Annotated in this window: 55 protein-coding genes (1 of these 55 cut by a window edge); 27 read left to right on the forward strand and 28 right to left on the reverse strand. The window is 61.9% G+C overall.

Features of this window, described 5'->3' with window-relative positions:
• The 7 genes from AC1RLZ_RS18580 to AC1RLZ_RS18610 all read right to left on the reverse strand — a co-directional run.
• On the reverse strand, window positions 1-5 hold the start of the coding sequence (locus AC1RLZ_RS18580; RefSeq protein WP_493189819.1) for an NAD(P)(+) transhydrogenase (Re/Si-specific) subunit beta. 1,399 nt of this gene lie to the left of the window's left edge; only the first 5 of its 1,404 coding nucleotides appear in the window; its start codon is at window positions 3-5; its stop codon lies beyond the left edge, outside the window.
• 10 nt (window positions 6-15) lie between these two features.
• Window positions 16-330 (reverse strand): proton-translocating transhydrogenase family protein, encoded by a 315-nt coding sequence (locus AC1RLZ_RS18585; protein WP_089265888.1) that lies wholly within the window; start codon window positions 328-330, stop codon window positions 16-18.
• Between the two features lie 11 nt (window positions 331-341).
• Window positions 342-1,472 carry a Re/Si-specific NAD(P)(+) transhydrogenase subunit alpha gene (locus AC1RLZ_RS18590; RefSeq protein WP_493189820.1) on the reverse strand — a complete coding sequence of 377 codons (1,131 nt, stop codon included), beginning with the start codon at window positions 1,470-1,472 and terminating at the stop codon, window positions 342-344.
• A gap of 82 nt (window positions 1,473-1,554) precedes the next feature.
• On the reverse strand, window positions 1,555-1,707 hold the full coding sequence (locus tag AC1RLZ_RS18595) for an aa3-type cytochrome c oxidase subunit IV (protein WP_092145749.1): 153 nt from the start codon (window positions 1,705-1,707) through the stop codon (window positions 1,555-1,557).
• Window positions 1,708-1,880: 173 nt separating this feature from the next.
• Window positions 1,881-3,791 carry a M3 family oligoendopeptidase gene (locus AC1RLZ_RS18600; RefSeq protein ID WP_493189821.1) on the reverse strand — a complete coding sequence of 637 codons (1,911 nt, stop codon included), beginning with the start codon at window positions 3,789-3,791 and terminating at the stop codon, window positions 1,881-1,883.
• Between the two features lie 25 nt (window positions 3,792-3,816).
• Window positions 3,817-4,254: a hypothetical protein gene (locus AC1RLZ_RS18605; protein WP_371421095.1), complete on the reverse strand. Its 438-nt coding sequence runs from the start codon at window positions 4,252-4,254 to the stop codon at window positions 3,817-3,819.
• Window positions 4,251-4,580: a helix-turn-helix domain-containing protein gene (locus tag AC1RLZ_RS18610; RefSeq protein WP_493189822.1), complete on the reverse strand. Its 330-nt coding sequence runs from the start codon at window positions 4,578-4,580 to the stop codon at window positions 4,251-4,253. Before AC1RLZ_RS18610 ends, AC1RLZ_RS18605 begins: the two co-directional genes overlap by 4 nt.
• 120 nt (window positions 4,581-4,700) lie before the next feature.
• Here AC1RLZ_RS18610 and AC1RLZ_RS18615 point away from each other — a divergent pair, with 120 nt between their 5' ends.
• The 5 genes from AC1RLZ_RS18615 (at window position 4,701) to mepK (ending at window position 11,834) form a co-directional block, all read left to right on the forward strand.
• Window positions 4,701-5,042 (forward strand): hypothetical protein, encoded by a 342-nt coding sequence (locus AC1RLZ_RS18615; protein ID WP_493189823.1) that lies wholly within the window; start codon window positions 4,701-4,703, stop codon window positions 5,040-5,042.
• Window positions 5,043-5,165: 123 nt separating this feature from the next.
• Window positions 5,166-5,816 carry a TerC family protein gene (locus tag AC1RLZ_RS18620; protein ID WP_371421097.1) on the forward strand — a complete coding sequence of 217 codons (651 nt, stop codon included), beginning with the start codon at window positions 5,166-5,168 and terminating at the stop codon, window positions 5,814-5,816.
• A 62-nt stretch (window positions 5,817-5,878) separates the two neighbouring features.
• Entirely contained in the window at window positions 5,879-7,381 is a 1,503-nt protein-coding gene (locus AC1RLZ_RS18625) for a sigma-54-dependent transcriptional regulator (protein ID WP_493189824.1), read from the forward strand.
• Between the two features lie 313 nt (window positions 7,382-7,694).
• The gene (locus tag AC1RLZ_RS18630; RefSeq protein ID WP_493189825.1) at window positions 7,695-9,884 is read left to right on the forward strand and encodes a L,D-transpeptidase family protein; all 2,190 of its coding nucleotides are present in this window, start codon (window positions 7,695-7,697) and stop codon (window positions 9,882-9,884) included.
• A 285-nt stretch (window positions 9,885-10,169) separates the two neighbouring features.
• A complete protein-coding gene (gene mepK, locus AC1RLZ_RS18635; protein ID WP_493189826.1) occupies window positions 10,170-11,834 on the forward strand; it encodes a peptidoglycan L,D-endopeptidase MepK in 1,665 nt (554 codons plus the stop codon).
• Between the two features lie 172 nt (window positions 11,835-12,006).
• Here mepK and AC1RLZ_RS18640 read toward each other — a convergent pair whose 3' ends face one another.
• A complete protein-coding gene (locus tag AC1RLZ_RS18640; RefSeq protein WP_068728829.1) occupies window positions 12,007-12,282 on the reverse strand; it encodes a DUF2312 domain-containing protein in 276 nt (91 codons plus the stop codon).
• A 188-nt stretch (window positions 12,283-12,470) separates the two neighbouring features.
• Window positions 12,471-12,773 carry a DUF1244 domain-containing protein gene (locus tag AC1RLZ_RS18645; protein ID WP_371421101.1) on the reverse strand — a complete coding sequence of 101 codons (303 nt, stop codon included), beginning with the start codon at window positions 12,771-12,773 and terminating at the stop codon, window positions 12,471-12,473.
• A 178-nt stretch (window positions 12,774-12,951) separates the two neighbouring features.
• Between AC1RLZ_RS18645 and AC1RLZ_RS18650 the strand changes: the two genes are divergently transcribed.
• Entirely contained in the window at window positions 12,952-13,560 is a 609-nt protein-coding gene (locus AC1RLZ_RS18650; protein ID WP_493189827.1) for a DUF1036 domain-containing protein, read from the forward strand.
• Window positions 13,557-14,990: a pyruvate kinase gene (gene pyk, locus AC1RLZ_RS18655; protein ID WP_493189828.1), complete on the forward strand. Its 1,434-nt coding sequence runs from the start codon at window positions 13,557-13,559 to the stop codon at window positions 14,988-14,990. The genes AC1RLZ_RS18650 and pyk overlap by 4 nt, the downstream gene beginning before the upstream one ends.
• Window positions 14,991-15,051: 61 nt before the next feature.
• Here the strand turns inward: pyk and AC1RLZ_RS18660 are convergent, their stop codons facing one another.
• The 3 genes from AC1RLZ_RS18660 to AC1RLZ_RS18670 all read right to left on the reverse strand — a co-directional run bounded on the left by AC1RLZ_RS18660 (window position 15,052) and on the right by AC1RLZ_RS18670 (window position 17,339).
• Window positions 15,052-15,477 (reverse strand): OsmC family protein, encoded by a 426-nt coding sequence (locus AC1RLZ_RS18660; protein WP_371421104.1) that lies wholly within the window; start codon window positions 15,475-15,477, stop codon window positions 15,052-15,054.
• Window positions 15,478-15,519: 42 nt separating this feature from the next.
• A complete protein-coding gene (locus AC1RLZ_RS18665) occupies window positions 15,520-16,482 on the reverse strand; it encodes an alpha/beta fold hydrolase (RefSeq protein ID WP_493189829.1) in 963 nt (320 codons plus the stop codon).
• A 74-nt stretch (window positions 16,483-16,556) separates the two neighbouring features.
• A complete protein-coding gene (locus AC1RLZ_RS18670) occupies window positions 16,557-17,339 on the reverse strand; it encodes a DUF3750 domain-containing protein (RefSeq protein WP_493189830.1) in 783 nt (260 codons plus the stop codon).
• Window positions 17,340-17,479: 140 nt separating this feature from the next.
• Here AC1RLZ_RS18670 and AC1RLZ_RS18675 point away from each other — a divergent pair, with 140 nt between their 5' ends.
• On the forward strand, window positions 17,480-17,662 hold the full coding sequence (locus AC1RLZ_RS18675) for a hypothetical protein (RefSeq protein ID WP_371421107.1): 183 nt from the start codon (window positions 17,480-17,482) through the stop codon (window positions 17,660-17,662).
• A gap of 193 nt (window positions 17,663-17,855) precedes the next feature.
• Here AC1RLZ_RS18675 and AC1RLZ_RS18680 read toward each other — a convergent pair whose 3' ends face one another.
• From AC1RLZ_RS18680 to AC1RLZ_RS18715, 8 genes are all read right to left on the reverse strand, one after another.
• Window positions 17,856-20,177, reverse strand: a complete 2,322-nt coding sequence (locus AC1RLZ_RS18680) for a mechanosensitive ion channel domain-containing protein (protein WP_493189861.1) — start codon at window positions 20,175-20,177, stop codon at window positions 17,856-17,858.
• Between the two features lie 216 nt (window positions 20,178-20,393).
• A complete protein-coding gene (locus tag AC1RLZ_RS18685) occupies window positions 20,394-21,038 on the reverse strand; it encodes a tetratricopeptide repeat protein (protein WP_493189831.1) in 645 nt (214 codons plus the stop codon).
• Between the two features lie 115 nt (window positions 21,039-21,153).
• On the reverse strand, window positions 21,154-21,279 hold the full coding sequence (gene ykgO, locus AC1RLZ_RS18690) for a type B 50S ribosomal protein L36 (RefSeq protein ID WP_011509735.1): 126 nt from the start codon (window positions 21,277-21,279) through the stop codon (window positions 21,154-21,156).
• A 239-nt stretch (window positions 21,280-21,518) separates the two neighbouring features.
• A complete protein-coding gene (locus tag AC1RLZ_RS18695; protein ID WP_493189832.1) occupies window positions 21,519-22,490 on the reverse strand; it encodes a tripartite tricarboxylate transporter substrate binding protein in 972 nt (323 codons plus the stop codon).
• 54 nt (window positions 22,491-22,544) lie between these two features.
• Complete coding sequence (locus tag AC1RLZ_RS18700; protein ID WP_493189833.1) at window positions 22,545-23,432, reverse strand: tripartite tricarboxylate transporter substrate binding protein; 888 nt, start codon at window positions 23,430-23,432, stop codon at window positions 22,545-22,547.
• Between the two features lie 154 nt (window positions 23,433-23,586).
• A complete protein-coding gene (locus AC1RLZ_RS18705) occupies window positions 23,587-24,834 on the reverse strand; it encodes an FAD-dependent monooxygenase (RefSeq protein ID WP_493189834.1) in 1,248 nt (415 codons plus the stop codon).
• Between the two features lie 18 nt (window positions 24,835-24,852).
• A complete protein-coding gene (locus AC1RLZ_RS18710) occupies window positions 24,853-25,299 on the reverse strand; it encodes a MaoC family dehydratase (RefSeq protein WP_493189835.1) in 447 nt (148 codons plus the stop codon).
• A gap of 20 nt (window positions 25,300-25,319) precedes the next feature.
• The gene (locus AC1RLZ_RS18715; protein ID WP_371420082.1) at window positions 25,320-25,796 is read right to left on the reverse strand and encodes a MaoC family dehydratase; all 477 of its coding nucleotides are present in this window, start codon (window positions 25,794-25,796) and stop codon (window positions 25,320-25,322) included.
• 106 nt (window positions 25,797-25,902) lie between these two features.
• Here AC1RLZ_RS18715 and AC1RLZ_RS18720 point away from each other — a divergent pair, with 106 nt between their 5' ends.
• From AC1RLZ_RS18720 to AC1RLZ_RS18730, 3 genes are all read left to right on the forward strand, one after another.
• A complete protein-coding gene (locus tag AC1RLZ_RS18720) occupies window positions 25,903-26,673 on the forward strand; it encodes an IclR family transcriptional regulator domain-containing protein (RefSeq protein ID WP_493189836.1) in 771 nt (256 codons plus the stop codon).
• Window positions 26,674-26,761: 88 nt separating this feature from the next.
• Window positions 26,762-27,637 carry an amidohydrolase family protein gene (locus tag AC1RLZ_RS18725; RefSeq protein ID WP_089265865.1) on the forward strand — a complete coding sequence of 292 codons (876 nt, stop codon included), beginning with the start codon at window positions 26,762-26,764 and terminating at the stop codon, window positions 27,635-27,637.
• Entirely contained in the window at window positions 27,634-28,851 is a 1,218-nt protein-coding gene (locus tag AC1RLZ_RS18730; protein ID WP_493189837.1) for an O-antigen ligase family protein, read from the forward strand. Before AC1RLZ_RS18725 ends, AC1RLZ_RS18730 begins: the two co-directional genes overlap by 4 nt.
• Before the next feature lie 18 nt (window positions 28,852-28,869).
• On the opposite strand, the gene AC1RLZ_RS18735 is transcribed toward AC1RLZ_RS18730, so the two are convergent.
• On the reverse strand, window positions 28,870-29,586 hold the full coding sequence (locus tag AC1RLZ_RS18735; RefSeq protein WP_493189838.1) for a glycosyltransferase family 25 protein: 717 nt from the start codon (window positions 29,584-29,586) through the stop codon (window positions 28,870-28,872).
• A gap of 181 nt (window positions 29,587-29,767) precedes the next feature.
• On the opposite strand from AC1RLZ_RS18735, the gene AC1RLZ_RS18740 reads away from it, so the two are divergent.
• From AC1RLZ_RS18740 to AC1RLZ_RS18750, 3 genes are all read left to right on the forward strand, one after another.
• A complete protein-coding gene (locus tag AC1RLZ_RS18740; protein ID WP_493189839.1) occupies window positions 29,768-30,265 on the forward strand; it encodes a YbaK/EbsC family protein in 498 nt (165 codons plus the stop codon).
• A gap of 428 nt (window positions 30,266-30,693) precedes the next feature.
• Window positions 30,694-31,215: a hypothetical protein gene (locus tag AC1RLZ_RS18745; protein WP_493189840.1), complete on the forward strand. Its 522-nt coding sequence runs from the start codon at window positions 30,694-30,696 to the stop codon at window positions 31,213-31,215.
• A 70-nt stretch (window positions 31,216-31,285) separates the two neighbouring features.
• On the forward strand, window positions 31,286-32,071 hold the full coding sequence (locus AC1RLZ_RS18750) for a FadR/GntR family transcriptional regulator (RefSeq protein WP_493189841.1): 786 nt from the start codon (window positions 31,286-31,288) through the stop codon (window positions 32,069-32,071).
• 4 nt (window positions 32,072-32,075) lie between these two features.
• On the opposite strand, the gene AC1RLZ_RS18755 is transcribed toward AC1RLZ_RS18750, so the two are convergent.
• From AC1RLZ_RS18755 to AC1RLZ_RS18765, 3 genes are all read right to left on the reverse strand, one after another.
• The gene (locus tag AC1RLZ_RS18755) at window positions 32,076-33,368 is read right to left on the reverse strand and encodes a TRAP transporter large permease (RefSeq protein WP_371420089.1); all 1,293 of its coding nucleotides are present in this window, start codon (window positions 33,366-33,368) and stop codon (window positions 32,076-32,078) included.
• A gap of 39 nt (window positions 33,369-33,407) precedes the next feature.
• Entirely contained in the window at window positions 33,408-33,983 is a 576-nt protein-coding gene (locus tag AC1RLZ_RS18760) for a TRAP transporter small permease (RefSeq protein WP_493189842.1), read from the reverse strand.
• Window positions 33,984-34,068: 85 nt separating this feature from the next.
• Window positions 34,069-35,073, reverse strand: a complete 1,005-nt coding sequence (locus AC1RLZ_RS18765) for a TRAP transporter substrate-binding protein (RefSeq protein ID WP_493189843.1) — start codon at window positions 35,071-35,073, stop codon at window positions 34,069-34,071.
• Between the two features lie 348 nt (window positions 35,074-35,421).
• Here AC1RLZ_RS18765 and AC1RLZ_RS18770 point away from each other — a divergent pair, with 348 nt between their 5' ends.
• A complete protein-coding gene (locus tag AC1RLZ_RS18770; protein WP_493189844.1) occupies window positions 35,422-36,645 on the forward strand; it encodes a bifunctional alpha/beta hydrolase/OsmC family protein in 1,224 nt (407 codons plus the stop codon).
• A gap of 19 nt (window positions 36,646-36,664) precedes the next feature.
• Here AC1RLZ_RS18770 and AC1RLZ_RS18775 read toward each other — a convergent pair whose 3' ends face one another.
• Both AC1RLZ_RS18775 and AC1RLZ_RS18780 read right to left on the reverse strand, forming a co-directional pair.
• Window positions 36,665-37,435: an esterase/lipase family protein gene (locus AC1RLZ_RS18775; RefSeq protein ID WP_493189845.1), complete on the reverse strand. Its 771-nt coding sequence runs from the start codon at window positions 37,433-37,435 to the stop codon at window positions 36,665-36,667.
• A gap of 187 nt (window positions 37,436-37,622) precedes the next feature.
• Window positions 37,623-38,909 carry a DUF445 domain-containing protein gene (locus AC1RLZ_RS18780; RefSeq protein ID WP_493189846.1) on the reverse strand — a complete coding sequence of 429 codons (1,287 nt, stop codon included), beginning with the start codon at window positions 38,907-38,909 and terminating at the stop codon, window positions 37,623-37,625.
• 186 nt (window positions 38,910-39,095) lie between these two features.
• On the opposite strand from AC1RLZ_RS18780, the gene AC1RLZ_RS18785 reads away from it, so the two are divergent.
• Complete coding sequence (locus tag AC1RLZ_RS18785; protein ID WP_493189847.1) at window positions 39,096-39,362, forward strand: hypothetical protein; 267 nt, start codon at window positions 39,096-39,098, stop codon at window positions 39,360-39,362.
• A gap of 37 nt (window positions 39,363-39,399) precedes the next feature.
• Here the strand turns inward: AC1RLZ_RS18785 and AC1RLZ_RS18790 are convergent, their stop codons facing one another.
• Window positions 39,400-40,734: a dihydroorotase gene (locus AC1RLZ_RS18790; protein WP_493189848.1), complete on the reverse strand. Its 1,335-nt coding sequence runs from the start codon at window positions 40,732-40,734 to the stop codon at window positions 39,400-39,402.
• 149 nt (window positions 40,735-40,883) lie between these two features.
• Between AC1RLZ_RS18790 and ygfZ the strand changes: the two genes are divergently transcribed.
• The 10 genes from ygfZ to AC1RLZ_RS18840 all read left to right on the forward strand — a co-directional run bounded on the left by ygfZ (window position 40,884) and on the right by AC1RLZ_RS18840 (window position 53,082).
• Window positions 40,884-41,768, forward strand: a complete 885-nt coding sequence (ygfZ, locus tag AC1RLZ_RS18795) for a CAF17-like 4Fe-4S cluster assembly/insertion protein YgfZ (RefSeq protein ID WP_493189849.1) — start codon at window positions 40,884-40,886, stop codon at window positions 41,766-41,768.
• A 13-nt stretch (window positions 41,769-41,781) separates the two neighbouring features.
• Window positions 41,782-42,408, forward strand: coding sequence for a DNA-3-methyladenine glycosylase I (locus AC1RLZ_RS18800; protein WP_493189850.1), 627 nt, complete (start codon window positions 41,782-41,784; stop codon window positions 42,406-42,408).
• Window positions 42,409-42,435: 27 nt separating this feature from the next.
• On the forward strand, window positions 42,436-43,062 hold the full coding sequence (locus AC1RLZ_RS18805; RefSeq protein ID WP_371420098.1) for a YfbR-like 5'-deoxynucleotidase: 627 nt from the start codon (window positions 42,436-42,438) through the stop codon (window positions 43,060-43,062).
• 328 nt (window positions 43,063-43,390) lie between these two features.
• Complete coding sequence (locus AC1RLZ_RS18810) at window positions 43,391-44,344, forward strand: NADP-dependent oxidoreductase (protein WP_493189851.1); 954 nt, start codon at window positions 43,391-43,393, stop codon at window positions 44,342-44,344.
• Between the two features lie 127 nt (window positions 44,345-44,471).
• Window positions 44,472-44,978: a tyrosine phosphatase family protein gene (locus AC1RLZ_RS18815; RefSeq protein ID WP_493189852.1), complete on the forward strand. Its 507-nt coding sequence runs from the start codon at window positions 44,472-44,474 to the stop codon at window positions 44,976-44,978.
• Window positions 44,979-45,115: 137 nt separating this feature from the next.
• Window positions 45,116-47,809, forward strand: coding sequence for a DUF2339 domain-containing protein (locus AC1RLZ_RS18820; protein WP_493189853.1), 2,694 nt, complete (start codon window positions 45,116-45,118; stop codon window positions 47,807-47,809).
• A gap of 142 nt (window positions 47,810-47,951) precedes the next feature.
• On the forward strand, window positions 47,952-49,460 hold the full coding sequence (locus AC1RLZ_RS18825; RefSeq protein WP_493189854.1) for a flavin-containing monooxygenase: 1,509 nt from the start codon (window positions 47,952-47,954) through the stop codon (window positions 49,458-49,460).
• Between the two features lie 206 nt (window positions 49,461-49,666).
• Entirely contained in the window at window positions 49,667-51,358 is a 1,692-nt protein-coding gene (locus AC1RLZ_RS18830; RefSeq protein ID WP_493189855.1) for a thiamine pyrophosphate-dependent enzyme, read from the forward strand.
• A gap of 126 nt (window positions 51,359-51,484) precedes the next feature.
• Entirely contained in the window at window positions 51,485-51,634 is a 150-nt protein-coding gene (locus tag AC1RLZ_RS18835) for a hypothetical protein (protein ID WP_493189856.1), read from the forward strand.
• Window positions 51,635-51,756: 122 nt separating this feature from the next.
• Entirely contained in the window at window positions 51,757-53,082 is a 1,326-nt protein-coding gene (locus AC1RLZ_RS18840; protein WP_493189857.1) for an amidase, read from the forward strand.
• Window positions 53,083-53,127: 45 nt separating this feature from the next.
• Here the strand turns inward: AC1RLZ_RS18840 and AC1RLZ_RS18845 are convergent, their stop codons facing one another.
• The gene (locus tag AC1RLZ_RS18845) at window positions 53,128-53,664 is read right to left on the reverse strand and encodes a cupin domain-containing protein (RefSeq protein ID WP_089266238.1); all 537 of its coding nucleotides are present in this window, start codon (window positions 53,662-53,664) and stop codon (window positions 53,128-53,130) included.
• Between the two features lie 165 nt (window positions 53,665-53,829).
• On the opposite strand from AC1RLZ_RS18845, the gene AC1RLZ_RS18850 reads away from it, so the two are divergent.
• Entirely contained in the window at window positions 53,830-54,045 is a 216-nt protein-coding gene (locus tag AC1RLZ_RS18850) for a CsbD family protein (protein WP_493189858.1), read from the forward strand.
• Window positions 54,046-54,204: the final 159 nt, after the last annotated feature.

Consider the following 54,204-nt stretch of genomic DNA (forward strand, 5'->3'; position numbering starts at 1 on the left):
TTCATCGGGCTGCCCTTACTTCTTTTTCTTCTGGTACATCGCAAGCATGCGTTGCGTGACCAGGAAGCCGCCGAAAATATTGACGCATGCAAAGATCAGCGCGACGAAGCCGAAGCCGCGCGCCAAGGCGCCGCCGCTGCCGACCATATTGACGCCGACCGCGAGCAGTGCGCCGACCACGATCACCGAAGAGATCGCATTGGTCACCGACATCAGCGGCGTATGCAGCGCGGGCGTCACCGACCACACCACGAAATACCCGACGAACACGGCGAGCACGAAGATAGAAAGCTGAAATACGAACGGGCTGACCAGCGAGGCATGATCCATGGTGGTGCTCCTTACGCGGTCTTCGGCTGGAAGTTCGGATGAATGACGGCGCCGTCCCTGGTCAAAGCCGTCGCCTTGACCAGTTCGTCGTCCCAGTTCACCGCGAGCGTCTTGGTCTCTTTGTTGACCAACGTTTCGATGAATGAGAACAGATTGCGCGCATAGAGGCTCGACGCCGAGGCGGCGACGCGGCCAGCGACATTGGTATAGCCAACGATCTTGATGCCATTCACGTCGACCACTTCACCGGCCTTGACGCCCTCGACATTGCCGCCCCGTTCGACCGCGAGATCGACCAGCACCGAGCCGGGCTTCATCGACGCCACCATCTCGGCGGTGACCAGACGCGGCGCCGGACGACCGGGGATCAGCGCGGTGGTAATGATGATGTCCTGCTTCTTGATGTGCTCGGCGGTGAGCGCGGCCTGCTTCGCCTGATATTCCTTGGACATTTCCTTGGCGTAGCCGCCAGCGGTCTGCGCGTTCTTGAATTCCTCGTCTTCCACCGCGAGGAATTTGGCGCCGAGACTTTCGACCTGCTCTTTGGTGGCCGGACGCACGTCGGTCGCGGTGACCACGGCGCCCAAGCGGCGCGCGGTGGCGATCGCCTGCAGGCCGGCGACGCCGACGCCCATCACGAACACCTTGGCGGCCGGGATGGTGCCGGCCGCGGTCATCATCATCGGGAAGGCGCGACCGAAGCTCTCCGCGGCCTCGATCACGGCGCGGTAGCCGGCGAGATTGGCCTGCGAGGACAGCACGTCCATCACCTGCGCGCGGGTGATGCGCGGCATCAGCTCCATTGCGAAGGCCGACACGCCGGCATCGGCCATGGCCTTCAGCGCCGCGTCGTTGCCATAGGGATCCATGATCGCGATCACCAGCGCACCGCGCTTGTAACCGGCGAGTTCGGACACCTCGGGACGCTTCACCTTGATGACGATATCGGCGTCTTTTACCGCATCGGCGCTGATGGTGGCGCCGACAGCCGTGTATTCCGAATCCGGCAAGCCGGACTTGAGGCCGGCGCCGGGTTCGATAGCGACATCGACGCCGAGCGCCTTGAACTTCTTCACCGTGTCGGGCGAGATCGCCACGCGCGGTTCAGACGGATCGATTTCCTTGGCAACGGCAATCTTCATGGGGCCTCCGGCGGCGCAAGGCACGCGCGTGAGCAAACAGGACGGGACGCCACCCGAGCCGGGCGGCGCAATCGGCGACAGATCAGGTAAGGAAGATGCCCATCAGGGCCACGATGGCGACGACGCCGATGGTGCCCCACTTCACCAGCATGAGAAAGCCCTCATAGGTCTGCTCATGGGCCGGATAGTCGTTGCCATCGGCCGTGGTGTAAGCGACTTCGCTGTGATCGGACATCAGGGTCTCCCGCCTCGTATTTCGTATGTTGCCACGGAATTAGCGCAATTGGATATGGAGAGCAACGGTTCGTGGCATACCACAACGGGTTTTGCATACCGCAGTGCATCAGGCCGGTGGATGACTGCGTCTGCCTAATTTTTCGCCCTATCGAATTGAAGCGAGGGGGTCGCCTACCCCATCGCCTCCAGCTCATCGATCATCCCCGAGATGACCGAGAGGCCGCCATCCCAGAAAGCCGGGTCCTTGGCGTCGAGACCAAAGGGCTTCAACAGTTCGGAATAGTGCTTGGTGCCGCCGGCGGCGAGCATCGCGAGGTAGCGTTCCGCGAAGCCTTCCTGGGCGTTCTCGTAAACCGCATACAGCGAGTTCACGAGGCAATCGCCGAAGGCATAGGCGTAAACGTAGAACGGCGAATGGATGAAGTGCGGGATATACATCCAGAAATTCTCGTAACCCGGCTTGATCTCGATCGCCGGCCCAAGGCTTTCGGTCTGCACGCTGAGCCAGAGTTCGCCGAGCCGCTGCGCGGTGAGTTCGCCGTGGCGACGCTCGGTGTGAACAGCGCGCTCGAATGAATAGAACGCGATCTGCCGAACCACCGTGTTGATCATGTCCTCGACCTTGCCCGCAAGCAGCGCCTGACGCTGTTTGGTGCTCCTGGTCTGCGACAGCAGCCGCTTGAAGGTCAGCATCTCACCGAACACGCTGGCGGTTTCGGCCAGCGTCAACGGCGTCGGCGCCATCAGCGCACCGTTGCGGGCGGCGAGCACCTGATGCACGCCATGGCCGAGCTCGTGAGCGAGCGTCATGACATCGCGCGGCTTGCCCTGATAATTCATCAGCACGTAAGGATGGGCCGATGGCGTGGTCGGATGCGAGAAGGCGCCGGGCGCCTTGCCCGGCCGCACCGGCGCATCGATCCACCGATCGGTGAAGAAGCGCTTGGCGATATTCGCCATGTCCGGTGAGAACGCGCCATAGGCGGTCAGCACCATCTCCTGCGCATCCGACCATGGAATCGTGCCGGTGGGCGCAAACGGCAGCGGCGCGTTGCGGTCCCAATGGGCGAGCTTCTTCTTGCCGAACCACTTTGCCTTCAACTGATAGTAGCGATGCGACAGCCGCGGATAGGCTGATCGCACCGACGACACCAGTGCATCGACCACTTCGCGCTCGACGCGGTTGTTGAGATGGCGTGAATCCGCGATGTCCTGAAAACCGCGCCAGCGATCGGAGATTTCCTTATCCTTGGCCAGCGTATTGGTGATCAGCGCAAAGGTGCGCTCATTGGCCTTGAAGGTCTTCGCCAGCGCCTGCCCGGCCGCCTTGCGCTTGGCCGGCGCGCGGTCCTGCAGCATGGTCAGCGTCGGCTCGATCGCCAGTTCCTTGCCGCCGAGCCCGAAGCGCAGACCCGCGATTGTCTGATCGAACAGGCGGTTGAAGGCGCCATAGCCGGTCTGTGATTTTTCGTGAAACAGCTGCTCGACGCGGTCTTCGAGTTGATAGGGCTTGTCCTTGCGGCTGTCCTCGATCCACGGCCGGTAGTGGCCGAGCTCGGGCGTCTGCATCGCCTGCTCGATCACGCTGTCGTCGATGCGGTTGAGTTCGAGACCGAAGAACAACAGATGCACCGAAGCTGCGGTGATGCGCTCGGACACATCGCCATAGAATTTCGAGATCGCGGGATCGACACTGTCGCCGGCATGGACGAGGCCGGCATAGGAGCCGAGCCGCCCCGCAAGATCGTCGATCGCCTCATAGCGCTTCACCGCACCGGCGAGCCAGGCGCCACCGCCGGGCTTGGCGGTCTCTTCTGCGAGCTTGCCTTTGTAATCCGCTTCGAAGGCCGCGCATTCGGTGTCGATCCTGTCGAGATCCCGGGTAATCTCCGGCGCATCGATCGCCGTGTAGAGATCCGCGAGATTCCATTCCGGTAGCTTGCCCCCCGGCGATTTGGTCGGGGATTTCGAGGCAGCCTTGCGCACCGCCTTTTTGCCTGGGTCGGCTTCGCGCGAAACGGTCTTGCGGGAAGCGGTCTTTCGAGAAGGCTTGGCGGTCCGGGCAATCGCAGATTTCGTCATGAACACCTTCGGTTGGATGCTGCCGTCACACGAAAGCAGCGAGCTGCGGAGCGAAATGGACAAGCAGTTCTTCGCCCTCGGTCATCAAGGGCTCGATCTTGTCATGAATCATATGGCGAATCGTACACCACACCATGACAATCCGTGCGACAAGCCACCATCGCGTCCCGCGCAGCGCAGTGCGGGCATGCGCCGCCACCAGCGGCAGACTGCGATGTTCGAACAGCAGGCGCCCGGTGCCGTCTTCCAAAATGTAGCGGCCATCGACTCGCGAGACGCACAACGTGCAAGCTCGCTCCGGCTGCGGCCCCAGCAGATAGAGCTGCGCATCGCCGTTCTCGGTGACGCCAGTCTCCCATTCGCGGCCGCGATGCCCGAGATTGATCGTGTCGGCGAGCGTGGCGAGTTCCGTCTCGCTCCACGCGCCCTGCAGCGGCTTGCGCCGAAATGCGACGACATTCATTTGGATGCTCCGAACAGCAGCCGGTGCAATTCCGGCTCGTAATAGACCAGCAAATGTTTGGCGAAGGCCGCCGGTTCGAGACCGAGCTGGATAGCCCAGGCTTCCATGGTCTCGGTCGGTACCCGACTGAAGCCGTTCTCAACCTGCGAGATGAAGGTGTAATATTTGAGACCGAGCCTTGCGGCGAGATCGACCTGCGACAAGCCCGCCTCCGCCCTGCGGGCTTTCAGCCAATGCCCCGCCTGTTTCCGCAATTGCCGCGCTTCCGGCACGGGTTTGCCCGGCCGTTCTTCTGCGGAAACATCTTCGTCTTGACCAAGTTTCATTTTTACGAAACTATCCACTTCAAATTTCTCAAGCTGACGACTTTACCGTAGCACAACTAACCGGCTGTAGGAACGTCGCCAGCGCCCAAGATGCACGGGACGGAACAGCAAGAGACGATCATGGCGTTCACGGATCGCAGCTTCATTGCCCGCAAATATGCGCCTCCTGCCCCTCACCGGGTCAAGGAGCTGTTTGCCGCAAGCCTGCTGCTGGCACTGACCGCCGCACTCGCCTTGCGCGCATTTGTCTCGCTCGACGCGCTGGCGCCGATGGTCGCCACCCTGTTATTCGCACTTGCAGCATTGATGGCCGGTGGCGCGTTGCTTCCGCGGAACTTCCCGCGGCGCGCAACCTGGTTCGATGTCGCCGGCGTCCTGACCTTTATCGGGGTCGGAATCACCATTTTGATCGAGCCCGACCAGATGGTTCGGCTCGTCACCCTCACGGATCAACCTGAGTAACGGATCGGATCAACCGCGGGATCAAACCCGCAACCTTTAAACAAAGCACGTCCTGGCCCGGGCCCCTCTGGCAGTTCACCCGAACTGTGATGTCGGACTGGACGTTCATACGGAGTGGCCCACATGACAGAGTTCTTCACCGCTGAAGCTATGACTGCACTTTTCCAGGTCGTGATGATCGACCTGGTCCTCGCCGGCGACAATGCCATCGTCATCGGCCTCGCCGCCGCCGGCCTCCCCAAGGAACAGCGCGGCAAGGCCATCCTGATCGGCATCATCGCCGCCACCGTCCTGCGCATCGGCTTCGCCAGCATCACCGTTCAACTGCTGCAGATCATCGGCCTGCTCCTGGCCGGCGGCGTCCTGTTGCTGTGGGTGTGCTGGAAGATGTGGCGCGAATTGCGCGCCGGCCACGAGCACGATCTCGACGAACTCGAAAAGCTCAATGCCGATGGTTCGTCCACCGGCCCGCGCAAGACGCTGGGTCAGGCGATCTGGCAGATCACTGTCGCAGACGTCTCGATGTCGCTGGACAACGTACTCGCGGTCGCCGGCGCTGCGCGCGAACACCCGACCATCCTGATCTTCGGCCTGGTGCTGTCGATCGCGCTGATGGGTCTCGCCGCCTCCTTCATTGCCAGGCTGCTGCAAAAGCACCGCTGGATCGCCTATGTCGGTCTCGCCATCATTCTCTATGTGGCAGGTGACATGATCTATCGCGGTGCCCGCGAAGTTTGGCCCTATGCGACGGCTTACCTCGCCCCGGTGTTATGAAAGCATTAAGGCTTTGATCGCCATGGTGGCTCAAATCGGGACACACCCGCTCTGGAGTTGCCATGGCCGAACGAATCCTCATCGCAGATGACGACGCCGTCCAGCGCCGCCTCCTTGAGAACATGGTGCAGCGCTGCGGCTATGAGGCCATCACTGTCGAGAGCGGTGATGCCGCCATCGCGCGTCTGAGCGATCCCGAAGCCCCCACTATTGACGCCCTGGTCCTTGACCTGATGATGCCCGGCCTCGACGGCATGGGCGTGCTCGACAAGATCCGCGACACCGGCCTCAGCATCCCCGTCATTGTCCAGACCGCCCATGGCGGCATCGACAATGTGGTGTCAGCGATGCGCGCCGGCGCGCATGACTTCGTTGTCAAACCGGTTGGCGTCGAGCGTCTCCAGGTGAGCTTGCGCAATGCGCTGAATACCAGCGCCTTGAAAGGCGAGTTGCAGCGCATCAGACACAGCCGCGAAGGCAAGCTCACTTTCGCCGACATCGTCACACGCAACGCCGGTATGGACGCAGTGCTGCGCACCGCACGCAAAGCTGCGACCTCCACCATCCCCGTGCTGATCGAAGGCGAGTCCGGCGTCGGCAAGGAATTGATCGCGCGGGCCGTCCACGGCTCGGGCGAGCGCAGCAGCAAGCCGTTTGTCGCCGTGAATTGCGGCGCGATTCCCGACAACCTCGTGGAGTCGATCCTGTTCGGCCATGAGAAGGGCGCGTTCACCGGCGCCACCGACCGGCATCTCGGCAAGTTCGTCGAGGCGCATGGCGGCACCCTGTTTCTCGATGAAGTCGGCGAGCTGCCGCTATCGGCACAAGTGAAGTTGCTGCGCGCGCTCCAGGAAGGTTCGGTCGAGGCCGTCGGCGGCCGCAAGCCGGTGAAAGTCGATGTCCGCATCATCTCTGCGACCAACCGCAAACTGCTCGACCTCGTCAAAGCCGGACGATTCCGCGAAGACCTGTTCTATCGCCTGCATGTGCTGCCATTGACGGTGCCGCCGCTGCGGGCGCGTCGCGAGGACATTCCGTATCTGCTGCGACACTTCCTGGCGCGTTTCTGCGCCGAGGAAAAGCGGCTGATTACCAGCATCGCTGGTGACGCCATGACGATGCTCACGCAACTCGACTGGCCCGGGAATATCCGGCAGCTGGAAAACGCCGTCTACCGCGCTGTGGTGATGAGCGAAGGCGATCAGCTCGGACTGGCCGACTTCCCACAAATCAACGCATACGCCCCCTCGATCGTAGCATCGGCCGCAGAGCCGCTGATTGTAGAACCGGCCTTTCACGCCGTCGCGCCGACCATGGTACCCGGCATCGACGCAGCCATGTTGCCACTCGTCGCCGGCAGCCTGACCATGCTGACGGCCGAAAACGAGGTCAGGTCGCTGGAAGAGCTCGAATCCGAGATCATCCGCTTCGCCATTGCGCATTACCGTGGCCAGATGTCGGAAGTCGCGCGGCGCCTCAAAATTGGCCGGTCGACGCTGTATCGCAAGCTCGATGAAGCGGCGGAGAAGGATTCTTCGATGACGGAATCCGCTCCGTCAAATTGAACTTCTCGCGTCGCACGCGATTGAACATGTTGTTACGATCGCTACGGAACTTGAACCGTTGCGGTCCGGTGACACACAAAGCCAAAAGCATTGGTGAATCCCCGGTATGCGTTGCAAACCGGGGATGTTGCAGTCAGTTTGTTGTGACATGTCCGGCAAGTGCTAGCGCTTGTGTCGGACGCGTGTATCGTCTGCACAGGAAGTGCTCTGAATCGGAGCTGGCAGGCCAACGACGCGACTGCTTCAGCCGAAGCTGATGACGTCAGACTGGAACTGTTCCATGCCGGAGCAGCTCTTCTAACGAGGTGCGAGAATGCGAGACTATTCCAAGGGCCGTTCCGGATTCGACCGCGTGCTGATGGCCGTGGCCGCGACATTCCTGACGGTCTCCGCTGGCGCCGCTGTTGCTGCCCAGAGCGCAACGCCCCGTGACAGTGTCTCCGAACTCGCCATCGATGCGGCGGTGCCGCGCCCCGAACCCGCCAACGTAGCCCCGCCGACCGCTGCCGACTTCAAGGCCGACGCGCCGAAGGCCGAGACCACGGCGTCGGTGCCCGATGCGACCAAGGCGTCTGAGAAGACCATCGGCTCGACCTCGACGGATACGCCAAAGGCGACTGAGGCCACGAACGCGCCTGCGGATGTGAAGCCGGGCGAGGCTGCAACCGCGCCCGCCGCCACAACGCCGCCGGCAGCGACCGCCGTCGCGCCTGCTATTCCGGCAGCCGAGCCCCCAAAGGATGTCGCCAAGGACATCGCCAAACCCGCGACCACCGTTGCGTCCAGCGATCAGCCGGTCGCCGAGAAGCTGCGCGACATGCTGGGCGCCAAGTCGACCCGCTATTTTGACCGCAAGGGCGAGCGCGCCGCAGTTGAGAAGTTCTACACGGCACGCGACTTCGCACCGGTATGGACCCAGGGCGGCATCGCGACCACGGCGGCAAAGGGCGTGATCGCTCGCCTCAAGGACGCAGGCTCTGACGGCCTCGACGCTGCCGACTATCCCGTGCCCGATTTCACTTCGGCGAATACGCCCGATGCGCTCGCCGAAGCCGAATTGAAGCTCACCGCCAGCATGCTCGACTATGCCCGTCAGGCACAGAGCGGCCGCATGCACTGGTCGCAGGTGACCGGCGACATCATGTATCCTGAGCATCCGACCGATCCGGGCGAAGTCCTGGCCAACATCTCGACCGCGAAGAACGCTTCGGCCGCCCTCGACGCCTATAACCCGCCGCACAAGGGCTATCAGGAACTGAAGAAGAAGCTCGCTGAACTGCGCGGCGAAACCGCAACGCCGGTGCAGCCAATTGGCGAAGGCCCGGCTCTGCGTTTTGCCAAGGCCACGAAGAAAAATCCGAACCCGACCGTAATGGACGACCCGCGCGTGCCGTTGCTACGCGCTCGCCTCAATGTCGAGAATCCGGCCGAGACCAAATATGACGCTGCCGTCGCCGAGGCCGTTCGCAAGTATCAGGCCAGCAATGACCTGAAGGCCACCGGCGTGCTGGACGAGGCCACCGTGCGCGCGATGAATTCGCCGAAGCGCGATCGCCACATCGATACAGTGCTGGTCAACATGGAGCGTTGGCGCTGGCTGCCGCGCCAGCTTGGCGCACCCGCAGTCGGCAATGCCTATGTGATGCTGAACATCCCTGATTATACGCTGAAAGTGATGCAGAACGGCGCGCAGGTCTGGACCACGCGCGTCGTCGTCGGCAAGCCGGGCAATCACGCCACGCCCCTGATGACCGAGACGATGAAGTACATCACGGTCAACCCGACCTGGAACGTGCCGCCGTCGATCATCTACAACGAATACCTGCCCGCTCTGCAGCAGGACCCGACGGTGCTTGACCGCATGGGCCTGAAGCTGACGCGCAATTCCGACGGCAGCATCCACATTGCGCAGCCTCCCGGTGAAGCCAACGCGCTGGGCCGTATCCGCTTCAATTTCCCGAACAAGTTCCTCGTCTATCAGCACGACACGCCGGACAAGAACCTGTTCGGCCGCGACGAGCGCGCCTTCAGCCACGGATGCATGCGCGTGCAGAATCCGGATCAATACGCCGCGACGCTGCTGAACATCACGATGCCGAACGAACACTACACGCCGGAGAAGGTTCGCGGCATGTATGGCCGCAGCGAGATCGATCTGAAATTCCCGACACCGATCCCGGTGAACATCACCTATCAGACCGCCTTCGTCGATGACGCGGGCAAGCTGCAGCTGCGCAAGGACATCTACGGACGTGACGCGCAGATGATGCAGCTTCTGCGCAGCGGCAAGAACAAGGATCTGGAGCAGGTCGTCGCGCGAGCCCAGCCGAGCTATTCACGCCCGCGCGCGGACATCCCGCAGGGCGTGGCTTTCAACGACAACGGCTCGCGCATGGCCAGCAATAACGGCCTGTCGTTCTTCGAGCGCCTGTTCGGCGGCGGTGCGCCGGCACCACAGCCGGTAGCACCAGGCCAGAAGCCGCGCCGGACAGTAACCCGCTAAGCAGCGGCGCTGCCGTAAAAAATGGATAGAGTTATCAAGGGCTTCACCTTTTGGTGGAGCCCTTTTTACGTTTCACCCGTCATCGAGGTTAACCATCGTCCATCCGGAACCCGGCAGCGGGCTATTTTTCGCCATACTCAATGAGTTAAGTTTAATGGCTGGCTGAAAAGCCCGCTTGGGGGGATGGGTTGTAAATCTCGGTTAACCCTCCCGTTTTAAGAGTACGTTCACTCTCTGTCGCCGCATGGGGTAGCGAGAGAGTTGTCGACTTGGGTGGGTTCATACGTGCTGAGCAGTTTCGCACGCAAAACGGGATTGCGCACATCGCGCGCCGGCTTTCATGCCGGCCTCGCTGCGGTACTGCTGATGGCAGGCGCCAGTTCTGTCCACAACGCCACCGCTCTCGACGAAACCCGCACCCTCTCTTTCCACCATACTCATTCCGGCGAAGATCTGACCGTCACGTTCAAGCGCAATGGCCGCTATGACGACGACGCGATGAAGAAGATCAATTACTTCCTCCGCGACTGGCGCAGCCAGGACCAGACCAATATGGATCGTCGCCTGTTCGACATTCTCTGGGAGGTCTACCGCGACGTCGACGGCAAGGCGCCGATCCAGATCATCTCCGCCTATCGCTCTCCAGCCACCAACGCCATGCTCCGCCGCCGCTCGTCCGGCGTCGCTCGTGCCAGCCAGCACATGCTTGGCCACGCGATGGACTTCTTCATTCCCGGCGTGGCGCTCGAGAAGATCCGCTTCGCCGGCCTGCGCTTGCAGCGCGGCGGTGTCGGCTTCTACCCGACCTCCGGCTCACCTTTCGTGCATCTCGACACCGGTAGCATCCGGCACTGGCCGCGCATGACGCATGACCAGCTGGCGCGCGTCTTCCCCGATGGCCGCACCGTGCATGTGCCGACCGATGGCCGTCCGCTGGCAGGCTATCAGTTGGCGATGGCTGACATCGAGAAGCGCGGCGATGGCGACAGCGCCGCTCTGGCCAAGAGCAAGCCGGGTCTGTTCGCCTCGCTGTTCCGTGGCGGCAAGTCGAATGACGACGAAGACGAGAGCGCGGCAGCCGCGATCGCGCCCGCCAAGCCGTCGCCTGTGGGTATGATGGCCGCCGCGATGCCCGCGAAACCGGTTGATGCGAAACAGGCCGAAACGAAGCAGGCTGAGGCGAAGTCTTCGGACGCCGTTCCGATGCCGCGCTCCAAGCCCGCAGCAGCGGCGACCTATCAGCTCGCATCGGCTGACACCGAGACTGTTCCGCTGCCGCGCCCGAAGGCGCCGATTCCCTCGCCCGCTCCCGCAACCAAAGCCGACAACCGGCCGCAGACGCCGGCCGATATCATCAATGCCCGCGGTTTCTGGGATGACATGCCGGCGCCGAAGCAGGCCACACCACAGCAGGTCGCCGCGATCACCGCGCGTCAGGCATTGGCCAATGTGGTCGATCCGCAGCCGGCTGTTAGCGAGTCCAGCTTCGCCAAGGCGATGGCCTATGCGCCGCCGGCGAACTCCCCGGTCGATCGCGCCAATGTCGTTGCCGCCAGCGCGCCGATCCCGCGCAGCATGCGTCCGGCATCGGCGGCGAAGAACCCAATGGCGGTGAACAACATCACCACGGTGGTCGCAAAGGGCGCTCAGGGCCAGAGCAGCACCATTGCAGTCGCGACCCGCCTGACCGCCACAGCCATTCCGGACAACCATGTCTGGATGCGCGCGATGATCCTGGCGCCAAGCGCCACCACATCGATGTCAGCATCGGTGATGGGCGACGGTGACATGACCATCCTGCGTGCGCATTTCGTCAAGCCGCAGGCAGTAGTGGCGATGAATTTCTCGGATGATCCGCAGCTTGGCCTGGTCTGCGACCGCTTCACTGGCTCGGCAACGGCGTCGCTTGCGACGACTGCGTTTGTGATGCGCACGGCATCACTGCGTTAAGAACGCGAATTTCTCAGATTATAAGGGTGTCATGGCCGGGCTTGACCCGGCCATCCATCGCTATTTTTGTGGCTAGAGAGATACGCGGGTCGTCCGGCGCGAAGACGCGTTTCGCGCCTTTGCCCGCGTATGACACCTGAGTGCCTGGCTGAGTATTGGCGCGCTAAGCGCCTTACAGCATTCCCAGGGCCTGCAGATAGGTCTCGAGGATCGTCTCCTGCTCGGCGCGCTCGTTGGCGTCCTGCTTGCGCATGCGGATGATGGTGCGCAGCGCCTTCACGTCGTAGCCATTACCCTTTGCTTCGCCATAGACGTCCTTGATGTCGTCGGAGATCGTCTTCTTCTCTTCCTCAAGGCGCTCGATACGCTCGACGATGGCCTTGAGCTGGTCCTTGGCGAAAGAGTGTGTCGCCTGATCGTCCAGCACGGACGCAGCAGAGGTGGCCATCGGAAACTCCTGGTGAACTGATGTTGCTTTGAATGGGTGTTGGGTGAGTTTTAGGTGCGCAGCGTTATGCGCGCATTAATCTTAAGGAAATGACACTCAAGATCGCCATGCCTTGCGTCAAGGCGCCATCGCGATCATCCACAGCGCCCCCACAGCTTTGATTTCATGCCTGAAAAGACGAGAAATCGTCAGTGCCCGCTGTGCGCTTTCTTCATGGCCTCAATTTGTTCGGGTTTGGCCTCGGCCTGATGCAGCGATTTCCAGGCCTCGTAAGGCATGCCGTAAATCGCTTCGCGGCTCTCATCCTTGGTCATCGCCACGCCCTTGGCATCGGCAGCATCCTTCAGCCAGTTTGACAGGCAGTTCCGACAGAAGCCGGCGAGGTTCATCAGATCGATATTCTGCACATCCGTGCGACCGCGCAAATGGTCAACCAGCCGGCGAAAGGCCGCGGCTTCGAGTTCGATCTGAATCTTGTCGTCAATCGCCATGAATGGTCTCGCTGTTGCACCCGATACCGGACTGCCGTCTTTGTGTAACATGGGGCCTGTCACAGATTTTGCCATATCACGGCGCAAACTGGCTGAAGGGGGAAGAATTGGTTCCGCGGCCGTTGACAGACCCGCCGGGTCACGCGAAATCGTCAACGAATTGAGATAGCTTCGCCGCATGACCGCAAGAGATTCCCTTCACCGCCCGTTTCGACGCATCCCCTTCACCGGCCTTTTGCCGGTGCTGGCGTTGGCCCTGTCGTGCCTGTGGGCGAACCCCGCGGCTGCTGATTTCCGGCTGTGCAATAACACCTCGAGCCGGGTCGGGATCGCGCTGGGCTACAAGGATGCCGATGGCTGGACCACCGAGGGCTGGTGGAACGTTTCGTCGCGCGCCTGCGAAACCTTGCTGCGTGGAACCCTGGTTGCGCGGTATTATTATATCTACGCGCTCGATTACGACCGCGGCGGCGAATGGTCGGGTCAGGCCTTCATGTGCTCCCGCGACAAGGAATTCACCATCAAGGGCACCGAAAACTGCCTCGCGCGCGGCTTCGACCGCACCGGCTTTTTTGAGGTCGATACCGGCGAACAGCGTGCCTGGACGGTGCAACTGACCGAAACCAACGAACAACCGCCGAAGCTGCCGGGCATTCCGGGGCCGACTGGACCGCCTCCGGGCGCACCCGGCGCAGGCTTCCCCGGTCTACCCAACACGCCAGGTGGCGCGCCCCCGGGCGGGTCAACGACCCTGCCGCCATCAGTACCGCCGGGAGGCAAACAATGAGACGTCAACGCCGCATCAAGATTCTGGCCACGCTGGGCCCAGCCTCGTCGGACAGTGCGATGATCCGCAAGCTGTTCGAGGCTGGTGCCGACGTGTTCCGGATCAATATGAGCCATACGCCGCATGACAAGATGCGCGAGCTGGTGAAGACCATCCGCAATGTGGAGAGCAGTTATGGCCGCCCGATCGGTATTCTTGTCGATCTGCAGGGCCCGAAGCTGCGCGTCGGCTCCTTTGCTGAAGGCGGCGTGCAGCTCAAGAACGGCGAGAGCTTCGTACTGGATTCCGATCCCGCCCCCGGCGACGCCACCCGCGTGCACCTGCCACATCCGGAAATTCTCGCTGCACTTCGCCCGGGCCACGCGCTGCTGATCGACGACGGCAAACTGCGGCTGATTGCCGAGGAGACGTCGAACGACCGCGCGGTCACGCGCGTGGTGGTCGGCGGCCGCATCTCCGACCGCAAGGGCGTGAGCCTGCCCGATACGGACCTGCCGGTGTCGGCAATGACGCCGAAGGACCGCCTGGATCTGGAAGCCGCGCTCGAGACCGGTATCGACTGGATAGCCCTGTCCTTCGTGCAGCGCGCCGAGGACGTGCATGAAGCCAAGCGCCTGGTCCGCGGTCGCGCCGCCATCATGTCGAAAATAGAGAAGCCGCAGGCCATCGACCGGCTCGACAGCATTCTCGAAGCCTCCGACGCGCTGATGGTGGCGCGCGGCGATCTCGGTGTCGAACTGCCGCTGGAGCGGGTACCAAGTCTACAAAAGCGCATGACGCGCATGGCGCGCCGCGCCGGCAAGCCCGTCGTCGTTGCCACGCAAATGCTCGAGTCGATGATCCAGAGCCCAGTCCCGACCCGCGCCGAAGTCTCGGACGTGGCAACTGCGATCTATGAAGGCGCCGACGCCGTCATGCTGTCGGCAGAATCCGCCGCCGGCAAATTCCCGGTCGAAGCGGTCTCGACGATGAACCGCATCGGCGAGGAAGTGGAGCGCGATCCGACCTATCGTACCGTGCTGATGGCCCAGCGCCCCGACCCCGAGCCCACAGCCGGTGACGCCATTGCGGACGCCGCACGACAGATCGCAGAGACGCTGGATCTGTCTGCGATCATTTGCTGGACCAGCTCAGGATCCACCGCCGTCCGCGTCGCCCGTGAACGGCCCAAGCCGCCAGTGGTCGCGATCACGCCGAACCTCGCAGCCGGCCGCAAATTATCGGTGGTGTGGGGCGTGCATTGCGTCGTGGCGGAAGATGCGAAGAATCTCGACGATATGGTCGACCGCGCCGGGCGCATCGCTTTCCGTGACGGCTTCGCTAAAGCCGGCCAGCGCATCATCATCGTGGCGGGCGTTCCGCTCGGGACCCCCGGCGCCACCAATATGGTCCGCATCGCCTATGTCGGACCGAACGACGCGGACATGTAGTTCACTTATGCGACCTCTCCCCGGTGCGGGGAGAGGTCAATTTGCTCGCACGAGATATTTCTCAGAGCAGCGCCGCGTCGAGCGTGATCTCGGCATTCAGCACCTTTGACACCGGACAGCCGGCCTTCGCCTTCGCAGTCAATTCTTCAAACTTCGCCTTGTCGGCACCGGGGATCTTCGCCGAGAGCGTCAGGTGCACCTTGGTGATGGCAAATCCATCGCCCTGCTTCTCCAGCGTCACGTCGGCCTTGGTCTCCATATTGTCAGCCTTGAGCCCGGCCTCGCCGAGGATCAGTGACAACGCCATGGTGAAACAGGCCGCATGGGCTGCGCCAATCAGTTCTTCAGGATTGGAGCCCGGCTTGCCTTCGAAGCGGCTGGCGAAACCGTAGGGATAGTCGCTGAGTGCGCCGCTCTTGGTGGAAATTGATCCCTTGCCGTCCTTGATGCCGCCCTGCCATTTGGCCGAACCGAAAGTCGTGGTCATGCACATCTCCTCAATTTGGTTTGAAGCCGATCAAGCCGGATACTAGCGCGACGCCGCCTTCGCTTTGGTGTCAGCGGCCAAGATCATATTCTCGATCTCACCGATGATAAGGTCCGGGGCGGCGTTTTGCACCATGTGACCAACGCCCGGGAGCACGATTAGTTTGGCGCCGGGCACCGTTTCTGCGAAATGGTGCGAATGAATCTCCGGCGATACGATGGTGTCGGCTGAGCCTGTGATCACCACGGTCGGAGCTTTGATGTCGGCGTAGCGCGATGCCTGCGCCATGACGGCGCGCTTCAGCGTTACCAGATCCCAGGCATTGGCGAGGAAGGCGCGCGGCCGCAATACCAGCGGCGTTGCCGTCTGTTCGATGTAGCCTTCGGGCATGACCTGCGGCGCAAACACCGCGCGGCCTCCGATGTCGGTCAGGAAATAGCCCAGCGGCAACGTGATTGTATAGACCAGCAGCTTGCCGATCACAGGCGTGGTGACGACCTTGTTATAGATTCCAACGCCACCGGGCCAGGGATGAGTGACACCCGCCAGCATGACCAGCCCAGCGACACGTTGCGGATAGTCCAGTGCCATCAGCGCGCCCAATGCGCCGGCCAGCGAATGCACAACGATAATCGCCCGATCGACACCGAGCTTTTCGAGCACTGCGTCGATCATCTTCGCCTGCATCGCCGGAGAAGAGTTCGGCACATCGCTGCGCAAGCTCCAGCCAAAGCCGGGACGGTCGACCAGGATGACGCGGTGTTCTTCTGCCAGTATATGGCCGAGCGGCAACCGCATGGTCTCCATGCTCGACGTGGCGCCATGGACGAGAACAATCGGCGGGCCGGATGCATCGCGTGGTCCCATCTGCTCCACATGCAGACGGCCACCCGTGACGTCGACAAACTCACCCGTTGGCGGATATTTACGCTCGAACAGGAACACACCAACCTGCGTGGCCACGGCCAGCACGCATATAGCGGCCACCACGCTGACTGAGATCATCGCCAATATCCGGGGAGTTCCGTGCACGATCCAGCTACGCGGCGGTACCCAGAGGGTTTCACGCCGCGCGCCACTTACGCGCTGACGCCAAGACGACCAATGCCCGGTAGTTTGATCGCGGGCCGGCGGATGTCGAGGCCGAATACGGCGCCGAGCAGATTGAGCTCGAGCCCTTCGACCCAGCCTGCGGTGATACCGAGATAGCCGCCTAACGTAGCGCGCATGCCGGTCCCGGAGGGTGTCCAGCCGAAGGCATTCCCCGCATAAGGAAAATCCTTGCCGATGGCGGTGGGCGGCAATGCCACCTGCAATTCCGGCACGGCGGCGAGAACGGCCGCGACGAACGTGTTTGAGTTCGGGCCGGGCCACGCCCGATAGTCGCCGTAAGAGCGCCAGGAGTAGCCAGCGATGGCCGCTTGGATCTTCGGGATCATCACCGTGGCCGCTTCGCCATCAGCCGATGCGAGCGCAGTCGGCACATCGCCGAACCAGCGGCCGTCAGCCGCAAAACCATTCAGGCGGATGGGCTCGCCCCACGCCGTATAATCGTAGCGGGTATAACGCGACGCGCCCTTTTCCTTGAATACGATCCAGCTATGGACGGCAAAGATACCGCGCCAGCGCACGGTCCGCGCCGCAAAGACGCGGACAAGTGCCTCGGGATGTGCGGCAGGCGATGGCAATAAACCCGCGCTTGAGCGATCCGCGCTCTGCCAATCGACCGAGCGATCGCCCATCCAGTATCTGGCAGCCGACACACCGATGGGAACGAGGAGCAGTGCGAGCAGGACAATCACAAACTTTCTCACCGAGGGGGGCCCGTGGAGGGAGGTAATGTTTGTGGATATGGGGGGCATTTGCAGCTTTGCTACGGCGGCCGTAACGAATGGGCCGCAGTGACTGTCCACACTATCCACAGGAACGCATTCGTTCCCGCCCGGTTATCGCCATGATCGCCCGGCGATCTGAGGCAATGATCTGAACTGGAGATAGTTCCATGACGTCCCGCCCCACCGATACCGTGATCGACGAAATCATTTCTACCTGCAATGGCGACCTGCGCGGCGCGCTCAAGGCTTTGCTGATGGTCAACGAGCAACTCGAAGCGGAATTGCAGCAGCTCTATGCCGCTTCACCCCTGTCCGGTGCCATCCGACCCGGCAATAACGTCCTGCACTAGATCGACCGACAAGCCTATTCTGAATTGTTCTGGTCTTCCTTATTGTCCACTTTCGGACATTGCGGAATCGTGGACCGCGCGAGCTTCGCATCTTTCTTCGACCTATAGGGACCGCTGCTGAAATAGCGCGGGCGACGAGCCGCAACTTTGGTTAATCCGAAGCTGTCGCATCGTCGAAAAGCAGCGATAATCGCTAGCCCGCGCGGCGCTGCGCTGACTTGCTCTGCTGGATATCTGCGTCATCGCCTTCTGCAACTTCGGTGGAAGGTGGCGGCAACTGCATCAGGACGGTCTGTCCCGGCGAGGCGATCTCGATACCTTCTTCCTGGAAGCGGATTTTCATGCGGCGATTGAATTCGCGCTGCACGGCCCAGCGACCGGAATCGGTGCACCTGATCTGACCAACGATCGTCGCCATCGAACCATCGACCTTATCGACGCCCCACAATTCCAGATTGCTGCGGATCAGCGGCTTGAAAGCGGTTTCACTGCGCATTTCCTCGACAATATCCTTCAGCAACTGGCCGGCGCGGTCGGTATCCTCCTTATAGGCGACACTGACGCTCACAGCCGCGTTACCAGCACCGCGGCTGGCGTTGGTGATCGTCGTCACCGCGCTGAACGGAATGATGTGAACCGACCCATCGCCGGCACGCAGCCGGATGGTACGGATCGAGACGTTCTCCACGACTCCCGACAGGCCCGACACCGTAACGTTATCTCCAACCTGCACGGTGCTTTCCAGCAGTAGGAACAAGCCGGTAATCACGTCCTGCACCAGCTTCTGCGAACCGAAGCCAATGGCAATGCCGAGGATGCCGGCACCGGCGAGCAGCGGCGCGACATTGACACCGATCTCGCTGAGCGCGGTGAGCGCAACCACCGCAATGATTACGCCAAGCAATGTCGTGCGCAGCATCGGCTGAAACGTGCGCAGACGTGCCGCGCGGGCGAAATGAGCATCGCGCGTCAGTGCCGCAAGCTGACGCTCCATCAGCGCATTGCTACCTTCCCACACAACAGCGGCGACAATGGCAGCGATGCCGACGGTGACGACAGCCGAGACGACCCGACTCCCGATCTGGCCGCCATAGAACCAGACAATTGCATTGACGCCCCACACTTCCAGCAGGGCAACCAGGCCGATCACTGCGATGATCGTTGCGACGACCTTGCGCAACAGTGGCAGATAACGATTGGCACGCGTCTCAAGACCCGGAAAGCGCTGAAGGATTTCCGGTTTGATGCGGAAACCGCGATCAATGAGACTCAGCGCAATCATCGAGGCGAGCCGGGCCACCAGCGCGACGATGACCGTGCCGACGATGTATCGCAGCAGCAATGAATAACCGTTCTGGATATTGAGCGCCCAGATGGTCCAAGCTGCCATCACGACGGCGATGGCCAGCACATGCCAGAGACTGGCGACACGATTGCGCATCGCGCTCAGGAAGCCCGTAGCACCGATCGGCGCGCGGAGTGCATCGGCAACGGGCTTCCGGCATTGCAGGACGATGACGACGACAAACAGATGCACGACCAGCATCACGAGCTTGATCAGCGCAAAATGCGCCGAGCGATAGAGGCCCATCATCAGGGCGACATTGGCGATCGCTATGCCGGTTGCGCCGACGCCGACGATGCGACGCGTCCAGATTTCGAGATAGGCTGCGGTCTCCTCCTTCACCCTGAACAGCGCAAGCGGCCCGAATAGCGCGCGCATCGCGCAGATGACGGCGCGCGCCACCACATAGCTGTTTACGATCGCAAGGATCGCGAGGCGCGTGATCCCGGCATCGCCGATCTGGGTGCCGAGTAGCAGCGATACCGTGCCGGTGAAGACGAAAATCGGAATCAATTCGAGGAGCAAACGGCCGACGACGTAAGGAAGCCGCAGCAACGACTGCCAGGCCCGGGTCAGGCTGCGCCGCCGCTTGTTGAGATCGGGCGCCTCGGTGAAATCGGCCGTGGAAGACGGCGGATCAACGCGTTCAATCACCGCCGCCGGCGCGCGCGCGACAAAGGGAATGCGCGCTTCGAGCGCCGCCTGCGGCCTCCGCAGCAGCCAGACCATGAGCCATTCCGCCGCCAGCGCACCGCCGAATACGACAATAAGTTTCCAGGCGATGTCGAACAGAAGATGATAGGTGGCGGGGTCGTTGGCGCTGCGCTGCAGCCAGTACCATAGCGCCGGAAAGCGCGTGACCGACTGCACGGCTGTCGAGACCTCGCGCGTAATATCACCGAGCTGATCGGAAATCGTCACGAGCAATTGCGCGCCAAGGCTGTCGGCGTCGAGCGGAATGGCGGGCTTCTTTTCGGGCGGCGCAGGCGTCGCAGTGGCAATCGCGCGCAGCGTGTCGATCATCTCCTTGCGCTTGGCATCGTCCTGCAGCGTATCGAGGGCGGCCTTGGCCTGATCCGGAGACAGTGTCGATGCTGCGGGCGCCGGCGCCGCATCGGCCTTCTGGGCCAACGCAGGACTGGTCGTCCCGGGCACCAACGGCGCGGTCATCAACAGGCATAGCAATGCAAAGAGCGGAAATGACTTCGGCGCCAAAAGGTGTCCCTTCCCGTGGCTTGGAAAACGCCCTTTTCGCCTATTTCATGTGTCGGAAGTTTGATTCCCCGGCGACCATGTCTAGATATTTTGTCGCAGCGCAGCAGGGATGCGTCAAAGCGGGGCGATGGTCCGGCGATGTCCCGCCGACGTCCCGACTTTCAAGGAATGTCAGATATCGCGGCCTTCGACCTTCTCGGTCAGGGTCTTGACCAGCTCCGGCACCTTTTCGAGATGCGGATTGACCGCAAGCGCCTTTCGGAACGCATCAAGCGCACGCTTGTCGTCCCCCAACTCCTGCATGATCATGCCGAGCCCCGCCAGAGCACCGAAATGCCGGGGTTCGCGCACCAGCACCTGCTCGATATCCTGCAGCGAGCGGGTGTAATCGTTCTGCAGATAATACAGCGTGGCCCGCCGGTTCCAGCCCTCGACGTAATCGGGGCGCAGCTTCACCACAGCACTCAGCAGTTCCAGCGACAGGTCGACCTGCTTGGCGTCCAGCGCCGTCTTGGCGCGTGTCATCAGCAGCGCCGTCGTATCGCTCGAGGTTTGCGACCACAGGGCCCAGATCCGGCCTTCGACGTGTTTGGCACTGGCTTCGTCCGGCGCCGCTTTCAGCGCCCCGAACAGGAAATCGAGGCCGCGCGTCTTGTCGGCATTGACCTTCGGCAGTTTGGCGGGCGGCTCGGGGATCTTCTTCGGCGCATCCGGGGTCACGACCTGCGGATCTTTGACCTGCGCGAAAGCAGGAGCAGCGCCCAGAAGCGCGCTCAGCAGAATTCCAAAACCTGCGGCCGGGATTCTCAATGCCATGCTGCAAGTCTAAACACGAAAAAACGCGCTGCAAAGCAGCAGCGCGTCAAACACCTGTGATGTCGGACAAAAGCCCGAACGTCTCGGCTGGCCGAAACGGCCGGCCGGACAGCAATCAACCCTGGCGGGCCTTGAAACGGCGCTGGGTCTTGTTGATCACGTAGACGCGGCCCTTGCGGCGGACCAGGCGGTTATCGCGGTGACGAGCACGCAGCGATTTCAACGAGTTACGGACTTTCATCGGTCAATCCTGATAGCTTGCGATACTGACGTCAAAGACCGCGCGCGGCAGGCCGAAATCAGCGAAAATGGGCTTGAACCCGCTGGCGACCAAGTCGCCCGGGACCCGCGGTTTCTAAGCCATCGGGCGCCGGACTGTCAATCCGATCCAGCCCCCTGACGGCTACTGGATCGATATTTGCTGGTATTTTGGAGGCTTGAGGTGCCGGCACAACCAACCGGACCTCAAACCAGTGCACGTCACTCCTGCGGAACATTGGCGGTTTTCACCACCGCGCCCCACTTTTTGATCTCCGAATCGACGAATCCGGCAAATTCGGCGCCGGTCAATTTGCCCGGCTCGACACCCTGGGTCGCGAATTTCTCACGAGTCGCCGATGCTGCCAGGATTTCCTTCATGGCGGCGACCAGCTTCGTATAGGCCGGATTGCCATTGGCCTGCGGCATATACATGCCGAACCAGGCAGTGGCCTCGAAACCCTTCACGCCGGCCTCGTCGAGGGTCGGGGCATTGGGTAGCGACGTCGCGCGTTGCGCGCTGGTGACGGCCAGCACGCGGATGGTGCCACCCTCCGCAGCGGGCAGAACCGTGGGCAGCGTGTCGAACATGATCGGGATATGGCCGCCGATCAGATCGTTCATCGCAGGCGCCGCGCCCTTGTACGGAATGTGCTCGATATTGATCCCGGCCATCTGCTTGAACAGCTCGCCGGACAGATGATTGGCGCCGCCAATTCCCGAAGAGCCGAACGACAATTTGCCCGGCTGCGTCTTCGCCATCTCGATCAGTTCACCGACGGTCCTGGCCGGAAAATCCTTGGTGACGACCAGCGCATTCGGCGCCGTTGCCACCACGGCGATCGGCGAGAAGTCCTTCTGTGTATCGTAAGGCAGGCTCTTGCGGAGGCTCGGATTAATCACATGATGCGTGGCCGTGACCAGCAACACGCTGCCATCCGCGGGCGATTTCGCCACAACTTCCGAACCGATCGTACCGGACGCACCCGGCCGGTTCTCGACGATCGTGGAGACGCCGAGTTTCTCACCGAGATATTGCGCAACGAACCGCGCCAGGATGTCCGTCGTGCCCCCCGCCGGAAACGGCACGATGATCTTGATTTGGTTGACCGGAAAATTCTGGTCGGCGGCGTGGCTGGTCGTCGCGGTGACCAGCATGAACGCCGAACAAACTGCAGTCAGTACAAGCTTCATCGCCGTTCCCTGCCCTTGTTTTGCTTTTCGCATTGTTTGTAACATCAGATCTTCTCAGGGCTGTCGCAGCAGCTTGGCGCTCTCGACCAGCGATCGCTCTGAAACATAGAACTCTCGCGCCCATTGCTCGTACTCGCCTGGCGCGCGCGTCCACGCCGTTTGTCGCAGTGTCTCGAGCAATTTGCGGTACTCGTCGCTATCGGCCGCCGCCTTGAACGCCCGATACAACTTGCCGACAATCTCAGGCGGCATGTTCTTCGGTCCTACGAGTCCATAAGGAGCGGGATAGACAAGGTCGTAGCCGAGACTCTTGGCAGTCGGCACGCCCGCCAGCCAGTCGACCGGTTGCGGATCGAACGACAGCAGCATGCGCATCTTGCCGGGCTCCGTGTAGGGAAGAATCGTACCTACCGCATCGACGGTTGCCATGGCATGGCCGCCCAGCACGGCCGTACCGGCCTCGCTGCTACTGCGATATCCGACATGTGTGATCTCGACACCCGCCATGCCGGCAAGAGCCTCAGCAAGAAGATGCATCGTGGTACCAGCCCCGGCGGTCGCGATCGTCAGCCCACCGGGATTTGCCTTCGCATAGGCGACGAGATCCCCAACCGTCTTGAATGGTGAGTCGGCATTGACCGCGAGCACGAATGTGTAACCACCGAGACCAGCAATCCAGGTAAAATCCTTGATCGGATTCCAATCGACTTTCTGCATGTATGGGTAACGCAACAATCCTGCGGTAGCTGCCGCAATCGTGTAGCCATCAGGACTGTCGGTCTTCGCCATCATCGAGGGCGCAAGCGTCGCGCCTGCCCCCGGCTTGTTCTCGATGATGATGGGCTGGCCGAGTTGCTTGCTCGCAAGCTCGCCGAGCTTGCGGAACGTGATGTCGGTCGCCCCGCCGGGACCAAAGCCGACCAGCAACCGGATAGGCCGCACGGGATATGCTTCCTGAGCGCTGGCAACACCGACGACAGCGCAAGCCAAGCCAGCTGCCATCAAGCCACAACGCAACGTCGTGCCAAGCCATCCCATATCGAATCTTCCCATGTTTTCGAGTTTCTTCTGATCCGGATTTTCCATCCGTTGATGATCATGATGGCGTGGCGTGCACGCTCCACGATTTGCGGTCATTCAGCGCATTGACGTCGAAACCGGCAAGTTGCTTGTAGCGACGCTCGATATCCTGCAGCTCGGTGGCGGCATCGCCATGGGCGCCGCGTCGCGCCATCTCGCTCACCCGCGCCATGACATCACCAGCCTGCCGTCGATTGGCCAGCTGGACTTCTGTTGCCACGGGACGGCGCTCGCTCTCATAGGCCAGCAGCGCCTCGTCGATCGAAGGCGCCGTCGCGATCTGATAGGCCAACACCCGCGCATCGAGAATCGCCTGTGACGCGCCGTTCGAACCGAACGGATACATCGCATGGGCAGAGTCGCCGAGCAGAGCGCCACGCCCAAAAACCCAACGCGGCAGCGGATCGATGTCGGCCATTGGATATTCATAGGCATAAGCAGTTGACGCAATCAGATCATGCACATCGAGCCAGCTGAAGCGATAGTCGCGCACGAATGCCGCGACTGCGTCAGACGCTATCGGTACATTCCAATTCCCGAGTTCTGCATCCGATCTATTTTTGTCAGCCGGGCGCACCAGCAGCCAATTGATGAGGCCCGGAGCGATCGGATAAACGACGACGCGCTGATTTTCGTCACCGACGATAACCATCGACTGACCGGTCAGAAACGGTCCGGCCTTGGCCGCCCCGCGATACATCACCCATCCGTTCGATGCGATAGCGGTGGGTGCGCCGTACAAACTGTCACGCAGTGCCGAGCGGATACCATCTGCCGCCACCACCACATCGGCCGGATGAGATTCGGACTGCCCCGTCTCCACATCGACCGCAAGCATCGCGACACCGCCATCATAACCCGAATGGACGTCGATGCCGGTTGCACGCCGTCCAACCCGAATGGCCGAGGCGCCCAGCCGTTGGCGGACGGCATCGACAAGCAGCCGCTGCAACTGACCACGGTGAACCGAATATTGCGGCCATCGATATCCGGCATCAAGTCCGCGAGGTTCAGCCCAAATCAGCTGTCCGGCAGGGTCATAATAGGCGAGCTCTTTTGTCCGCACCCCGATGGCTGCCAGCGCGTCTCCGAGCCCCAATTCACTGAGTTCGCGAACGGCGTGCGGCGGCAGGTTGATGCCGACGCCAACGTCCCGAATTTCGCGTGCAGCTTCAAACACGACAACATCGTCGCGGCCGGCGGCATGCAGGCTAAGGGCGGCCGTCAGTCCACCGACCCCCGCTCCTGCAATTGAAATCGGCATTGCGCTGGCCTCCGACGCTCAGGTGGTTGCTTGAACGGGAAATTCGACCATGGCCTCGCCAATGGCGACCTTCTCGTCGTTCTGGTTCTTCACCAGCACATCGATCAGCACCCAACGCGATTTCTCGGTGGTTTGCTTGGCCTTGATGATGCCAACCGGCTGGATCGTGTCGCCGGGTTTCACCGGTTTGACCCAGCGCGTTTCGAGACGGCGATGAATGGCGCCAGCGGGATAGGCCCAGTCGGTCAGCATCCGGGTGATGAGCCCGAAATTATTCATGCCATGCATGATAATGCCGCCGAAATTGGTCTTGCCGAAGCTGTTCTTCATGTAGTCGTCGTCGAGATGCAGCGGATTGTAGTCGAGCGAGCCATCGCAGAAGAGCCGGATCGATTCGCGCGAAACCGGGAACTTCGGACCGTCGATGGTGTCGCCGGTGGAGAGTTTTTCAAAGTTGGTCGTCATGATGAATCTCCTCGTCTCGCTCACATCGGGCGGATGGTCTGGCCGCGGCCAGAGCAGATGACGTCGCCGTGCTGATTGAAAAATACGTTGTCGTGGACGACGAACAGCCGCTCGCGCTTGATGAACTTGTCGAGCGCGCGGGCCTGCAGCGTGATGGTGTCGCCCGGCCGTGCCGGCTTGTTGTAGCTCCAGGACTGGCCGGCATTGACGGTGCCGGGCGTGCGCATCCAATCGTCAGTCGGCGTGCACGAGAACATCAGCAGGATGTGGATCGACGGCGGCGCGATCAGCCCTTTGTAGGGCGACGCCTTCGCGTAAGCCTCGTCAAAATACAACGGGTGGTCCTCGCCGACCGAGCGGCAGTAAAGCTGGATCGCCTCCTTTGTCAGGACATAGGGCAACGTCTTGCGCGGCTCGCCCGGGACGATCTCGTCCCAGACCTTGCGCAGGTTCGCGTCCTTCCAGAAATCGGTTTCAAAAACTTCCGCTTGCGCCATCGCGCCTTCTCCACTAACGTTCACCAGGCGAACTTTATGGCCGCCTTACGAACAACTATAGGCGTGGTTTTCCGGGGCTGACAAGTCCGAACCGGCAGGATGGTGCATGGCCAAAGACAGTGATGGTTTCGTTCGGGCGATCGCCCGTGGCTTTGCGGCCGTCGAGGCGCTGGGCCGCCCACCCGGTCGACATACGCTTTCGGAGGTGGCCGCCAGCGCGGGTCTGAGCCGCGCCACGGCGCGCCGCATGCTCGCGACATTGATCGTGATGAAATACTGCGAAGCCGATGGTCGCTATTTCAGCCTCCGCCCGCGCGCGCTGGGGCTTGGCCTGTCCTACCTCAATGCACTGCCTTACTGGGGCTATGCGCAACGCGCTTTGGAAGACCTGCGCAACGAGATCGGCGAATCCTGCTCGCTGGCCGTGCTGGATGAGACCGAAATCGTCTATGCATTGCGATTGCCGGCACAGCGCATTCTCTCGGCCAATCTCGCCGTCGGCAGCCGCCTGCCTGCCCATGTGGTGTCGCTCGGCCGCGTGTTGCTGGCGGCCTTGCCGCCGGACCAGCGCGCGCATTATCTCGCCACCACCGACTTCAAGCAGATCACCCCACGCACCGTCACCGATCCCGTGCTGCTGGAACGCGAGCTCGAACGCGTCGAAGCTGAGGGCTATGGCTGGATCGATGGCGAACTGGATCCCGCGATCTGCGGCATCGCCGTCCCCGTCCGCGACCACGGCGGCCGGGTCGTCGCGGCGATCAGCATCAATGCCATCTCGGGCACCATGGACGAGGCGACGGCAAAGGAGAAATACCTGATCCCGCTCCGCCGCACCGCGCAGGATATCCGGACACAGTCCTTCTCTACCAGCTAGACGGCAGCGTTCCGCGTCTTTCATTCAGCAGGCCGGTTTGCTAGAGCAACCGCCAACGATAATGATGAAAGTGCGGGAGACGCGGGACATGAAATTGCTCAATCCGGACGACTTGGTCGCCATCGACATCCATACGCATGCGGAAGAACCCTGCGGCTGCCACGCCGACGACGGCTATGACGATTTCCAGGCCCGAATGGCCGAGTATTTCAAGTCGCCGCACAAGCATCCGCCGACGGTGCAGGAAACCGCCGCCTATTACCGCGACAAGAAGATTGCCGCGGTGATCTTCCCCGTCGACGCCGAGCGCGAGACCGGCTTCCGCCGCTACAACAATTACGAAATGCTGGAGATCGCCAAAGAGAACGCCGACGTGCTGATCCCGTTCGCGTCGATCGATCCGCACAAGGGCAAGCTCGGCGTGCGCGAGGCGCGCAAGCTGATTTCTGAATACGGTGTAAAGGGCTTCAAATTCCACCCGACCATGCAGGGCTTCTACGCCAATGACCGCATGGCCTATCCGCTCTATGAAGCGATCCAGGAAGGCGGCGCCATTGCGCTGTTCCATACCGGCCAGACTGGCGTCGGCTCCGGCATGCCTGGCGGCATGGGAATGCGGCTGAAATATTCCAACCCGATGTATATGGACGACGTTGCGGTCGATTTTCCCGACATGAAGATCATTCTCGCGCATCCCTCCTTCCCCTGGCAGGAAGAAGCGCTGTCGGTCGCGACCCACAAGCCCAACGTGTATATCGACCTGTCCGGCTGGTCGCCGAAATACTTCCCGCCGATCCTGGTGCGCTACATCAATTCGATCCTGCAGGATAAGATGCTGTTCGGCTCCGACTGGCCGGTGATCATGCCGGATCGCTGGATGGCCGACTTCGCCAAGCTCGACATTCGCGACGAGGTGCGTCCGAAGGTCCTCAAGAACAACGCACGGAAACTCCTGGGCATATGACGAACAACGATCTGCCGCGCAAACTCGCGGATGCCCGGCAGATCGCTGCCATTGCCACCGGCTTCTCGCTGCCGTTCTCAACCAGCGGTCAGGCTATCGCGGTGTCGATCTTTGCAGTGCTCGCACTGCTGACACTCGACCGCGATCATTTCATCGCCACATTGCGGAAGCCGGCGGCCTATCTGCCGGTCGCGCTGTTCGCACTGATTCTGGTCGGCGTGCTCTGGTCGATGCAGCCGCTCGGCGGCGCGATCAAATGGGTTGGCCCCTACACCAAGCTGCTGCTGATCCCATTGGTGATGGCAACGGCATTTACGCAGAAACAAGCATTACAAATCGCCTATGGCTTTCTTGCCGCCTGCATATGTCTTCTTGCCTTATCATGGGCTGCGTTCCTGTGGCCCACGGGACCGTGGGGCTGGTTCAAGGCACCCGGCGTGCCTTTCAAGGACAACGCGGTTCAATCCGGCTGCTTCGCCCTTTGTGCCTTCGCTCTGGCGATAGGCGCGGTGCGCGTCTGGGTGCAGGACGCCCGCCGCGCCATTGCAATGATCGTGCTCGCGCTTCTGTTCTTTGCCGATATCTTCCTGATCTATGTATCGAAGACCGGCGCAATCATGGCCGCCGCATTGCTCGGTCTATTCGTCATCCATGCCGGCGGCTGGCGACGCTCTGCCATGGTCGCGGTCGCAGCCATGATCGTGATCGGCATCGCGCTGCTGACCTCGCCGCAAGCCCAGCGCCGGATCGCAGAGATCAATTCGGACATCAACGCCAATAGCGGTGAGACCGCCGGCGGCGAAACAGTCTCAACAGCATCGCGGCTGGATTTCTGGAGCAAGGCGGTCGGCTTCGTAAAGGCCTCGCCCATCGTCGGTCACGGCACCGGCAGCATCAAGCCGCTGTATCAGACTATGGAGGCGACCAAGCCGTCGCCCTATGGCCAGGCCACGCCCGATCCGCACAATCAAACGCTGCATACCGTGCTGCAGGTCGGCCTGATCGGCGGGCTGCTGCTATGGGCCATGTGGATTGCGCATGCCCGACTTTTTCTCGCGCGCGATTGTGTCAGCGTCGTCGGACAGGCCGTCGTGCTGCAGAACATTATCGGCGGACTTTTCAACAGTCACATCTCGGCGGTGACGCAAGGGATGCTGTACTGTCTGGCAGTGGGATTACTGGGCGCGCTGGTGCGCAATGCACATTCGGAATGACCGGCCGGAAGCCGCCAATTACTTCAGCTTCAGCCACCGCTTCAAATAACGCCGCCTGAACTTCTGCACGGCAAACTGTATGCGCAGCTGCAATTGCGCATGCCCTTTACGATCGAGTGAGCTCTTGAACACGCCGTTGAGCGAGCCTTGCTCCGCCAACGGTGGTTCTGGCCACAGGAACGGGATGCCCATGGCGGGATCGCCGGTGTTGAAGGCGATGTCGATAGGCTCGTGCATCGGATGCCGCGCGATCCAGTCAAGTCGTGCCGAAGCCTCGGGCGCGCCCAGCACATAGGCTTCCATATTGCGGACGCGATTGCCCTCATAAACGATCTGGCCGGGCCGTAACTGGGATGCCGGCGTGTAGAAGTTCGTCGCCGCGCCAAGATGCAGAATGCGCGGCCGCGGCCACTTTTCGGCTTCGTCGAGCACGCGCTTCAACTGGTCGCAGAAATCCGGCACCAGCAATGCGTCATCCTCGAAGATCAGCGCCAGATCCTGACCGCGCTCGCGGATGCGCTGCATGGCGACGATGTGCTTCAAGGAACAGGATTTCTGCCGCAGCGTGAGATCGGCGCCTTCGGCGAAATAGGCGCGATCGACATCTGAGGTGATCTCGTCGGCATCAAAATCCAGCACCCACTCGAACGTGATACCCGCACGGTCGAGCTCGCGCTGGATATGCTCCGTGCGCTCGGGCAACGACTTGGCATGGATCACATAGGCCGGCAGCATCGAGGGGTCGGCTCCAGAACATCGCCCGGCACGATCAGCCAGACAAGAGCCCGTATAAGGTCAAAACCGGCGTGAGGGAATGGCGCGGCAGCGCCCGCTCCAGTTCCCCAATGCACGGATGTGACTTCACTTTGTCGGCGACATGTGAGAGGGCGTGGCGGTATGTCACTGAGACCGCATCATGAGCCTTGAGTCCGTCCGCGCCTTTCTCACCGCCAACGCCCCCGAATTATCCATAACCGTCACCGACAAAAGCTCGGCCACAGTCTTTCTCGCCGCCGAGGCATTGGGCGTCGAACCTGACCAGATCGCCAAGACGCTGTCTGTTCGGGTCGGCGACCGGGTGGTGCTGGTGGTGACCAAGGGTACAGCGCGGCTCGACAACAAGAAGGCACGCGATGCGCTTGGCGGCAAGCCGCGCATGCTTGGAGCCGATGAGGTCGTTGCCCTCACCGGCCATCCGGTGGGCGGCGTCTGCCCGTTCGGCCTGGCAACGCCATTACAAGTCTACTGCGACGTGTCGCTGAAGGAATTCGCCGAGGTGTGGCCGGCGGCGGGCTCGGTCAACAGTTCAGTGCGGATGTCCCCGGCGCGGATGGCCGAACTGACCGGGGCCAGCTGGGTCGATGTTTGCCAGGAACCGGCGGCAGTGCAGGAGCAAGCCCCCGCGATGAGCTAAGGCGGCGAGAATAACTCACTGCCGTTCATTGCCGGCAGAGAACAAGTCAACCGTCGTCCCGCACCAGAGCAGTGCGCGTATTGCTATTTTTGTCGGGGGATCGACTTCCACCGCGCGAGGCATGATTTTCCGGATGTCGTCCCTGAGGACGCTTGGCTGCACAGTAATATCCGCGGCCCAACCGGACAAGGACCATGCGCTTCAAAGCCCCATCTCATCGCCCGCAGTCGTCGAAGACCTGGAAGCAGGTCGTAGCGTCGATCGTGGCCGCAGCTGCAGCCGGACTGCAGTCCGCTGGCGCCTGAGCGCGCTACAGACGTCCGGCGGCGCGCAAACGTCGCTGCCCCAAGTTCCCCGTTATCAAAATCTTGAGGGTATATAGCTAGGGTTGGGTCCGGCCGTGTGTAAATCGGCGGGAGGACCTCGAGATGCGGCTCTTGCCGATCACCGACGCCGACAGAAGCTGGGCTTCCCTGAAGTCCCAGTGGCGGAAGGCTGCCGAGGCCGCCGAAGAGGATTTCTCAGCCTACACTCAAGGCATGTTCGCCGCTTTGGAACCGGTGATGCAGAGCGGCAAGGGTGGGTTGTATGGCCTGTATGAGGGCACCGTCCCGCAGGCTTTCTGTCAGGTCAGCAAACTACTGATGCCCAAATTCGAAGGCCCCGTGCTCCGTTGCCGCTTCATGACCGTATCGCCGGCCTACGACCTCGGAAATGCTGGTCTTGATAAATACGGGCAACTGTTGATCGAGCTGTTTTCCGGCATGGTCTGGCTGTCGCGCAATGCCCTCTCCGCCAGCCATGTGCAGTTTCAGCTACGCAGCCCCGCAGATGCACAGTTCCTCGCGCCATTGCAGGCCCCTGTCCCTGACTCGCCGTTCCAGCGCTTTGCCATCAACGGCGCTTGGGTCGAATGCGACCTCAAGCTCCCCGAACTTGAGACAATGTAGGAGCGTGCAGCGCAATGCCGCGTGCCGCAAGCTTGCGCAGCGACATCGGCGATGATAGCCCGGTTGTACGATGACCGGACAAGCCAAACCACGCGCCGCACGCAAGACGACCAACGGTGCAGCAGGCACGCCCTTGCTGCGACCGCTTAATCCTGTGCGCCGCCGAACCGAGGAAGTGGTCGAGCGCATCGCCGCCCAGATCACCGAAGGCCGCTTGCCCGCAGGCGCACGCCTGCCGACCGAGCAGGCCATGATGGCGGCCATGGGCGTCAGCCGCACGGTCGTTCGCGAGGCGATTGCGGCACTCCGCGCCCGGGGCCTTGTAACCACGAGGCAGGGCGCCGGCGCATTCGTCAATAGCGAGCCCGATCAGCAGCCCTATGCCATCGACCCCGACGGTCTGGGCTCGCTCGGCAGCGTGATCGAAATTCTCGAGCTGCGCACGGCCGTCGAGATGGAGGCCGCGGCCATAGCCAGCGAGCGCGCCACCGCCGCCCAGATCCGAGCCATTGCCAAGGCAGCGGCTACCTTCAGCCGCGCCATCGCCAATGGCGACCGTGCGGTAAAGGAGGATTTCGACTTTCACTTCGCCATTGCCCTCGCGACGCAGAATGCGCGCTTTGTCGGCTTTCTGGAATTCCTCGGCGGTCTCATTATCCCACGCCAGAGCATCCGTACCTTCGAGGGCAAGGCCGAATTGCAAAAGCGCTATCTCGAGAGCATCGAGAAGGAGCATCAGGTCATCGTCAATGCGATCAGCGCCCGTTCGCCGCGCAAGGCCCGCGATGCGATGCGCCGGCACTTGCTGAACGGGAAGGAACGCTACAAGCAGTTGTCAGTAGAGCCCTTTCAATAGGCTCTCACCTGAAGCCGAACGCATGCGGCAGTGCCATCGAGAACCACGGCACGTAGGTCACCAGCATCAAGACGGCGAACATCACCCAGTAGAACGGCCAGATCCCGCGCATTACCTCGTCCACCGAGACCTTGCCGATGGCGCAGCCCACGAACAGCGTGGTGCCAACAGGCGGCGTGAGCAGACCGATGCCGAGATTGAGCAGCATGACGATGCCGAAATGGACAGGGTCGATGCCAAAGTTCTTCACCACCGGCAGCAGGATCGGCGTGCAGATCAGCAGCAGCGGCGCAAGATCGAGCGCAGTGCCCAGGATCAGCAGCATGATGTTGAGCCACATCAGCAGCACGTATTTATTCGACGAGATGGCGACGAAGAACTCGGTCATATGCGCCGGCATCTGCATCATCGCGGCGACATAGCCGAAGCAAGACGCTGTCGCGACCAGCGTCAGCACCATCGCCACCGTCTGTAGCGTCCGGTAGGTCAGCATCGGCAGCTCGGACCATTTGTAGTCGCGATAGATGAACATGGTGACGAAGAAGGCCCAGACGCACGCCACAGCGCCTGCCTCGATCGGCGTGAAGATACCGGTGAGAATGCCGCCGAGCACGATCACCAGCGTGACGATACCCCAGGTGGCATCGCCCAGCATCTTCAGCGCCTGCTTCATCGGCACGGGCTCACCTTTGGGGTGACCGTCACGATAGGCAACGTAGAGACACAACAACATGATCGCGAAGCCAAGGAGGAGCCCGGGCACGATGCCCGCCAGGAACAGGCTGGTAATCGAGACCACACCGCCGGTCGCCAGCGAATAGATCACCGCATTGTGGCTCGGCGGTACCAGGATCGCCTGGACCGAGGCGGAGATGGTCACATTGGTGGCGAACACCCGTGGATAGCCCTTCGCCGCCATCTGCGGGATCATCACCGAGCCAATCGCCGACGTGTCAGCGACCGACGAGCCGGAGATCCCGGACATAATGGTGGTGGCCAGAATGTTGACTTGCGACAGGCCGCCGCGAATCCGCGTGAAGCCGACCACCACGGCCGCGAAATCCACCAGCCGCCGCGCCATGCCGCCTTCTGCCATGATGGCGCCGGCCAGCACGAAGAACGGCACGGTCAGCATCGACACCTTGCCGACACCGCTGGAGAGTTGTTGCATCACAGCCGCAACGGGCAGATCGATCCACAGTGCGCCGACCAATGCGGCCAGCGCCAACGCGAAAGCGATGGGCATGCCGACGGCGAAGAAGAGACACATGCTGAGAAGAAGAACCGCGATGTCCATGTGGGATTTCTTTGTTCTGGCTGGAGCTGATCGGCGAAGCTAGTCGAGAGGTACGTGCGCGTCGCTGCCATCATGCGGCGGCGGGCCGATGGTCAGGCGTTCGACGACAAAGAGAAACATCATCGCGCCGGAAACAGGGATCGGCATGTAGGTGATCCCGACAGACAGCCAGGGAAATTCATCCACTGAATTGCCCCAGGTGGCCATCACCAGCTTCATGCCCCAGATCATCATGAACAGCGCCATTGCGGCCATCAGCAATTCGCTGATGAAGGCGGCCGCAACCTGGGCTCGCGGCGGCAGCAGGTTGGTGCCCACCGTCATGTTCATGTGGATGCGCTGGCGATAGCAATTGGCAGCGCCAATAAACGTCACCGCGATGGTCAACAACACGGCCAGCGGCTCCGGCCATGACGCTGCGCTATTCAGAATGTACCGCGTGTATACGGCCCACGGGATGATCGCAGAGATCAACACGAGCGCCAGACACGAGAACACGGCACCGGCCCAGTATAGCGCATTCATGGTGCGGCGGAACGCATAAGCCGCACCATGGCTGGCGGCTTCGTCAGGTAGATGAGATGCGATCGGCAATTTGGAAATGACGTCGGACATGAAGACCTCAGGCGCTGCGACTGAACCATGGATCTCTCAGTCGTCGTCCCCGCTTTCGCAGGGGGGCGACGACTGAGAATTTTCGCTACGCTACCGCAGCGATGCGCTTGGTCATCTCGGCGTATTTCGCACCGTATTTCTCCCACACCGGCTTCACGGCATCGCGGAACGGCTGCTTGTCGATGGACGTGACAATATCGGTGCCGACTTCCTTCATCTTGTCGAGCGCCGTTTTCTCTGCCTCATACCAGAGCGCGCGCTGCTCGAGCTGGGCTTCGCGGCCGAATTTCTTCAGCAGCGCTTGGTCGTCCGGCGTGAGCTTCGCCCATGATGCCTTCGAGAACACCAGCAATTCCGGAATGATCAGATGCTCGGTCATCGAGAAATATTTGGCGACCTGGAAGTGGTTCTGCGCCACGAAGGATGGCAGGTTGTTCTCGGCCCCATCGACGACGCCGGTCTGCATGGCACTGAACACCTGATCAAAGCCCATAGCGACGCCGTTGCCACCTAGCGCATTCATGGTGTCGATGAACAAGGGATTGCCGATCATCCGGATCTTGAGACCCTTGAGATCGGCGAGCGTCTTGATGGGGCGCTTGCTGTTATAGATGTTGCGGGAGCCGGCATTCATCCACCCAAGCGCGACCAGACCGGTTTTTTCGTTGGCCGTGATCTTGTTCAGCAGTTCGGTGCCGATTTCGCCGTCGAGAACCGCTTCCATGTGCTTGGAATCGCGAAAAACGAACGGCATGTTGAAGACGTTGACATCATCGACCACGGGGCCGACAGCGCCAACGGAGATACGGGCGATCTGCAGAGCGCCGACCTGGGCCTGCTCGATGGCCTCCTTCTCGCCGCCAAGCTGCATGGACGGAAACATCTGTATGGTGAGCCGGCCGCTCGTGGCGGCATCCAGCTTCTTGCCCATACGAACCACGGATTCGACCGTGGGATAGCCGAGCGGGTGGACGTCGGAAGCCTTCAGAACCATCTTGGTCTGCGCCTGCGCGGGCGTGAGCCGCCCGAGGCCGGTCACTCCGGCGGCAAGCGCGGCCAAGCCGCCTTTGACGACATCTCTTCTCTTCATGGACGAAATCCTCCCTGTGAATTTCCCGATGGCACTTTGGCCGTTATTCTGGTTCGCCCCTTTTCGGGGTCGATTTTGTCGTCACAACTCTAGGAGCGCGCCGGCCTGCCGTCCATCGGCTTGCAATCGGCGGCGCATCCGAAAAGTTGTACGATGACCCGACATCTAGCACCGACACCGGAGACCGGCAAGCACGTGCCAGAGCCCGCGCAGAACTAAAGTTCTACACACGTGCACTGCGAAGAGAGCGGCAGATCGGCCGTGATTCTCGAACGGGCATTTAGTCCCCGCTGATTGATTGGGCGGAATCGGTGTAAAAGGAGGCGTCTATCACCGTAGGAGCCATACGTGCCAACCGAACGCTTTCAATTTCCCGGCGCGACCGGCCATATGCTGGCGGCGGCGCTCGACCTCCCCGATGGCAACGTGCATGCGTACGCTCTGTTCGCGCATTGCTTCACCTGCGGCAAGGACGTGCTGGCGGCGCGGCGCATTTCCGCCGCGCTGACACTCAATGGCATCGCGGTACTGCGCTTCGACTTCACCGGCCTCGGCTCCAGCGAGGGCGACTTTGCCAACAGCACCTTCTCGTCGAATGTTGCCGATCTCGTGAGGGCCGCCGACCATCTGCGCGAGACCCGTCAGGCACCCGCCATACTGATCGGCCACAGCCTCGGCGGCGCCGCGATCCTCGCCGCGGCCGAACAGGTCCCGGAAGCGAAAGCCGTCGTCACCATCGCAGCGCCGTCCGATCCCGCCCATGTCACCGACATGTTCGCCGAACATGTGGACGCGATCCGCGAAAAGGGCGAGGTCGAGGTGAAGCTCGCCGGCCGCCCGTTCAACATCAAGCGTGAATTCCTCGACGATATCGCCGAGCACAATCTGATGGCCAAGGTCACCAGGCTACACAAGGCGTTGCTGATCATGCATGCGCCCACCGACGACACGGTGGGTATCGACAACGCCACGCATATTTTCGTCGCCGCCAAACATCCCAAGAGCTTTGTCTCGCTGGCCGGCGCCGACCATCTGCTGACGCAGAGGCACGACGCGATCTACGTCGCCGACGTCATCGCCGCCTGGGCGGGGCGCTATCTCGATCCTGTTGCCGCGACACCCGTAGCGAGCCTGCCGGAAGAGCCGCGCAAGGTGGTGGTCAGCGAGACCCGCGCCAATAAATTCCAGCAACTGGTCACAGTCGGCCCACATCGCCTGCTCGCGGACGAACCGTTGGCCGCTGGCGGCGAGGATACCGGCCCCGGCCCCTATGATCTCCTGCTCAGCGCACTCGGCGCCTGCACCGCGATGACCATGCGGCTTTATGCCGACCGCAAGGCACTCCCGATGGACCACGTCACGGTGACGCTGAACCACAAGAAGATCTATGCGAAGGACTGTGAGGACTGCGAGACCAAGGACGGCATGCTCGACCAGATCGAGCGCGTCATCGCGATCGACGGCAAGCTCGATGCCGAGCAGCGCGCAAAGCTCATGGAGATCGCTGACAAATGCCCGGTACACCGGACACTGACATCTGAGATCAGGATCATGACGACAGCAGCACAGTAAGCGTGTCGCTGACGCGCCTTTACCTGTTCGGGTCCGGATAGACTAGGCTGCGCCAGCCAGAGCGATCGAACGGCGCCCAGGCGCCTTCCTTCTGTGCGAGTCGCTCGGCAACCGCATAGACGACCGCGGGGTGATGCCCCATGCCGCAATGGCTACTCTCGACCTCGATGCTCTCGGACATCGCCGACGATTTCTCCATGCATCCCTGCCAGGCGCAGACGCCATCGGTGCGACTGAAGATCGCCGTTGTGGGCACCGGCGGTGTATCGGCGAGCGAGCCGCCAAAACTGTCGTCGGTATCGTCGGCGCGCTTGCCGCTGGCGAATTCATAGACGCGCCAGGCATTGGTGGATTTCGGATGGCCGGCGAACGGACTGCCCAGCGTGATCACGGAGCGTACGCGCTCCGGCATCATCTTGGCGAGCTGGCGCGCATAGAGGCCGCCGAGGCTCCAGCCGATCACGCTCACCTTGCGGCCGTGGGTCTCATTCATCTCTTTCAGCAATGCGACCATGCTATCCTGCACGCCGTCGCGCAGTCCGAGATTGCGGCCCTGCCTCCAGCCGCTCACGGCATAGCCCCGGCCCTTCAAGAACGTGCGCAGCGGGCCCGTCGAAACATCCGAAGCCACAAGGCCCGGCAGTACCAGCACCGGATGGCCATCGCCGCGCGGCGCGAGATTCAACAGCGGCAACGCGCCGAGAAAGGCGCCGAATTCGTGGACCGCACGCCCTTCAAGAAACATCAGGGTTTTGGACGGGGGACGCTGCGCCTGGGCCGTAGCCGACATCTGATTTCCTCTCGCCGGCGCGTTGGCCGGTCATATCGATTGATTGAAAGCAGCCTCACATGGAGGGCATCACACAACGCACCGAAGCAAGCATCAGTTCACTGAAGTTAAGGCCGGGTTTGCGGTAGTTCAAGCGCACCCGGATACCCAACCGCAGATGCGCTTCCGCAATGCGGAACTGCGCGTCTCACAGCAGCCGCAACAGGTACTCGATCGTGTAGAGCGCCAGACCGGCTAGCCCGCCGATCAGCGAACCGTTGAAGCGGATATATTGCAAATCCTTGCCGATATTCACTTCGATGACGCCGATCAGCTGACCCATGTCCCAAGCCTTCACCTGATCGGCGATGAAGCCGGACACGCCGCTCTTCTGATCGGCGATAAACGAGCGCAACACGACGACGATACCCTGATTGATCTCGCCGCGCATCTCCGCATCGGCGCGAAGTGCCGCACCGGCCTCGATAAAGACATTGGCGAGATGATGCGCCAGTACATTGCTTTCGCCCGACGCACTGCGTTCGATGAAGCTGCGCGCATTGTTCCAGAGATTACGTCCAAGTTCGGCAAGCTCGGGGCGCGCCAGCAGATCGCGCTTCAACCCGTCGATGCGGCCGGTGAAGCCGGGCTCGGTCTCAAGCCGGTCAACGAAAGACAGCAGCATGCGATCGAATTCGCCGCGAAACGGATGTTCGGGATCCTTGCGCACATCGTCGAAGAAGGTGGTCGCCGAGGCGACGATCCGCTTCAGCAGGAACGCATCGGCGCGATAGAGTTTGAGCAGCGTCGGCAGTTCGTCGCGAATCTTGTTCTTGATGACGGCCAGCGTGTCCGGCTCGGTCAGCGCGCCATGCATGGCACCGAGCAGATTGTCGAGCAGGCCCTGATGGCGACCATCGCGAATGAAGCCGCGCATGGTGCCGGCCGCGATGGGCGCAAGATCGACCGACTGCAGCTGCGTCATCACGCGGCGGATAATGAAGGTTTTGAGGCCGGACGTTTCCGTCGCCGACATCGCCTCGGGCAGTAGCCGCAGCAAGAAACGCGCGAGGTCCGCGCTACGCTTTTTATCGCTCAGCCAGTCTGCAACGAAACTCGCAAAATCCACCTCGCGTAGTTTGGCCTCGACCGGCCCCGCTTCGAGGAAATGCACCTCGATGAATTCACCCAGCTTGTCGGCGATGCGATTCTGATTCGCCTGGATGATCGCGGTGTGCGGGATCGGCAGGCCCAGCGGCCGACGGAACAGCGCGACAACGGCGTACCAGTCCGCCAATCCGCCAATGGTCGCGGCTTCTGCAAAGGCTGCAACGAATCCGAACACCGGATGATTCGGCAGCAGGATTTTTGCCGTTATGAACACCACCAGACAGCTCGCCAGCACCAGCGCCGCGATCGCCTTGACGCGGCGCAACTCTGCTGCGCGTGCGGCGTCGCCGGGACTGGCGAAAGACGAAAAACTGTTTGCATCCATGGGCTTCCTCAACTGGTCAGGATCGCCGGTTCCCGCTGTTAACATAATGTCGGACAATGTGAGTCACTGTCGTTAACCTTTCTTAAAGATGTCGCTCGCGGAACCGGCTCCGCGTGATAAATCTCGATTCGAACATGCGAGGCGCACTTCGCTTTGATGCGTGCCGAAGACCGTTTTGGGAATTTCATGAGCGAATCATTGTCGTACCGCCCCTCCCGCGATCCGCTACCGGATCAGGAACAGAAACAGGCCGCGCTGAGCTATCTCAACGAAGCCTGGGCGGAAGCACGGCATGACGGCGTCGATGGCGATTGCCTCGCGCAGGCCAGCCTGTTCGCAGCCTTCGCCGAGCTCGTCGGCACCTATGGCGAAGACGCCGTGGCGAAGTTCGTCGAGGGTCTTCCGGGCCGCGTGCGCAATGGCGAGTTCTCGCTGACACTGGCACGGCAGTAAGATTTCTTACCCTCCCCTGAAGGGGGAGGGTAAGAGTTCAAGCCTTCAGCGTTTCCAGGAATTTCACCGTCTCACCCTGCGACGGCGTAACCAGCTCGCCCTGCCACATCACGCGGCGACCGCGCACGAAGGTGCCGACGGGCCAGCCGGTGACCTTCACACCATCATAGGGCGTCCAGCCGGCCTTCGAGGCTACCCAGTCATTGGTGATGGTCTCGGTGCGCTTGAGATCCACGATAGTGAAGTCGGCGTCGTAGCCCGCCGCGATGCGGCCTTTCATGGCGATGTTGTAGAGCCGCGCGGGACCTGCACTCGACAGATCGACGAAACGCGCCAGCGACAGGCGGCCGGCATTGACGTGATCCAGCATGATCGGCACCAGCGTCTGCACGCCGGTCATTCCCGAAGGTGACGCCGGATAGACTTTCTTCTTTTCCTCGAGCGTGTGCGGCGCGTGGTCGGAGCCGAGCACGTCGATGATACCCTGATGGATGCCGTTCCAGATGCCGTCACGATGGCTGGCGTCGCGCACTGGCGGATTCATCTGCGCCAGCGTACCCAGGCGCTCATAGCATTCCGGCGCCGCCATGGTCAGATGATGCGGCGTCGCCTCACAGGAAGCGACATCCTTGTGGTCGCGCAGATAGTCGATTTCTTCCTTGGTCGAGATGTGCAGCACATGGATACGCTTGCCGGTCTCGCGCGCCAGATTGACCAGACGCTGCGTCGCCCTCAGCGCCGCGGTCTCGTCGCGCCACACCGGGTGCGAACGGGTGTCGCCTTCGATGCGCAGGTTCTTGCGTTCATTGAGGCGGTATTCGTCCTCGGCATGAAACGCCGCGCGGCGCTTGATGACCTGGAAAATACGGCGGAGGCTGTCGTCGTCTTCAACCAGCAGCGCGCCGGTGCTTGATCCGATAAACACCTTCACACCGGCGCAGCCCGGTGCACGTTCGAGCTCCGGCAGGTCCTGCACGTTTTCGCGGGTACCGCCGATGAAGAATGCGTAGTCGCAGTGCATGCGATGATGGCCGCGCTTCACCTTGTCGGTGAAGGTGGCCTCGTCGATGGTCAGCGGATTGGTATTCGGCATTTCGAACACGCCGGTGACACCTCCCATCACGGCGCTGCGCGATCCGGTCTCCAGATCTTCCTTCTGCTCGAGACCCGGCTCGCGAAAATGCACCTGGGTATCGATCACGCCGGGCAGGATATGCAGCCCCTTGCAATCGATCACCTCCTCCGCGGAGGCAGCGCCAAGCGATCCGATGGCGGCGATTCGGCCATTGCGAATGCCGATGTCACGCACGCCCTCGCCGTCCTGATTGACGACGGTGCCGTTCTTCAAAATGGTATCGAATGTCTGGGTCATCTGGTCTCGTCACAGCCTGTGGATGCCGCGCAGGATGAGCGCGGGCCTTGTTGTCGGCATCTTAGCGGCTTAACTTTGACTGTCATATCCGCCAGCCGCGATTCACCTCGTTTCCTGGCTCCTTTTTGGATTTTTTCGAGATTTTCCCAATGAAAGCAGCGTTCCTCCCCGATCGAGGTGTGGTGAAGATCGCAGGCGACGACGCCCGCGGTTTCCTCAACAACCTCGTGACCTCCGAGATCGAGGTGCTGACACCCGGCACCGCACGGTTCGCCGCGCTGCTGACGCCGCAGGGCAAGATCATCGCTGACTTTCTAGTCACCGAAGTGCCAAGCGGCCATGGCGGCGGGCTGCTGATCGATTGCCCGCGCGAGCTCGCGCAACCGCTAGCCACCAAGCTCGGTTTCTACAAATTGCGCGCCAAAGTGAGTGTGGAAAATCTCTCCGACGCGCTCGGCGTGCTGGCGGTGTGGGACGGCGAGCCCGGGATGAAGCCGGACCTCGCCTTTGCCGATCCGCGCAATGCCGCGCTCGGTTACCGCATCCTCGTCCCGGCGGATCTCGCCGCGAAGACGGCGACGCTGGTTGGGGCCGAACTGGTCGACGTTGCCGAATATGAGGCGCATCGGATCACACTCGGCGTGCCGCGCGGCGGCGCCGACTTCGCCTATGGCGATGCGTTCCCGCATGAAGCCAATATGGACAAGCTCGCCGGCATCGATTTCGACAAGGGCTGCTATATCGGTCAGGAAGTTGTCTCCCGCATGCAGCATCGCGGCACTGCGCGTACGCGCATCGTCGGCGTCACACTGGATGGTGTGGCACCGGCCGCCGGCACCGAGATTCGCGCAGCCGACAAGCCGATCGGGACCATGGGCTCGTCTGCCGATGGCCGTGGCCTCGCCATGATCCGCACCGACCGCGCCACCGACGCACTCGATGCCGATGCAGCGTTCCTGGCCGGCGACATCGCCATCCATCTCACTGATGCTGCTGCTGTCCGCGCGCTGGCCACGAAGAAGACCCCCGCATGAAAAAGATTTCGGCATGAGCAAACCCGCGATCACGCATGTCGACGGCAAGACGCGCTGCCCGTGGCCGGGTGAAGACCCGTTCTATATCGCCTATCACGACACAGAATGGGGCGTGCCGGAATACGACGACCGCGCGCTCTATGAAAAGCTGATCCTCGATGGTTTCCAGGCAGGATTGTCGTGGATCACGATCCTGCGCAAGCGCGACAATTTCCGCAAAGCGTTCGATGACTTCCAGCCGGAAAAGATCGCGCGCTACAACGAGAAGAAAGTTCACGCGCTGATGAACGACGCCGGCATCGTGCGCAACCGCGCCAAGATCGAAGGCGCGATCCTCAGCGCCAAGGGCTATCTGAAGATCATGGAAGAAGGCGCCGGCTTCTCGAAATATTTGTGGGACTTCGTCGACGGCAAGCCGCTGGTCAACAATTTCAAGACCCATGGCAGCGTGCCGGCCTCGACGCCGCTATCGGCCAGGATCTCCAAGGACCTGCAGGCGCGCGGATTCAAATTCGTGGGGCCCACCATTGTCTATGCCTTCATGGAGGCCACCGGCATGGTCAACGATCATCTCGTGACCTGCTTCTGCCACGAGGCCTGCGCAGGCCTGAAACGTAAGCCGCGCCTCAAAGCCAAGTAGCGACAAGGGACCAAAGAACAAGAACCGATGGCCAAATCGAAATTCGACCAAAGATTTTCCCGCGATGTTGCCACCCGCGCCTGGCAGCGCATGCTCTCGGGCCGGCGGCTCGATCTGCTCGATCCCTCGCCGCTCGATATCGAAGTGGCAGATATCGCCCACGGGCTCGCGCGTGTGGCGCGCTGGAACGGGCAGACTCACGGCGCGCACATTTTTTCGGTAGCGCAGCATACGCTGCTGGTGGAAGCCGTGTTGCGCGAGCAGATGCCGCGCGTCGACGATCGCGTGCGGCTCGCAGCATTGCTTCATGATGCGCCGGAATATGTCATCGGCGACATGATCTCACCGTTCAAGGCGGTCATCGGCGGCGATTACAAGGTGATCGAGAACCGCCTGCTCGGCGCGATCCACATCCGCTTCGGCCTGCCGCCGGTGCTGGAGCCCGGGATCACCAAACAGATCAAGGCCGCTGACATGGGCGCTGCCTATCTGGAGGCAACGCGGCTCGCGGGCTTTTCGCAGGCCGAGTCCAAACGACTGTTCGGGAGGGATCCTGGCCTCTCGGAAGCGATGGTGGATGACTATCTGACCCCGTGGTCGGCGAGCAAGGCAGAGAAACGGTTTCTGGCGCGGTTCGAGACGCTGTTGGCGTGAGTATAATTTCACCACACACTTGACTGTCATCACCCGGCTTGACCGGTGACCCGGTCGACATCGTCGCGGATTTTGCGTCGAGAGGTCACCGTATAATGGATCGTCCGCTTTCGCGGGCGATGGCCAGTGGCAGCGACGCACCGCTTTTGCTACCATACCCGCAGTCCTATGATGCCGGCGATAAGAAGATCGCCCTAACCCATATGCGGGCGATCATGGGCACACGGCTCGCATTCGGTCGGCGAGTGGCGCATTCCCCTTGAGGTCGGAGCCTTCCATGCGCGCATACGTCCTGAAGCACTACGGCGGTCCTGAAGGTTCGCTGTTGATGGATGTCCCGGCGCCCACGCCAGGGCCACGCGATATTCTCGTTAACCTACGCGCTGCGGGCCTGAACCCGGTGGATTTCAAGATCCGGCAGGGAAAGCTGCGCGCAATCCTGCGGTCAAAGCTTCCGTTCGTGCTCGGCAACGAACTCGCGGGTGATGTGATTGCCATCGGCAACCAGGTCAGCCGGTTCCGCGTAGGTGACCGTGTGTTTGCCCGGGTGGCGAAGGATCGTGCCGGCGCATTCGCCGAACAAGCCTGCGTCGACGAGGATCACGCTGCGCATATGCCCGGGATCCTGGATTACACGACCGCGGCTGCCGTCCCGCTTGCGGGACTGACCGCTCTGCAGGCCCTCAGGGATGAGCTCGGCGTCAAACCGAGACAGAAGGTGTTCATCTCGGGCGGCTCCGGAGGCGTCGGCACCTTCGCCATTCAGATCGCCAAATGGCTTGGTGCACATGTGACCACGACAGCTTCGAAGAGGGGTGAAGCACTGGTGCGCTCGGTCGGGTGCGATGAGGTCATCGATTATACGACCCGGGACATATCCAGCGTAAAGGATAGATTTGATGCTGGATTTGACTTGATTGGCGGCAAGACCCTGGACCAGATGTTCGGAGTCATGAAGCCCGGAACCACGATCGTTTCGGTGGCCGCTCTGCCAGAACCGCAAACCGCGATCAGGGACCTCGGCGGCCGCCCGGCTCTTGCCGCCATCTTCTGGCTGATGAGTTTCAACATCCGGGCCCGGGCGCGACGTGCTGGTGTCCGCTATCGCTATCTCTTCATGCATCCAAGCGGTGGCGATCTCGCTCTGCTTGCCGAGCTCATAGAGCAAGGGAAATTGAAGGTCACCATCGACAGGACCTATCCACTCGCGAAAATTGCTGAAGCTCTGGATTATGTCGAAAGCGGACGCGTCAAAGGGAAAGTCGTTGTCACGATCCCATGAATTATTGATGACTCTTTCGCCAGTTTCGCCGGCTTTCGCGGACGATAATCGTTGAGCCAATCGCAGTGACGCAGTGCTTTCACTGCTGCGTCTGCAGCCGTATAATGCCCGTAACAAAAGGACCACCATGATCCACGTCTGCTCGCTTGCCGATCTGCATCCCACCGTGAAAGACACCGGCGCGAGCCATGTGCTGACGATCATGGCCAATGTCGCGCAGGTACAGCGGCCGCCGTCGATCCTCGAAGCCAATCATCTGCGAGTCTCCGTGGACGATATCACCGAGGTCATGGACGGCTTCATTGCGCCGAACGAGGGCCATGTGACGCAGGTGCTTGACTTCGCCCGCGGCTGGGACCGCGCTTCGCCGATGGTGATCCACTGCTATGCCGGCATCTCCCGTTCGACGGCCAGCGCGTTCGCCGCCGCCTGCATGCTCAATCCGGACCGCGACGAGCGCGATATTGCGCTGCGCATTCGCGCGGCCTCGCCAATCGCGTCCCCAAACCGCCTGCTGGTAACGCTGGCCGACAAGGCGCTCGGCCGCAACGGCCGCATGGTCCGCGCGCTCGACGAGATGGGCCCGGGCAATCTGACCGTGATCGGCAAACCGTTCCGCCTCGATCTGGATTAATTCCAGCAATTGCGTGCCAAATACACGTAGCGCGTGAACTAAAGTTCTCCACGACAACACATAGAGTGGCCATGTCCCCAGACGCCGTTCCGGGGCATGATTGGCGTGTGCCCTGTTTCCAGAAGGTTTGATAGTCGATGTTCGATGATTTCGGTTTCGTCACGCTGGTGATAGCCATCGTCGCCTTCATCTTCGCGCGCAAAGCGCGCAATGAGGTGAAGGTGCTGCGTGCCCGGCTCGATGCCTTCCAGGCGACGCCGCATGTGGCAACGATGACCGCCACAGCAGCGCCCGTCGTCGCAGCACCTGCACCGGACATCGTTTCCGCACCTGCCCTGTCCGACACATCGGCTGAGGTCATCGGCGCCCCCTCCCCTTCGATCCAGCCGGATGTCCTTTCACAGGCCCCGCCCGAACCTGCCGCACCTGCTGAAGCGCCTGCTGCCCGCCCCGGCTTCGAGGAACGCATCGGCACGCGCTGGGTAGTGTGGGTCGGCGGCCTCACGCTGGCGCTCGGCGGCTTCTTCATGGTGCGCTATTCCATCGAGGCCGGCCTGCTCGGCCCCGAAGTGCGCGTGCTGCTCGGCGGGTTGTTCGCGCTGGCGCTGCTCGCCGTCGGCGAATTTGCCCGCCGCAGGGAAAGCCTCTCATCAATCGCGCCGCTCCCCATCGCCAATATCCCGGCGATCCTCACCGCCGCCGGCACCGCCGTCGCCTTTGCCACCGTCTATGCGGCCTATGCGCTGTATGACTTCCTCGTCCCTGCCACCGCCTTCGTCCTGCTCGGCATCGTCGCCATGTGCACCATGGCCGCGGCCTTGCTGCATGGCCCGGCTCTCGCGGGTCTCGGCATCGCCGCCGCATTCGTCACGCCGGTGCTGGTGTCGTCCGGCAAGCCGGATTACTGGGCGCTGTACATCTATCTCGCCATCGTCATGGCAGCGGCCTTCGGCCTCGCGCGTATTCGGTTGTGGCGCTGGCTGGCGCTGACCACCATCACCTTCGCAACGCTTTGGACGCTGCCAGGGCTCGACGCCGGCACACCGGCCCTCGCGCCCCATGCATTCCATGTCCTGGCCGGCTTCGTCCTCGCCTCATTGCTGGTCGTATGCGGCTTCATGTACGGCCCGCCGGCGGAAGAAGGTCGCATCGAGGGCATCTCGTCGGGCGCGCTCGGTGCGAGCCTGCTCAGCGCGACGCTGGTGGTGCTCTCCAGCTTCCATGCCGACATGGCCATGGTGAGTTTTGCGCTGATCGTCGCCGGCACGCTGTTTGTCGCTTGGTACGCGCAGGCGGCCACCGCGGCCGTTGCCGTCGCCGCGGGCTTCGTTGCCGTCGTGTTTCTGGAATGGGCGATCCAGGGCAATCTCGACATGCTGGTGCTGCCCGGCGGGCCGCTGGCCGGCATCGGCGCCAGCCCGGTGGAAAGCTCGGTGTCGCTGCATCTGGCGTCCGCTGCCATCTTCGCCATCGGCTTCGGCGCACTCGGCTTCCTCGCCCAGGGCCGCTCCATCAGTGCCGTCATTCCGGTGATCTGGTCCAGCGCCGCAGTGTTCACGCCGCTGGCGCTATTGATCGCGCTCTATGCCCGCATCGCGCATCTGGATCGATCGATCCCCTTCGCCACCCTCGCCGTCATCATCGGTGCTGCCTTCGCGGCGGCTACCGAACTGCTCGGCAAGCGCGAACAGCGCCCTGGCCTCGCGATCTCCACAGCACTGTTCGCCACCGGCACGCTCGGCGCGCTGGCGCTGGCTTTAACATTCGCGCTGGAAAAAGGCTGGCTCACTATCGCACTGTCGCTGATGGCGCTGGGCACCGCCTGGATCTCGATGCAGCGGCCGATCCCGTTCCTGCGCTGGCTCGCCGCCATTCTGGCCGGCATGGTCGTCGCCCGCATGGGCTGGGAGCCGCGGGTGGTCGGCGATCTGGTCGGCACCACCCCGATCTTCAACTGGCTGCTGTGGGGCTATGGCGTGCCGGCCGCGGCGTTCTGGATTGCCAGCATACTGATGCGCCGCCGCGGCGATGATGCGCCGCTACGCATGGTGGAATCCGCTGCCATCCTGTTCACGGTGCTACTGGCCTTCATGGAGATCCGCCATCTCGTCAATGGCGGCAACGTCTACCGCTCGTCGTCAGACCTCACGGAAATCGCGCTGCAGGTCTGCGTTGCCCTGGCGATGGCCATCGGGCTGGAGCGACTGCGCGTCCGCAGCGGCAGTATCGTGCACAATGTCAGCGCGGTGCTGCTGACACTCTTCGCGGGCATTGCGACGCTCGGCGGATTGATGTTCCTCACCAATCCCGGCATCTGGTACATCGATGTGGGCGGCGTGGTCATCAACCTGCTGCTGCTTGGCTATGCCCTCCCCGCCGTGTTGGCACTGCTATTGTCCTATGCCGTCGCCGAGCGCCGCAAACCGGCCTATGGCAACACCGTTGCCGGCGGCGCGCTGGTGCTGGCGCTGATGTTTGTGACGCTGGAAATCCGCCGCATCTATCACGGTCCGGTTTTCTACAACGCATCGACCACCGACGCAGAGCAATACACGCTGTCGATAGCATGGCTCGGCTTCGGCGTGGTGCTCCTCGGGCTCGGCGTTATCTTCAGCTCGCAGCGCGCGCGTCTGGCCTCGGCCATCGTCATCGCGTTGACGGTGCTGAAGGCGTTCCTCATCGACATGTCATCGCTGACCGGTGTCTATCGAGCGCTGTCCTTCATGTGCCTCGGCCTCGTGCTGGTGGCGATTGGCTGGCTGTACCAGCGCATCCTGTTCTCCAGACGCAAGGCGCAGCCACCGAAGGTGGCCCCGGCAGCGGAAACCTGACGTTTCCCGCCTCAATTCCCGCTTGCGCATTCCCTGCGATCGTCAATGATACCGATCGCGGCGATCCCCGGCCTTAAACCGGGGATCGCCGCATAAAAAGCATCCGCGCACCAAGCGCGAGAGCCAAAAAGATCGGGAGCCCATGAACATCCAGGGAAAGATCGCCACAGATTCGTCCGTAAACAACGCGGCCGAACATGTCGATGTCATCGTCGTCGGAGCCGGCATTTCCGGCATCGGCGCCGCCTATCATCTCACCAAGCAAAATCCGGACATGCGGTTTCTCGTTCTGGAAACGCAGGACAGTTTCGGCGGCACGTGGCACACCCATCGCTATCCCGGCATCCGCTCCGACAGCGATCTGCATACGTTCGGCTATCGTTTCAAACCCTGGACCTCGGCGCCCATCGCCACCGCTGCGGAAATCCTTCGCTATATGGGTGACGTGATCGCCGAGAACGGCCTCGGCGCGCAGATCCGCTACCGGCACAAGATCCTGTCGGCCAACTGGTCGAATGACGACAAGCTCTGGACGCTCACCGTCATTCGGCACGACACTGGCGAGACGCTGTTCTTCACCGCGCGCTTTCTCTGGATGTGCCAGGGCTATTACAACCACAATCAGGGCTACACGCCGCAATGGCCGGACATGGACCGGTTCAAGGGCCGCATGGTGCATCCGCAGACCTGGCCGGAGGATCTCGACCTCACTGGCAAGAAGGTGGTGGTGATCGGCTCCGGCGCCACGGCAGCAACCTTGGTACCCGCCATCGCCGACAAGTGTGCGGCGGTGACTATGCTACAGCGGTCACCGACCTTCTTTATCACCGGCCGCAATGCCAATGCGCTCGCGGAGACGCTACGCGAGCTCGATGTCGACGAGGAATGGGTCCACGAGATCGTCCGCCGAAAGATCCTGTTCGATCAGCAGGCTTTCACCAAGCGCACCAATAGCGAACCCGACGTCGTGAAGGAGGAATTGCTGAAGGGCGTGCAGGCCTATCTCGGCAAGGACTACGACATCGCCACGCATTTCACGCCGCGTTATCGGCCTTGGCGCCAGCGCATCGCCTTCATCCCCGATGGTGACCTGTTCCAGAGCATCAAGGCCGGCAAGGCCACCGTCGTCACCGACGAAATCGACACCTTTACGGAGCACGGCATCACGCTGACATCGGGCAAGACGATCGATGCCGACGTGGTCGTCACCGCCACTGGCTTCGACCTCAATGTGCTCGGCGATATCGCTTTCTCCATCGACCATGCGCCGCTGAATTTCTCGGATACCGTGACCTATCGCGGGATGATGTTCACCGGTGTGCCCAATATGGTTTGGATCTTCGGCTATCTGCGCGCCAGTTGGACACTGCGCGTCGACCTCGTCGCCGATTTCGTCTGCGGCCTGCTGAAACATATGGACGAGACTGGTGCCACGACAGTGACACCGATGCTGCGGCCGGAAGACAGCGACATGCCGCTGCTGCCCTGGATCGATCCCGAGGACTTCAACCCGGGCTATATCATGCGCGGCATGCACCTGTTGCCGAAACGCGGCGACAAACAGGAGTGGCAGCACAACCAGAACTACTGGAGCGACAAGGACGTGTTTCCAGCCATCGATTACAACGATCCGATCTTCACGTACGAATAGCTCAAATACGAATAGCTCAAACGCGGGCAGCACCGCCCGCATTTGTTCCCTGCTTCCCCGAATGTGATTGGCAATCACGAAACCGTTTGACGGTTCTGATGTTACTGCAGGGCGGTCATTCGGCGCCTATGTTGAGGCGCTGAGCGCACAGCCTCATCGCCCCGCTTCCCCGGCGGAGAACCATTCTCGGATATCGGAGCCCCCACATGTCGAAGACAGTCGCTGACGATCTGGTTCGCGTGCTTGAACAGGTGGGGGTGAAACAGATCTTCGGGCTGATCGCCGACTCGCTCAATCCGCTGGCGGATTCGGTCCGGCGCAGCAGCATCGAATGGGTCGGCGTGCGCCATGAGGAAGGCGCAGCACTGGCTGCGGCGGGACAGGCCAAGCTCACCGGCCGGCTCGGCGTCTGTGCCGGCTCCACCGGGCCCGGCAGCACGCATCTGGTGGCAGGGCTCTATGAGGCCGCGCGCGACCACGCACCTGTGCTGGCCCTCTCGGGCGAAATGGCGCGGGCAATGAAGGGCGTCGATTTCTTCCAGACCACCGAGCCAGATTTACTGTTTCGCGACGTGTCGCTCTACACCCAAACCATCACCACCGCGACGCAAGCGCCCGGCGTGATCCACCAGGCGATTTCCGCAGCCTATGCAGGTCCCGGCGTCGCACATCTGACGCTGCCGGTAGACGTGCTCTCGTCCAAGGCCGAAGGCGCGACCGCGAGCATTGCCACGCTACAACCGCGCGGCGAGATTCTGCCGAATGATGCCGCCGTGCAGGAAGCAGCACGCCGCATCGACGCCGCAGACAGCATCGTCATCATGTGCGGCCACGGCGCGCTCGGCACCGCCGACCTGTTGCGCGCACTGAGCGACAAGCTGAAAGCGCCGCTGGTGCATTCGGTGCGCGGCAAGGAAATCATGGCGTTCGAAGACCCACGCTGGATGGGCGGGATCGGCATGATCGGCACCAAGGCCGTCTACAATGCCGTGCATGATTGCGACCTGCTGGTGATGGTCGGCACCGACTATCCCTATTCGAACTTCCTGCCGAAGAAGGGCAACGTGATCCAGATCGACATACGCGCCGAAGCATTGGGTCGGCGCACGCCGACGTCGCTCGGCGTGATCGGCTCGGCGCGGCCGGCGCTGAAGATGCTGCTGGACAAGGTGCAGACCAAGACCGACGGCAAGTTCTTCGAGACGACCAGCCACGCCCGCAAGAAGTGGGACGAGATGCTCGACAAGCAGGCCGATCCTGCCCGCAGCAAGGACAAGATCCACCCACAGGCCGTCGCGCGCGTCGTCAGCGATCTGGCACGGCCCGATGCGATCTTCGTATTCGACACGGGTCTGAACACGCTGTGGTCGGCCAACTGGATCCGCCAGAACGGCACCCAGCGCATCATCGGCTCGTTCAATAATGCCGCGGTCGGCACCTCCGTCGGCCAGGGCAACGGCGTGCAGATTCTCGATCGCATCAAGCAAGTGATCGTGCTCACCGGCGACGGCGGCTTCAACATGCTGATGGGCGAGTTCATGACCGCCGTGCAGCACAAGCTGCCCATCAAGGTTATCGTCTATAACAACTCCGCCCTCGGCCTGATCACGCTGGAAGCCGAAAGCATCGGCCTCGCCCCCTTCCGCGAAGCCATCGAATTCCCCAATCCCGATTTCGCCGCACTGGCGCGGGCCTGCGGTGCACAGGGCTTTACAGTCGAGCAGCCCGGCGATCTGAAGAAGGCCATCGCCGACGCGCTCGCCTGCGACGGCCCTGCCATTGTCGATTGCGTGGTGGCGGCCGATGAGATCCCCAACCTGCCGCATGTGGACGCCGCCATGGTCGGCAATTACGCGCTGGCGAAGATCAAGGAAGCGGTGATGGCCGTCACGGGTTGACGCGCGAACTGTTCGCCAAAACTGCACTTCGGCACGCCAGAATAATTCCAGCCTGCCCAAAGCCGGGGCAAAACACTTCAAACCTCAAGCAGTCCGCAGAAGGAATTTCCAACACTGGATCCCGCCGTGATCGAGTCCGCCGTCACGCGTATGCTGGCCGACGGCGTCTATCCGGACAGCGTCGATATTTCTGCACCCTCGCTGAAAATCTCCATGGACACCCAGATCGCACTCGGTAATCTCGCGGCCCAGCCGACTATGACAAGTTTGTCGTGAAGAAATACATCGAGCCTGCATTAGCGATGAAGTAAGCTGGCACGAAGTCAACGGCCTCCCTCCCCCAAGCGGCGTCCGCGCGCAGTGGGGGGACAGAAACGACAGCGACATTCAGGGACGACATGACCAATACTATTACTTCCGGCGCCGGCGTCCTCGAACTCCTCCGCCTCTTCAAGGGCAACACTTCTGCGGCAGACCATTATGCGTCCGAGCGGCTCGCACAGGCCAAGGCTGCCGAGCCCATACTGAAGGCCTTCGAGGTCCTCCCCACCGACACCATACGCAAACCGGGGCCACTCTCCGGCATTCCCGTCGCCATCAAGGACATCATCGCCACCACCGACATGGCGACCACCAACGGCTCGGCCGTCTATGCCGATCACGTGCCATCGGCCGATGCCTGGGTGGTCGAACGGCTACGCAATCTCGGCGCCACCATCTTCGGCAAGACCGTCTCCACCGAATTCGCCTGGCGGAATCCTGGCCCGACCACCAATCCATGGAACAGCAGGCACACACCGGGCGGCTCGTCTTCCGGCTCCGCGGCGTCCGTGGCCGCCGGCATCGTGCCACTGGCGCTGGGAACGCAGACATTGGGCTCGATCATCCGTCCCGCCGCCTTCAACGGCGTCGTCGGCTTCAAGCCGAGCTTCGGCGCGATCCCGCGCAGCGGCGCGCATCATCTCAGCCAGTCGCTCGATCACATCGGCTTCTTCGCGCGCAAGGTCGACGACGTGGCCTATGCGCTGTCGCTGATCGCCGGCACCAGTGACAGTGACCCGCATGGCGCGCCTGTACCCGCCTTCGAGATCTCTGTCGAACGCGGCTCGCTACCGCTGCCGTCGCCCCGTCTCGCGATCGTGCGCTTCGCCAAATTCGCCAAGGCGGAGAGCGAGCAGCAGCAGGTGTTCGAGGCCTCCGTCGCACGACTGCGCAGCGCGGGCGCCGTTATCGAAGAACTGGAACTCCCCGAACTGGATCGCAGCAACTGGGATGCGATCAACACCATCCTGGCCGCTGAAGGCGCGGTGATCTTCGGCGATCTTGTCGCGCGCTATCCCGACAAAACCAGTGATCACCTGAAGAAGCTGGTGGAGACCGGCAGCGCCATCAGCGCGGCCGCCTATCTCAAGGCCAAGGCGATGCAGACAAAGCTGCGTGCGGATTTCACCGAGCAGATGACAAACTACGACGCCGTGCTGACACTGCCGGCCTATGGCGAAGCGCCGGAAGGGCTGAGCTATACCGGCGACGCTGAATATTGCGCGCCATGGACGCTGATTGGCGTGCCCGCGCTGTCGTTGCCGGTCGGCTTCGGCAGGAACCATCTGCCGCTCGGCCTGCAGGTGGTTGGAACCTATTTGAACGACCTGCGCACACTGCGTGTTGCAAAATGGATCGAGAGCGCGCTGGCATTTTCGCCGGGATTGCCCGAGATCAAATAGCGAGAAGCCCTCGTCCGATCTCGGGCGAGGGCCTCAGCTCGATGTTTACTTCTTCACGGCACCGTCAGGATGCGTGGGATCGACCCACAGCACCGTCTCAGGCTTCTCCACCGGCTCGATGTCGATATTGATGGCGACCGCTTCGCCGTCACTGCGCACCAGCACGCATTCCAGCACTTCGTCGGCACTGGCATTGATCTCCTGATGCGGCACGTAAGGCGGCACGAAGATGAAATCGCCGGGGCCGGCTTCCGCGGTAAACTGCAGGCGATCGCCCCAGCGCATCCGCGCCTTGCCCTTCACCACATAGATGACGCTTTCAAGATGACCGTGATGATGCGCCCCGGTCTTGGCATCCGGCTGGATCGACACGGTGCCGGCCCACAGCTTCTGCGCACCGACGCGGGCGAAATTGATGGCCGCCGCGCGGTCCATGCCCTTGGTCGAAGGCACGTTGGTATCGAGATTGTCGGCCGGAATGACGCGAATGCCGTCGTGCTTCCAGCGATCCGGATCATGGTCGTGGGAATGATCATGCGCGTGATCGTGTGGATGAGTGTGATCGTGGCCGTGACCGGACATTTCAATGCCTTCTTGGGTTCCGAAGAAATGCTGCCACCGCATGCGGCATCACGCCTCCGGGAGTGAGGAACATTCAATTGAGCTGGCAATTGTCCTTGCGAAGCTCAAGCAGTGCATATCGAGAATGGTCTCGGAACTGCGCCTGCTGAATGACAGGAGTATCTTATGGGTGCCACCGCAGACAAGATCAAGGGAACCGCGAACGAAGCCATCGGCAAGGCCAAGCAGGGCGTCGGTGAAGCCGTCGGCTCCGACCGCCTGCAGGGTGAAGGTCTTATCCAGGAAGGCAAGGGCCATGCGCAAAAGGCCGTGGGCGATGCCAAACAGGCCGCCAAGGATGCCGCTGACAAGGCCTCGGACTTCGCCCACCGCAAACTTTAAGCAATTCCAACCGGCGGAGTTTTGACTCCTCCGTCGGTCGCAGGTGACGCTGCAAAAGAGCCGGCCCCGTAAGGGGCCGGTTCAGACCGCTGACAAAGTCCTCGCCAATGGCGGGGACTTTTGATTCACTGGGTCATGCTTCGCAAACCCTCGCCGCAA

Source organism: Tardiphaga sp. GW822-FHT04G09, from assembly GCF_058800725.1.

Coding starts and splice junctions, on each gene's coding strand:
- AC1RLZ_RS18675 (WP_371421107.1), top strand. CDS start 17,480: ATGACGTCCCGCCCCACCGATACCGTGATCGACGAAATCATTTCTACC.
- AC1RLZ_RS18585 (WP_089265888.1), bottom strand. CDS start 330: ATGGATCATGCCTCGCTGGTCAGCCCGTTCGTATTTCAGCTTTCTATC.
- AC1RLZ_RS18670 (WP_493189830.1), bottom strand. CDS start 17,339: ATGCCCCCCATATCCACAAACATTACCTCCCTCCACGGGCCCCCCTCG.
- AC1RLZ_RS18695 (WP_493189832.1), bottom strand. CDS start 22,490: ATGAAGCTTGTACTGACTGCAGTTTGTTCGGCGTTCATGCTGGTCACC.
- AC1RLZ_RS18825 (WP_493189854.1), top strand. CDS start 47,952: ATGAACATCCAGGGAAAGATCGCCACAGATTCGTCCGTAAACAACGCG.
- AC1RLZ_RS18705 (WP_493189834.1), bottom strand. CDS start 24,834: ATGCCGATTTCAATTGCAGGAGCGGGGGTCGGTGGACTGACGGCCGCC.
- AC1RLZ_RS18830 (WP_493189855.1), top strand. CDS start 49,667: ATGTCGAAGACAGTCGCTGACGATCTGGTTCGCGTGCTTGAACAGGTG.
- AC1RLZ_RS18810 (WP_493189851.1), top strand. CDS start 43,391: ATGGATGTCCCGGCGCCCACGCCAGGGCCACGCGATATTCTCGTTAAC.
- AC1RLZ_RS18640 (WP_068728829.1), bottom strand. CDS start 12,282: ATGGCCACCTCTGCTGCGTCCGTGCTGGACGATCAGGCGACACACTCT.
- AC1RLZ_RS18840 (WP_493189857.1), top strand. CDS start 51,757: ATGACCAATACTATTACTTCCGGCGCCGGCGTCCTCGAACTCCTCCGC.
- AC1RLZ_RS18845 (WP_089266238.1), bottom strand. CDS start 53,664: ATGTCCGGTCACGGCCACGATCACACTCATCCACACGATCACGCGCAT.
- AC1RLZ_RS18815 (WP_493189852.1), top strand. CDS start 44,472: ATGATCCACGTCTGCTCGCTTGCCGATCTGCATCCCACCGTGAAAGAC.
- AC1RLZ_RS18820 (WP_493189853.1), top strand. CDS start 45,116: ATGTTCGATGATTTCGGTTTCGTCACGCTGGTGATAGCCATCGTCGCC.
- AC1RLZ_RS18740 (WP_493189839.1), top strand. CDS start 29,768: ATGAGCCTTGAGTCCGTCCGCGCCTTTCTCACCGCCAACGCCCCCGAA.
- AC1RLZ_RS18625 (WP_493189824.1), top strand. CDS start 5,879: ATGGCCGAACGAATCCTCATCGCAGATGACGACGCCGTCCAGCGCCGC.
- pyk (WP_493189828.1), top strand. CDS start 13,557: ATGAGACGTCAACGCCGCATCAAGATTCTGGCCACGCTGGGCCCAGCC.
- AC1RLZ_RS18805 (WP_371420098.1), top strand. CDS start 42,436: ATGGCCAAATCGAAATTCGACCAAAGATTTTCCCGCGATGTTGCCACC.
- AC1RLZ_RS18645 (WP_371421101.1), bottom strand. CDS start 12,773: ATGGCGATTGACGACAAGATTCAGATCGAACTCGAAGCCGCGGCCTTT.
- AC1RLZ_RS18650 (WP_493189827.1), top strand. CDS start 12,952: ATGACCGCAAGAGATTCCCTTCACCGCCCGTTTCGACGCATCCCCTTC.
- AC1RLZ_RS18715 (WP_371420082.1), bottom strand. CDS start 25,796: ATGGCGCAAGCGGAAGTTTTTGAAACCGATTTCTGGAAGGACGCGAAC.
- AC1RLZ_RS18630 (WP_493189825.1), top strand. CDS start 7,695: ATGCGAGACTATTCCAAGGGCCGTTCCGGATTCGACCGCGTGCTGATG.
- ykgO (WP_011509735.1), bottom strand. CDS start 21,279: ATGAAAGTCCGTAACTCGTTGAAATCGCTGCGTGCTCGTCACCGCGAT.
- AC1RLZ_RS18685 (WP_493189831.1), bottom strand. CDS start 21,038: ATGGCATTGAGAATCCCGGCCGCAGGTTTTGGAATTCTGCTGAGCGCG.
- AC1RLZ_RS18730 (WP_493189837.1), top strand. CDS start 27,634: ATGACGAACAACGATCTGCCGCGCAAACTCGCGGATGCCCGGCAGATC.
- AC1RLZ_RS18790 (WP_493189848.1), bottom strand. CDS start 40,734: ATGACCCAGACATTCGATACCATTTTGAAGAACGGCACCGTCGTCAAT.
- AC1RLZ_RS18780 (WP_493189846.1), bottom strand. CDS start 38,909: ATGGATGCAAACAGTTTTTCGTCTTTCGCCAGTCCCGGCGACGCCGCA.
- AC1RLZ_RS18660 (WP_371421104.1), bottom strand. CDS start 15,477: ATGACCACGACTTTCGGTTCGGCCAAATGGCAGGGCGGCATCAAGGAC.
- AC1RLZ_RS18775 (WP_493189845.1), bottom strand. CDS start 37,435: ATGTCGGCTACGGCCCAGGCGCAGCGTCCCCCGTCCAAAACCCTGATG.
- AC1RLZ_RS18620 (WP_371421097.1), top strand. CDS start 5,166: ATGACAGAGTTCTTCACCGCTGAAGCTATGACTGCACTTTTCCAGGTC.
- AC1RLZ_RS18680 (WP_493189861.1), bottom strand. CDS start 20,177: ATGACCGCGCCGTTGGTGCCCGGGACGACCAGTCCTGCGTTGGCCCAG.
- AC1RLZ_RS18590 (WP_493189820.1), bottom strand. CDS start 1,472: ATGAAGATTGCCGTTGCCAAGGAAATCGATCCGTCTGAACCGCGCGTG.
- AC1RLZ_RS18745 (WP_493189840.1), top strand. CDS start 30,694: ATGCGGCTCTTGCCGATCACCGACGCCGACAGAAGCTGGGCTTCCCTG.
- AC1RLZ_RS18665 (WP_493189829.1), bottom strand. CDS start 16,482: ATGATCTCAGTCAGCGTGGTGGCCGCTATATGCGTGCTGGCCGTGGCC.
- AC1RLZ_RS18755 (WP_371420089.1), bottom strand. CDS start 33,368: ATGGACATCGCGGTTCTTCTTCTCAGCATGTGTCTCTTCTTCGCCGTC.
- AC1RLZ_RS18735 (WP_493189838.1), bottom strand. CDS start 29,586: ATGCTGCCGGCCTATGTGATCCATGCCAAGTCGTTGCCCGAGCGCACG.
- AC1RLZ_RS18725 (WP_089265865.1), top strand. CDS start 26,762: ATGAAATTGCTCAATCCGGACGACTTGGTCGCCATCGACATCCATACG.
- AC1RLZ_RS18720 (WP_493189836.1), top strand. CDS start 25,903: ATGGCCAAAGACAGTGATGGTTTCGTTCGGGCGATCGCCCGTGGCTTT.
- AC1RLZ_RS18785 (WP_493189847.1), top strand. CDS start 39,096: ATGAGCGAATCATTGTCGTACCGCCCCTCCCGCGATCCGCTACCGGAT.
- ygfZ (WP_493189849.1), top strand. CDS start 40,884: ATGAAAGCAGCGTTCCTCCCCGATCGAGGTGTGGTGAAGATCGCAGGC.
- AC1RLZ_RS18600 (WP_493189821.1), bottom strand. CDS start 3,791: ATGACGAAATCTGCGATTGCCCGGACCGCCAAGCCTTCTCGAAAGACC.
- AC1RLZ_RS18850 (WP_493189858.1), top strand. CDS start 53,830: ATGGGTGCCACCGCAGACAAGATCAAGGGAACCGCGAACGAAGCCATC.
- AC1RLZ_RS18750 (WP_493189841.1), top strand. CDS start 31,286: ATGACCGGACAAGCCAAACCACGCGCCGCACGCAAGACGACCAACGGT.
- AC1RLZ_RS18595 (WP_092145749.1), bottom strand. CDS start 1,707: ATGTCCGATCACAGCGAAGTCGCTTACACCACGGCCGATGGCAACGAC.
- AC1RLZ_RS18610 (WP_493189822.1), bottom strand. CDS start 4,580: ATGAAACTTGGTCAAGACGAAGATGTTTCCGCAGAAGAACGGCCGGGC.
- AC1RLZ_RS18615 (WP_493189823.1), top strand. CDS start 4,701: ATGGCGTTCACGGATCGCAGCTTCATTGCCCGCAAATATGCGCCTCCT.
- AC1RLZ_RS18760 (WP_493189842.1), bottom strand. CDS start 33,983: ATGTCCGACGTCATTTCCAAATTGCCGATCGCATCTCATCTACCTGAC.
- AC1RLZ_RS18710 (WP_493189835.1), bottom strand. CDS start 25,299: ATGACGACCAACTTTGAAAAACTCTCCACCGGCGACACCATCGACGGT.
- AC1RLZ_RS18800 (WP_493189850.1), top strand. CDS start 41,782: ATGAGCAAACCCGCGATCACGCATGTCGACGGCAAGACGCGCTGCCCG.
- AC1RLZ_RS18605 (WP_371421095.1), bottom strand. CDS start 4,254: ATGAATGTCGTCGCATTTCGGCGCAAGCCGCTGCAGGGCGCGTGGAGC.
- AC1RLZ_RS18765 (WP_493189843.1), bottom strand. CDS start 35,073: ATGAAGAGAAGAGATGTCGTCAAAGGCGGCTTGGCCGCGCTTGCCGCC.